The sequence below is a fragment of the Brevibacillus thermoruber 423 genome (assembly GCF_000454065.1).
Classification (GTDB): Bacteria; Bacillota; Bacilli; order Brevibacillales; family Brevibacillaceae; genus Brevibacillus; species Brevibacillus thermoruber.
In genome coordinates this window covers 470,078-527,340 of the sequence record NZ_KE695650.1, presented here as the reverse complement: position 1 = coordinate 527,340, position 57,263 = coordinate 470,078, and the positions used below count along the sequence as shown (strand labels likewise).

The window sequence follows — 57,263 nt, the reverse complement described above, 5'->3', positions numbered from 1 at the left end:
CAGCCGATCGCCCCCGGGCGCGACATCTTGTCGACGTACGCCATCCCTCGAGCGCACGGCTGCTTGCACACTTTACAGGTCTCGGACGTGACGATTTTCAGATTCAACTGGTTGGGATGCTGCCGGGATTCCCGATTCGTCTTTGCCTTTTTCGGTTTTGCCATCCGTTCTCCCCCCTCCGCCCCTGGATCGATTTATTGTATGAAGGAGAACAACCCTGTTCTTTAGGCAAGGACACAAAACGGAGAGACCCGCCGGAAATTGGGCCGGGAGCGGAAAAGATGCGGCCCGGTTTCGGTTCGCCCGGAGCGGAATAGATGCCGCACGGTTTTGGTTCGCCCGGTGTCTCGCCATGACGGTGTCGGCACAAAACAGCCGGCGCGCAGCAAGCGCCTCCGGCCGTTCGTCATGGCCCCGGTCCGCTGTGGATTACCTCCTCACCGGTACGGCTGGCCGGTGAGAAACCCCCACAGCCGCTTCAGTATCCACCACGGTCCGATCAGCAGAAAGACGGGATTTTTCAGAAAGGAGGGAGGATTCCCCTCAACGTAGTGGCCGACAAATTGGAAGATCCACCCGACGATGAACAGGCCGAGCGCCCACTTCCAGCTCCAGAAAAAGAGCGGCAGGGAAATGACGATCATGGGAATGCCGAACGCGTGGGTCAGCTTGTTGACGGGATGCTGGTGGTCGCGCTTGTACCGTTCCAAAAAGGACACCTTTTCCTCCATGTGAAAGACCTCCTTTTTTCAATATTCTAACACTTTGGAGTGCTGCCTTGGAAGCCGTTCACTGCCGTATTTTCGCTGCTTTCCCACGACGGATCGCCCATTCGTCTCCCCATCTGGGCCTCATGACCGGATGGACGATTCTTTGGTAACGGGAAAGACGGCCGGGTGGAACCATACGGTCGCTCGTGAACGGAGGACTTGCGCATCATATTGGCCGTCATGGGCCGCTTTTCATTGGGGATCGCGGTAAAGGATGGTATAATGAGGAAGCGTGTGCTGTCAGAGAAAAACCGTGATGTTACAGGTGGGAGAGCGATGGATCGGACCAGAACGGAACGGGTCAAGGCCGAACAGAGGAAAAAACGGCGCAGACGCCTGTACATGACGCTCAACGGCGTCATGCTCGGCGTGCTGTTCCTTCTGTTCTTCGGGTTGTATCGGATGGAGAATCCACACAGGGAGACTCCCCAACAGAGCGGAAGCGGTCAAACGGAACAAGCCGGCGAGGCGCCAGCAGGCGACGACAGCGGCGGCGAGCCGACCGTCACGCTCAGCTTTGCGGGAGACACCATGATGTCCGGCCACGTGGAAACGAGGTTGAGGGAGAACGGCTTCGATTTTCCGTTTGTGCACGTAACATCGCTGTTTCAGCAGGATGATTTTACCGTCGCCAATTTGGAAACACCCGTGACCACGCGCGGTACGCCCGCTGCCAAGACCTTTGTGTACAAGTCGCCGCCGGAAGCGGTTCCGGCGATGAAAGCGGCCGGGATTGACCTGGTCAATCTGGCGAACAACCATTCCATGGACCAGGGCGTACAAGGCCTGCTTGACACGTTTCGCGTACTGGATGAAAACGGGATCGCCTATGTCGGCGCCGGCGCAGATGCAGCCCGCGCGTACGCTCCGGTGTTTGTCGAACGAAACGGCATCACCATCGCGTTCTTCGGCTTCAGCCGGGTTGTTCCGGAAGTCAGTTGGTACGCCGGCAAAAACAAGCCGGGGCTCGCCGTCTCGTACGACCCGACCCGCGCTGTGGAGGCGATTCGCACGGCACGATCCGAAGCCGACCTCGTCGTCGTGATCGCTCATTGGGGCAAGGAGAAAGTGGATGTCCCCGTCGATCACCAAAAGGAGCTGGCCCGCGCCTACATCGACGCCGGCGCCGATCTTGTCGTCGGCGGTCATCCGCACGTGCTGCAGGGGTTCGAATCGTACCGCGACAAGTGGATCGCGTACAGTTTGGGCAATTTCATTTTTACGCGTGCCGCGGAGCCGAAAACCTGGGAGACCATGGTGCTGCAGGCGACGTGCACGAAACAGGGAGCCTGCACCCTGAAGATGCTGCCGTACCACGCGGAGTTGGGACAGGCGGTGCCGATGAACGAGGCGGATGGCGCCCACCTGCTCAAGCGGATCGAATCCATCTCGACCCATGTCAGGATCGACCCGGACGGCAGCGTGCATGACGGGACTGCCCAGACGGCGCAATGAACACGCGGCAGGAAACACCCCGCCCGCACGCAAACCTCTCCGGAACGCAAGCATCCCCGAATCGTGCAGCGGGTTTCCGGCATCCGCTCGGTCTTTCCCCACCGAACACAAGCCAAGGCGCGCGTTCGGGGCGGCCCCGTTTACGCCCCGCGCCGACGTATGGATCACAAAAAAGGAGCCGGGAATCCAGGCTCCTTCTCATGTACGTATCGAAGCACCTTTCATTCATGCAGGGGACGCCATCTCCATTCGTTTCTGGCTGCCCGTTTCCCCATCCACTCGTAAACCAAATACCCCAACACGTTACAGAAGGCAAAGACAAGGATCCACCCCATGTGCAACCGGCCATGATGATACGCATTGATCGATGCCCAAATCGTGAACAATGTCGCGTAAATCGCAGCACCTACAAAGAACACAAAGGGGATCACCGGAAAAATCCGCTTTGATTCCATATGCACGTACCAGTCGGCACCGCCTATATCATACCCCAGGTCCATCAGCATCCAATCAGGAGCCGATACCGATTTTTCGTACTGGTAGGCGGGTATCGCTTCATTTCGATGGTAGGAGTGGATGCCCGTTTCGGTTTCCCTTTTCACATCATCCATGTGATAGATTTGAAGGTGGACAATCTGTTCTTTCTCATGTACCAAGGTTTTTATGTCCTGTTTCATGTCGTCGGAAATCGCTTCTTTCTTTCCTAACATTCCGACTATTTGCTCCGCGACAGCGAGGTTTTCCTTCCGATGTCCGTTGTCAACTGCCCATAACACTCCACATGCAATGGAAGTAAGGACAAAGATGGTGACTGCGATCGAAAGCACCCGTTTTGCAAATATTTTCTGTGTGGTAAACAATTGACCCACAACAGCACGCATTTCTTTCTCCCCGCCAAATCGGTCAATGGCAATTGCAATGGCTTCCTGCTCTGATTTTCCCTCTCGTTTTAATTCGTCAACGGCTTCCAACAAATGACTTTTCATTTCTGCCTTTAATTCTTGTATCTCCTGTTCATTCCCCCCTACATGTTGATACACCGAATCGACAAAAGCTTCAATTTGCTTCATTTGTTTTCTCCCCCTCCCAAAAACGAATCCATCATGGTTTTCACAAACTGCCACTCCGCACGTTTTTCTTCGAATGCCTCTTTCCCAAGCGACGTAAGGGTATAATATTTTCGTCTTCCGCCTGGACCTTGCTCGTCTCCCCAGTACGATTCAATCCATTTATGTTTTTCCAGCCGCTTCAACGACAGATACAGTGTTCCCTCCTTTATCTCGAATTGTCCGCCGCTTTTTTCCCGAACGCATTTCGCCAACTCATATCCATACATATCCCTGCTGTACAACAGCGAAAGAATAATCGTATCAATATGACCTTTCAGCACTTCTTTATTGATCTCCAAAAGGGTCACCTCCTGTTTTCACTATAATGCATATTACTATATAATGCAAGGTATTCGTTTTTAAAAATCACCCACGAGGTTTGCACGCGGCTGCGCCTGTGAAGGAAGCCTGTTCGGGAATCGTTACGGCTCCGGCACTCCGATTTGTCGTATGAATCGGAATGTTTTACAATCTGGTTAGCCGACACCATGAAAGGAACCCGACCGTCACATTGGCCAACCGGCACCTTCAGGGAGGATGCGCGATGACTTCACCTTTTCTTTCCTACACCATTACCGGGGAACCGTTTCGCCTGTTTTCCGTTCCCCATCTGGCCGCACTGGGACTCTTGTGCTGTGCCGCGCTGATCCTGTACCTTTCCCGAGCCAGGTGGAGGAAACGCGCGGCGAACCGCGTTCTTCGTTTGTCGCTCGCGGCCCTTCTCCTGGCGACGGAACTTTCCTTTCAGTGGTGGCACGTGCTGACCGGGTGCTGGTCGGCTGCCTATACCCTGCCGCTGCAGTTGTGCAGCGTGTCGCTGCTGCTGTCGGTGCTGATGCTCGTGAGAAAGAGTTACCGGCTGTACGAAATCACCTATTTCACGGGGCTGGGCGGAGCCGGGCAGGCGCTTCTTACTCCCGACCTGTTTTATCCCTTTCCCCATTTTCGCTTTTTCCACTTTTTTATCGCCCATGCGGCCATCATCCTGGCGTGTCTTCACATGACCTGGGTGGAACAGTATCGGCCCACCCACCGCTCCCTGTGGAAAGCGATGGGCTTTCTCAACCTGCTCCTGCCCGTCGTTGTGGTGGTCAACCATGTGACGGGAGGCAACTACATGTTTCTCTCCCAAAAACCGGCCAACCCCAGCCTGCTTGACTATTTGGGACCGTATCCGTGGTACATCCTCTCGCTTGAAGCGGTGGCTCTCGTGTTGTTTTACGTGCTTTACCTCCCGTTCACCCTGGGCAGACGGGTAAAACCATCCGCCGCTGCCGGGCTGACCGACTGAACAAATGCGCCGCGTACCGCCCCGACATGATACCGCCATCGGCTCCGCACGTATCACCAGGTTCAGCCTTTCAAATGGAAGAAGGAGCGGCTGTGAATGGCTGCTCCGGCAGGACCGGGTGGCCCAAAAGAAAAACCGCCGCGATGTGCAGCGGTCAGGGCTTCTCGGCCAGCAGTTTGCGTACTTCCTGCTCCAGAACGGACGCGTCGATCATGCCGATGATGGTTTTGCGGACGATTCCCTGCCGATCGATCAGATACGTGGTGGGAAACGCCTGAATCCGGTAACGGTTGGCGACTTCGCCGGTCATGTCCATCGGCACGGGAAACGGCAGCTCGTACGTCTGCACAAAGGTTTTCGCGCCGTCCACGCTGTCGTCACTGGTCACGTTGATGGCGTACAGATCCACCTGCTGTCCGAATTTCTGGTAGAACTTGCGCAGTTCCGGGGCTTCCATCCGGCACGGACCGCACCAGGAGGCCCAGAAATTCAGGATGAGCGGCTTGCTGCGCTTGCCGTTGAGCTGGTACGTCTGCTTGTCCATCCCGGTCAGGGTGAAATGGGGGGCTTCGTAACCCTGTACCGGCTTTTGTTCCGCTTTCGGTTCCGCCATGACCGTCGGGCTTTGTCCCGTTTGCGGCCAGACGACCAGTCCGACAGAGAGGGCTACAAACATTGCGAGCAGCAGTCTTTTCATCTCTTCACCTCGTTTAGAATCCGGTAAAGCCTCCGTACAGTTGAATCAGGACGCGGGTGATTTCCGTCAGCTTATCGGTATACAACAAGATGCCGAACAGGACCATGACTGCACCGCCCAGTTTCATCAGCCGGTCCGAGTACTTGACAATCGCGCCGACCTTGCTGATGAAAAACGTCATGAGGAAGAACGGGATGGCAAACCCCAGGGTGTAGGCCAGCGTGTAGGTCAGCGCACGGGTCGGATCGGTCACGCCCAGCACGATGATGCCGGAGAGGATCGGACCTACACACGGCGTCCACCCCGCCGCATAGGTGATGCCGACCAGTATGGACCCAGTATACCCCAACGGGCGGGATTTTAAATCAACCTTCCACGTCCGCATCATCCAGTCCATTTGGAACACGCCGAGCAGGATCAGGCCGATCACCGCCAGGAGAATGCCGCCCAGTTGGCGGATCAGGTCTTTTTTCTCGGCGAACAGACTGCCCAGCCAGGACGTGGACAGTCCCAGCGCGACAAAGACGATGGAAAAACCGAGAATGAAAAACAGGGTATGCAGCAAAGCCTGCCGTTGAAAGACCGCCCTCCCCTTCTTCACCTCGTCCATGGTGATGCCGGTCACATAGGACAAAAACGAAGGGTAGAGCGGCAGACAGCACGGGGAAATGAAGGAAAGAAAACCCGCGCCAAAGGCCAGCAGTACGGAAAGATTTCCACTCATAAATACCTCCGAGGGCAGCGTTTTGTACTATTGTAATGGAAGCGGTCCTTGTCCCAAAAGTGGCTCGGACACTTTGCCTCAAAAACGTTGGAATTTTATTTACATAACATACATTATGGTAACTTTTCTCGACCGATCGTTCCCATGCAAAAGAGACGAATGAAGCAGTCATCCGTCTTTTTCTCGTTGATATGTATCCGTCCCACCGCGGGTCAGTCAGGACGAGGTCTGTGCCTGCTTTCTCTGCCGCCCGTTTTACCGCACGGAAATCGGCAGCCGAACCTCAAACCGCGCCCCGCCCAACTGCGGCGAATTGTCCGCGAAGATCTCGCCGCCGTGATCGACGATGATCCGCTGCGTCGTGGACAGCCCCAGCCCCGTTCCATCCGGTTTGGTCGTGTAAAACGGCACGAACAGATTTTGCTTGACGCTGTCGGACAAGCCCATGCCGTCATCCTCCACGGTGATGACGACCTGATTGATCGACGCGTACGCCGACACCTGAACGACCGACCCTTTTGCAGCCAGTGCCTCCAGCGCATTTTTCAGGATATTCAAAATCGCCTGTTTAATTCGCGCGCGGTAGCCGTAGACATGCCACTGTTCGCCGGACCAGTTCAGTTCCAGCCGGATGCCCCGTCTGTTTGACTCCGGCTCCAGCAGGCGAATCACGCCCAGCACTTCCTCCATCACCAAAAACCGTTCGGCCACGATCTTGTCGTCCCGGTAGCGGGCCAGGACGAGCACGTCGTTCAGCAGCCCGTCGATCCGCTCGATCTCGGTCAGGATGACGGAAAAATACGATCGGTTTCCCTCCGTCTCCATCTGTTCCCGCAGCAGTTGAATAAAGCCTTTGATCGAGGTCAGCGGGTTGCGGATTTCATGAGCCATGCCGGCCGCCAGTTGACCCACGGCGGCGAGCGCTTCCCGCTTGGTCAGCTCCTCATCGTACCGCTTGCTCTCGGTAATGTTGCGCAGCACGGCGATGGCTCCCCACAGCTCCCCCTTGTGATAAATCGGGCTGGTGCTGACCGTTGTCCACTTGCCATTGTACTCCGCCACATAATGGCCGGACTGGCCGCGCTCCACCACCCACTGCAGAAAGCGCTCGCATTCCCGCGGGCGAAACATCTCGTCGATCTGCTTGCCGATGATTTGCTCCCGCTCCACCTGGAGCAGGTCGGCCAGGGCGTAGTTGGCCTCCACGATCCGCAAGTCCTTGTCGATCATCAGCACGGCGATGTCCGTCGACTTCAAGACGAGCTGGACGAGTTCCTGTTCCGCCACTTCCGTAAACGGTTCACCGGCGGAGAGAGCGTTCTCGGGCCGGTGCTTGTCCTCGCGCTCGTTCATTTGACAGGTTTGTACCACTGCGTCTATAAGCTTGTCGACAAAACGAAACACGTCCATCTGCATGGAAGAAAATGTGGGCCATTCCGCGGGCGTTTGAATCAACTGCTCCGCATCCGCCTGCAACTGCTCCACGATCACGTCACGTCCCAGCCGGATCATTTCCAGGACGCTGGCGAGAGGCATGCCCTGCTTGACCCGATTCAACGCGAACTCCCGCATCTGCTGTTCCAGCATGAAACCGTTCCCCGTTTCCAGGAAATCCGCCACTCCCTTGATCAACTGTTCCAGAAGAGACAGGGTGTGCGGGTCGTCTGCCGTGAGCAGATCGGGGATTCGATTGTGGTTCGACAAAAACGAATACGCTTTGGCCGCCAGATCAGGGGCCAGACTGGTTACGCGCATACAGACACGTTTTTTCACTTCCCACTGGCTCCTTCATGCTTGTTTCCATTTTGGATTTCGTCCTTCATTTCCTATTATCGCCAAAAGGTTGTCGCCATGTAAAGCGGCGTGATGATCGGCTCGGACGTTTCACGCCGCTTTTACCGCCGGAGAATCACTTTCCGATCAACAACAGTCCGTTATCGATCAACTGTGCCTGTTCCCCGTCTTTCTCACGCAGCGCTTCCAACGCGCGGCGAAGATGTGCCTGTTTGTCCGGGAGCAGGCAGCGTTCGTGGAGAATTTCCAGGATTTCCAGACGAATCAGCCAGTCGTCCGGAAACGCCTCGTCTGCTTCCCGCACCACCTCCGCCAGTACGCGCTGCGCCGTCTCAGCCGCGGGGGCCTGTTCGCGGATGTCGCGCACCCGTTGATACAACCGGTGCAGCCGTTTTTGCTCCGGACTGTACACGGGGCGTCTGGCGTTGACGGCTGAGGGCTTGTGCGTGCCGGTGGCAAACGCTTCGCGGTCTGCCGCTCCCGCAAAGACGGAGACGATTTTTTCGCCGACCGCCATGTCGTACGTCCCCCACTCGGCCCGGAACAGCGTTTTTCCCCGGTAGGTGACGGTGCAGTTGTCAAATCCGATCAATACGATCTTTCCGTTTTCCCGTCGAATGTACGCCACTCTGCCGACCACCTGTACACCGGAGGCAAAGGTCAGTGTGGCTGTCCGGTCCGCAACGATCCCGTACACTTCAAGCTGCCCGTCGGTAAACGCCTCCAGCGGGGTGGGTTCTCCGGCAAGCAGGCCGATCGGAGAGCCGAAGCCTTCCGCGTGACAGGTCTTGCCGTGACCGGGAAGTTCCTTGCCGCCCACGGCCAGCGCAGTCGGTCCCGCCGTCTTCAGGTAGACCGCTTCGCCCCTGTCGTCAAATTCCAGCTCGCTCAGCACGCCGCTCACCTGCAGACCGGAACTGTACACCGAGGTGGACGTCTGCGGCATTTTGCTCGCCTTGATCAGGCTCTCCGTGCCGCCGACGGACATGGCCATGGTTTTGGCAAATTCCTGCACGGCTTCGATCAGCTCGTCAAAATCCCTGCAGACGAACAACTGCGGCTGCGGTTTGGTGATGTCGTAATCCGTTTCGATGCACGCCTGGAGGGAAAAGGGAATTTTCCGCACGTCGTCTTTCAGGCAGCTCATGCTTTCCCCCACCGATGACAGCAGGCCGGCGCCGTAAATCTGCGGATTCTCCAGGTCGCCGATCAGCCCGTATTCCACCGTCCACCAGTAGAGGCGGGCAAGCTGGTTGGCCTCGGATACTTCCTGAACCGCCTGCGCTTTTTGCTCCAGTTCCAACTCCGCCGCCCGGATCTCCGCTTCGGTGGAATGGGGATCTTCCTTGACGATCGACAGCAGCCGGATCGCCTCGTACAATTCGTAATCCTCGCGGGAGGAAAGCGCGCGGGAGCCGATTTCACCGAAGCATTTGAGGTAAGAACGGTACTTTTCGTCTTTGATGATCGGCGCGTGTCCCGCCGCCTCGTGGATGATGTCGGGCGCCGGCGTGTACGCGATGTGCTCGTACTGGCGGATGTCGCAGGCGATGGGCAGGATGCCGTGCGCCTGGAAGTCAAAAAACGCCACGGCCGGAATAAAGCCGTTGATGGTGACGGCCCCCCAGCCGATTTGGGCCAGGCTTTCGTTCATCTCCCGGATGTTGGGGATGCGCTCCACACTGATACCGGACGTACGCAGCCCGTCCACGTAAGCGGCGTGGGCCGTCTTGCTGAGAAAGCTGAGATTTTGCCGCATCACGTAACGCCAGACGGCATGGTCGACGGGCGTGTACCGCTCGTAATCCTGTTCCACAACAAACTCTCTGAGATGAACGGGCACCTGCACCAGAGAAAAATCGGATTCCACACGATTCATTCTCACTGCCTCCTCAACAGGGTATACATGAAAACGCTTTCTCCTCTCGCTCTATCATATCACGATCCGGACGAAAATTGTGCAAAAAATGTTTATTGTTCAACTTATCTGGATATACACCTGTTGAAAGGAGGAACCCACGCAAGGCACCCGCCTGCTGTTTTGGCTGACGAATGCCTTGTCCGCTGGCATGCTTTTGCTGTCGTGCTTTTGCCGCGCTACGAATGGGCTTTTACTTGATAGGTGCGCAGGTCGGAGCGCACCGGGCTGTTCGGGTTGCTGTTCGCATGCGCCCGCTTGAAGGCCTCGCTCTGGGTCCAGTTGAGGAAGTCCTGCTCGCTTGTCCATTTGGTAAAGACGATGTACTCGTCTCCCTCTGTCGGCGCCAGGAAGAGAAACTCCAGGAAGCCGGGCACGTTTTTCATGCGTTCACCGCTCTCGCTGAACGCCTTTTCCAAATGGGCCCGGTAATCGTCCGGGACTTTCAGTCGGTTCATCGATACGTACACGATCGTCACGTCCTTTGCCTGTTGTTTTCTTCCATTATACAGCAAAAGCGGGAAACGAAAAAACCGCAGACACGCTCAATCGCGTCTGCGGTTGATCTGCTGTTCCAGCATGATGTCCATCAGCAGCAAATCCTGCAGCGGGTCCTTGGGATCGGTCGTCAGCAGCGCCGAGACGGCCGCCATGGCGCAGCGGACGGCATGATACGAGTAAAAGGCGTCCCGCTCCGCGTCGTTGGACAGCGACAGGTCGGACAAATCCTGAACCGGATAGGGAAAGTCGCTCTCCAGTCCGGCCCTGTCCAGCACGATCAAGGCCTGTTTGATGGCGATCAGCGCGGCGCTGACGCTGATCCCGTATTCCTGGCGCAGTTCGTCCCACACCTGAAACGCTGAGCGCTCCACCCGTTCCTGATTGGGCCGGATGATGATCCCCGTCTTTCGCCCTTCTTTCAGGAGCCAGTCGACAAAGATGTCATGGCGGGGCGGAAACGCATACACCTGCAGTTTCAGCTCCAGCTCCGTGGGAAAGTCTTTGGCGAACCGGGCGTGCGCCAGCGACATTTCGTAACGGCGGGACGGGTGGCCGGGAACCGTGACAAACACCGTCTCCTGACGGATGGCCGCGATCTGCAGTTTGGTCCGCGCCGGAATGCGCGCCTGAGGAGCCTTTTCCCGGCGGATGTTGCCCGGAATCAGTTCGGTGCCGAACTGATGGTACTCCAGCGGCGAATCAATCCATGGGATCGGCTCGCGGGACTGGATTTCGTACAGTCCGTTGAAGGTGATCCATTCCCCCGGACGGCGCTGGCTGCGGATCAGCACGGCGTGCCGCTCATCCTCCGGGGCCGTCTCCCCCGTCAGGCCGTCAGCCGCGGGGGACAGCTTCCTGTGTTCGATCAACACGCAATCGGTCAACTGCAGCCTTTCCAAAAGCTCCCGCTTGCTGACCCATTCGTACCCGATGCGGTATATGCGATGTTTCATCTTCTCCACCTCCCTCGCCACTTCGGAGGGCACTGTTTTGTTCGTTACCGTACGTTATGCGGTCAGCTTGGCTGCCCGTTCGCCAAATCTTCCGCGATGCGCTTCAGTTCTCTGGCCGCTTCCGCGGGCGATGGGGCCCGGGTGATCGCGCTGATGACGGCGACGCCATCCGCTCCCGCCGCCAGCACGTCCCGCGCATTGTCCAGCGTGATGCCGCCGATGCCGACGATCGGCAGTCCGCTCCCGACCGCCTCCCGGATGGCCCGCAGTCCCGCGGGTCCAATCGGCTCCCCGGCGTCCGGTTTGGATGCGGTCGCGTACATCGCTCCGACCCCCAGGCAGTCGGCTCCGCCTGCCTGGGCAGCCAGCGCTTCCTCCACCGTCCCGGCGGATACGCCTATGTACATGTGCTCGCCAACCAGCTCCCGCACCTGGGCGAGCGGCATGTCGTCCTGCCCGACGTGGACGCCGTCCGCTTCCAGCCGCACGGCCAATTCCACGTCGTCATTGACGACAAACAGCGCCCCGTACTGCCGGCACAGGGCCTTCATCTCCTGGCCCAGACGAAACCGCTCTTCGTCCGTCAGGCGGCTCCCCTTGTCCCGCAGCTGCAGCGTCCCGACGCCTCCGGCCAGCGCCTCCCGGACAATGGCCAGCGTGCGCTCGGTCGAATAGCCGCAATCCTGCGTGCCCACCACAAAATAGACCTGCATGCTTTTCCGCAAGTGTTCACGGTCTCTCATACCTGACTCTCCTTCCATCGATCCAGCGCCTCCCGGTACGCACGCGCCGCCGCCGCCGGGTCGCTCGCCGCCGTAATGCCGGACAGCACGGCGACCCCCGCGCAGCCCGCCGCCAGCACCTGACCGGCGTTTTCCGGCGTGACCCCGCCGATGCCGATGACGGGAATCCTCACCTGTGCAGCGATCTCCCGCAGTTCGTCCGTTCCGCGCGGCGCCAAGCCGGGTTTGGACGTACTGGGAAAAACGTGACCGTACAAGAGGTAATCCGCTCCCTCCGCAGCCGCCTGCCGCGCTTCGTCCAGCGAATGAACCGACCTGCCGATCCGCTGCCCCGGCTTCAACACCCGGCGGGCTTCCGTCGGAGTCAAGCTGTGGTACGCGAGATGGGCCCCCCTGCACCCGGCCGCCGCCGCCACGTCCACCCGGTCGTTGACCAGAATCCGCTCTCGGGGCATGACCCGGGCCAGCGCTTCCACCCACTCCATGCACTCCCGGGCGGTCCGCTGCTTTTCGCGGATGTGCAGGCAGTCCATCCCGCTCAAAAAGGCGGCCTCCGCCACCCTCAGCACCTCATCGAGGGACTGCCTGCCGCTGGTGATGACGTGCAGTTCAGGATGCCGGGGTTCCATATGCCCCTGCCCCTTCTGTCAGCGCCGACAAGCACTCCCGCAGCCAGCCCGCCGTTTTGTCCTCCTGGCCCTCCGGCACGCGGGCCAGCATCTCTCCAACCAGCCGACGGAGCAAAAACGATTGCGGCAGCGTCAGCGGAAACGTGACCGTTTTCGGCTTCGTCTCTCGCCCCTCCAGCTTCTGCACCCCGGCCAACAGGATATCGGCAATGGATTCCACCAGATTTCGCATCGGTTCCTGCTGCTTCATATCGTCGTAGCAGCCGTCGAACAGCCGGCACAAAATCAAAAACGCCTGTGTCGACAGCGTCACCGGCTGTACGTCCTGCATCGGTTCGGTCACGGTCGCTCCCTCCACTTGTTGAGAAACTCCCATTATTATATCACTAGCCGATGCGGCTCCGCCAAGCCCGCAAATCGCATTCGACACCCGGCTGCGGGTCGTACAGGAGTGAAGTGGGAAAGAGTAAAGACATCCGCGCAAGGAAAAACCGCCGGATTCACCGGCGGTTTCGTGTTTCTCCTACTTGTTCCGATCGTTGTGTTGGGACTGCCGCAGGTTGGTGTTCTGATCGTGCTCATCCAGCGTCTTCCCGCGATTCTTCCCGAGATCCTTGCTGTTGTTGTTCTTGCCCATGCGCCCACCTCCCCTGGATTGTCGTCACTGGCTAGCGTCTCCAGAGGTCCGGGCTTTTATCAGCGCGGCGCGGTCCGGCGGCGAATCAGCGCGTGAACGATCCCAAAGGGGATGCGCCAGCCGAGGAGGAAAACGAGCATGATCCCATACGCGACCGCCGCGAACATCAGGGTGATGGGTGTGCCCAGCCACAGCGCGCGGATGATGAGGCCGAGTGGCGCTGCCACCGTCCACGCCGCCACGGTGATCAGGATCAGTCTTCCCGGCCGCTCGTACGCTTTGGGGCTGTAGAGCCTCAGCAGCAGCGCGGCGGCCAGCCAGCCGAGCAAAAACGGAGCAGCCGTTTCCAGAATGCCCGGGGCGTCGGCAGGCAGCCCGTGGGCCCGTTTGCCATAGTAGGTAAAGAGCAGAAAGGCGGCCAGATCGCCGGCAAACAGCACGTATCCGGCCGAAGCGTGTATCCGTTTCATGGTAACCCTCATTCCCGTTGCAGTGTCGCACACGCTTATTGTACACACCTTTACGGGACGGCCACAATCGGGATGGCCCGTTATTCACCAAACAGCAACATTTGCAGGTTCTTCTTCACCGCCGGCCACTCCCTGTCGAGGATGCTAAAGTAGACGGAATCGCGGATGTACCCGTCTCGGACAATCATGTGATTGCGCAGCACGCCTTCGCGGACGCCGCCGATGCGCTGGATCGCCCGCTGCGAGTTGAGGTTGCGGGCGTCCGTCTTCAACTGGACGCGGATGCAGCCCAGGGTTTCAAAGCAGTGGCGCAGGAGCAGCCACTTGCACTCCGTATTGACCGGCGTCTTCCATACGGACGGCGTCAGCCAGGTAAAGCCGATCTCCAGCCCCCGGTCCTTGCGGGAGATGTTGAGAAAGCGGGTACTTCCGATCACGTTTTCATCCCGGCGATCCACGATCGCAAACGGCAGCTCGGTTCCCGCCTCCTGCGCCAGCAGCGCCTGGTTCACAAATTGTTCCGCGTCGGCCGGCTGCCGGAACACAACCGACATGTACGTCCAAATCTGCTCGTATCGTCCCGCTTCCCACAAGCCGTCCACATGATGGCGGCCGAGCGGTTCCAGCCGTACCCGCTCCCCTTCCAGCGTGACAGGATCAATCTCCAGCATGACTGCAGCACTCCTCCTTCAACTGTTCTGCTCGCTGCAGCAAACAGAACAGATCTGCGGAATTTTTCCAAGGATAGAGTGCCAGGGGCCGCCTGTCAAGCTGTTTTTGCCAACAGGGGGAAACGGCGCGAGTTACGCTTCTTCGTTGACGACTACCTGACGGCCGCGCAGCTTCAGCAGCATCGGCACGACCAGCCACAACAGCGCGCAGGCGAGAAAGACGGCGGAAAGCGGCTTTTGCAGGAAAATCAGATAGTCGCCGTTGGATGTCGTGAGGGCGCGCCGCATGTTGTTTTCGATCATCGGCCCCAGCACCAGGCCCAGCACCAATGGCGCAAGCGGGAAATCGTTTTTCGCCAGTACGTACCCCGCCACCCCGCAGGCGATCAGCAGCATCAGGTCAAACGTGCTGACCTGCACCGCGTAGACGCCGAACACGGAAATCGCGATGATCAGCGGGATCAGGTACTGCGGGGGCGTCTCGATTATTTTGGCAAAGACTTTGACCAGCGGCATGTTGAGCACCAGCAGCATCACGTTGCCGATGAACATGCTGGCGATCAGCCCCCAGGCCACCTGCGGGTGATCGGAAAAGAGCAGCGGACCGGGCTGGACGTTGTACATCAGGAGCGCTCCCATGAGGATCGCCGTCGTCCCGGAGCCGGGAATCCCCAACGTCAACAGCGGAATCATCGCTCCGCCGGACGCCGCGTTGTTGGCCGACTCCGGAGCGGCCACGCCTTCGATCGCCCCTTTGCCGAACCGTTCCGGCTGTCTGCTCACCTTTTTCTCCACGATGTAGGAAAAAAACGACGCCAGCGTCGCGCCCGCGCCCGGCAGGATGCCGATGAAAAAGCCCAACAGGGACCCCCGCGCGATCGGGGCGGCACTCTGTTTCAAATCGGCTTTGGTCGGCAGGATGCGGTCCACCTTGATCATCTCGGCTTCCGTTCCGTCCGACTCGAGAATGGTCTTGAACACTTCGCCGAGCGCGAACAGCCCGACGGCAATCGTCAGGAATTCCAACCCCTGGTACAGGTCGGGGATGTCGTAGGTAAACCGCGCCACGCCGGACACGTTGTCGATTCCGATCGTCGCCAGCAACAGGCCGAAGACGGTCATGATCAGCGCCTTGGTCATCGACTTCCCGCCCAGGCCGCTGACGGCGCACAGCCCCAGAATCATCAGCGAAAAGTATTCGGCCGGGCCGAACGTGAGGGCCACTTCGGACAGCGGCTGCGCCAAAAACACCAGTGCCACCAGCGCCACCAGCCCGGCGACGAACGAGCCGATCGCCGCAATCGCCAGGGCCGCTCCCGCGCGTCCCTGCCTTGCCATCTGATAGCCGTCCAGCGTCGTGACGACGGAGGACGACTCGCCGGGCGTATTGAGCAGGATCGACGTCGTGGAACCGCCGTACATCGCGCCGTAGTAGACTCCAGCCAGGAGAATCAGCGCACTCGCCGCGGCCTGGTCGGGAGTGAGCCCGTTGGTCAGCGACGCGGTGACCGGCAGCAGCAGCGCCACCCCGCTCATCGGGCCGATGCCGGGCAGCACCCCGACCGCCGTCCCGATCAGCACACCGACAAAGGCGTAGACGAGATTGTGCCACTGCAGGGCGATGGTGAAGCCGTCCGCCAGATACTGCAAAGCCTCCATGCGTCTCCCTCCCTACAAGCCAAGCCAGGACGGAAATCCTGGCAGCGTCCCTTTCAAGATGTGCACGTAGACGGCGTAGACCCCGACGGAAAAGGCGAGCGCGACGGCGGCCGACTTCCACCAACTAGCGCTGCCCATCAGCCGGAACCCGGCCAGCAAAAAGAGAAACGTGCCGATGACGTATCCGATCTCTTCAAGGAACCAGGCATACAAAACGGTGGCCAAAAGCATCAGCAAAAAGCGCTTGTGCCGGAGCGGAACGGCGGACGGGACCGCCCCCCGGTAGCGGAACGTCTCCCAAAACAGGCGAAGACCGAGCAGGATCAGAAGGATGCCCAGCCCCATCGGAAAGAGGTTGGGCCCCACTTCGCTGCCGTAGGCGCTGGTGGAAATGCTGCGGCTTTCCACGACAAACAGCGCCCCGATCAAGGCAAAGAGGATGCTGCTCGCGCGGTCAAATGTCTTGTTCATGGTTACCTCCTCGCGATGAATGACAAACGGAAGACCACAGGAAGGAAAGGGGGCCCCTCTCCCTTACTTCGACATGCCCAGAGAGGTCAGCAGCTCCTTGACCAACTTGTCCTGCGCTTCGAGGAAAGCCGTAAAGCTGGCGGAATCCCGGTATTCGCTCTCCCAGCCGTTGGCGGCCAGCTCTTTTTTCCACGCTTCGCTCTCGGACAGCTCCTTCAATTTGGCATCCCAATAGGCCTTGGCGTCAGCCGGCATCTGGGCCGGCCCAAAGACGCCGCGCCAGATGTTAAATTCCGCGTCAATCCCCTGCTCTTTCAACGTCGGCACGTCCTTCAGATCACCGCCCAGCCGTTCCGGGGACGTGACGCCCAGCACGCGGATTTTGCCCGCTTTCAGGTACTCGCCCACGCTGGATGCGTCTGTCGCGATCATGTCCGCGTTGCCGCCGAGCAGCGCCGCCATCGCTTCGCCGCCGCCGTCGTAGGAGACGTATTTGACCGCTTTCGGATCGATGCCGTATTTGGCTGCCGGCAAAACGGCGATCAGGTGGTCCATCGAGCCGGGGGCCGAGCCGCCCGCCACCGTGACGGCAGACGGGTTTTCCTTGATGGCCGCAAGCAAGCTCTTCACGTCCTGATACGGCGAGTCCGCCTTGACCACGAGGGCGCCGTAGTCCTTGGTCAGCTGCGCCAGCGGCGTGACGTCGCGGAAGCCGAACGGGCTGTTGCCCTCCTTTTTGTTGTGGTTGATCAAGATCGGCGGCGAGCTGACAAACAGCCGGTATGCGTTCCCTTTTTCCTTGCTGACGTATTCGGCGAGGAACACCACACCGCCGCCGCCCGGCTTGTTTTCCACCGTGATCGCCTGACTGACCAGCCTGCTCTCGCCCAGCACCTTGGCGACGGAGCGGGCGGTCTTGTCCCAGCCCCCTCCCGCGCCGGACGGAGCGACGACGATGATCGGCTTGTCCGGATAGCCGGAACCGGCCGAGCCCCCCTGCCCGGAGGCGGAGCTTCCTGTGCCGTTCCCCCCGCCGCACGCGGCGAGCGCCAGGCTCATCACCACGGACAGCGCGATCAGACCCATTCGTTTTTTCATACCGCAGCCCCCTTGTCTAACGTTTTTTGTAAGCGCATTCAACCTGAGATAAACGTAGCACGCCGGGAGGTGGCTGAACAGTTTTTGTTCATAAGAAAGATTTTGAATATTACGTCCATATTGTTCATAATGTGCACCGCTTGTTTCCCGCATCCGGGAAGACTTCTCACAGCAGCCTGTATTTTCGCTCCGGCCGTCCCACTGTGCCGTACACCAGATCGGCCTGCGCCTTTCCTTCCGCCACCAGGTATTCCAGGTAGCGCCGCGCCGTGGTGCGGCTGGTGCCGATCTCCCTGCCCACCTCTTCGGCGGAGAGGCCCGACCTGTCCGCCCGTTTGATGGCGCTGACCACCTTGTCCAGCGTGAGCGCGTCGATTCCCTTGGGGATGAGCGAATCGCGCGGCTTCGCTGTCGCAAGCTGCCGGGTCAGCATCCGGTCGATCTCCTCCTGGTCCACTTCGCCCGCTTCCCGGGTGCGCCAGAAGTGCTCCCGGTAGCTCTCCAGCCGCTCACGGAAGCGTTCAAACACCAGCGGTTTGACGATGTAGTCGTACACCCCGCCGCGCAGGGCGTGCTGCACCATCTCGATTTCCTTGGCGGCGGTGATCATGATGATGTCCACGTCGCGGTGCTGCTGCCGCATCTGCCAGACCAGCTCGGTCCCCAGCGTGTCCGGCAGATAGACGTCCAAGAGGACCAGGTGCGGCTTGGCACTGGCGATCAGCTCCTTGGCCTCCTCCCCGCTGGTCGCGGTGGCGATGACGCGAAATCCCGCGATCTTTTCCACAAACCGCCGATTAATGTCGATGATGCGAATGTCATCTTCCACGATCAATACCTCAACCGGCTTCATGTGTTCCCCTCCGTTCTTTTGCCAGCGACACCGTAAACAGCGCGCCGCCCCACTCGCTTTTTCCGACCAGGATATACCCGCCCATCTCCTCGACGATGCCTTTCACCTTGGCCAGCCCGATGCCGCGCCGCTCGCCCGGTTTGGTCGAAAAGCCGTGTTCAAAAATCTTCTCGCGAATCGAGTCGTCCACGCCCGGTCCGGAGTCTTCCACTTCAAACAAAATCTCGCTGCCGGCGTCCGACAGATAGCATTCCACCACGTTGGGTCCGGATCTGCTCTCCCCGACCGCTTCCAAGGCGTTTTGAATCAGGTTGCCCAGCATCACGACCACCTGCTGCCGATTGACGTCGGCTGGCAGTTCCTTCAACCGGCTGTCGCGATTGACGGAAAACTGAATCTTCAGTTCCTTGGCCCGATTGTGCATGCCCAAAAGCAGCGCCCCGATCAGCGGGTCGGGCACCTGCTTGGCGAGGAACAGGACCAGTTCCTGCTCCGCCGAAGTCTCACTCGTGATCAGCTCGATGGCCTCCTGAATCGATCCCAACTGCAGCAGGCCGGAGATCGTATACAGAAGATTGTGAAATTCGTGCGTCTGCGCCCGCAGCACGTCCGCATACCGCCGCGCCTGGGACAGTTCGGACGCCAACTGGTCAATCTCGGATCTGGGGCGGAAGCTGCTGACGACGCCGACCACCCTGCCCATCCACTTGATCGGTACGCGGTTGACGAGGATCTCTTTTCCGGCAATCGTGCTCTCCCGGTCCAATTGATGCTCCCCGGACTCCAACACCTCCGGCATCCGGCTGTCCGGCAGCAGCTCCAGGATCGGCCTGTCCCGCAGCTCCTCGTCCGGGAGGCCCAGGATCTGGATCGCCGCCTTGTTGGCCATCGTCACCCTGCCGTGGCGGTTGATGGCGATGATCCCCTCGCGGACCGATTCCAGCACGGCATTTCGCTCCATGTACAAGGAGGCGATCTCCTCCGGTTCCAGGCCGAGGATGGCCCGCTTGAAGTACCGGCTCAGCCAGATCGCACCGGCCGTGCCGAAGAGAACGCCGAGGGCGAGGATCAGTAGCACCTTCCGCTGATAGCTGTCGATCGCCGCTTCGATATCCTCCAGCAGAAAGCCGACCGAGACGATCCCGATCACGTCTCCCGCGTCGTTATGGATCGGCACTTTTCCCCGCAGGGACGGTCCCAAGCTGCCCACGGCTTTGGAAACGTAAGACTGGCCGTGCAGCAGCGCGGGTTCGTTGTCGCCGCCCACCATTTCCCTGCCGATGCGGTCCGGCAGCGGATGGGCGACGCGTATCCCTTTCCGGTCGCCCACCACGACGAACTCGGCGTCCGTCTGGATGCGCACATTCTCGGCGATCGGCTGGATGATCTGCGTGGGATGGCCGGTGGCAAATGCACCGCGTACCTGCGGCAGATGGGCCATGATCTTGGCCACGCTCAGGGCGCGTTTTCCCACCTGGTCTTCGATCGATGCGGCAATCATCGAAGAAAACACCGCGCCCATCGCCCCGATAATGACGATGATGACAAGCGTCATCAGCAAAATCATCCGCGTTTGCAGCGTCAGGCGAAATCGTGCCGACATCATGGTTGGTTCACCTCCCGTTCATCTTACCATCTCCCGCAGGAAAAAAGGTAGATTCGCCAGCGCCGTTCGTGTACAGTAGAGAGGGAATTGAAGGGGATGTGGAGGTTACGACAGATGCACGCAAACCTGCGTTCGTTTATGGAACAACTGCGGCGCTCCGGCCAGTTGGTGGAAATCGACGCGCCGGTTGACCCGTATTTGGAATTGGCGGAAATTCACCGCCGCGTAATCGAAGACGGAGGACCTGCTCTTCTGTTTACCAATGTAAAAGGCAAGTCGTTTCCCGTCGTCACCAACCTGTTCGGGACCGTGGAGCGGGTCGACATGGCGTTTGGCCCCAAGCCGGAGTCGATCATCCGGGAGCTGGTGCACGGCCTGGACAAGCTCCTGCCGCCCAGGCTGTCGGGATTGTGGGAGCTGCGTTCGCCGCTCATGGGGATCATGCGCACCGGGACCAGGACGGTGCCGCAATCGAAGGCACCGGTCATGGAACTGTCCACGACCGACGTGGACATGACCCAACTGCCGGCGCTCACAAGCTGGCATCTGGACGGCGGTCCGTTCGTCACCCTGCCGCTCGTCTACACGGAGCACCCCGAGACGAAAGAACACAACCTGGGCATGTACCGCATCCAAATCTACGACAAAAACACGACCGGCATGCACTGGCAGATTCACAAAGGCGGCGGTTTCCACTACCACGAGGCGGAAAAACGGAACCAGCCGCTCCCCGTGACGCTCACGATCGGCGGACCGCCGGCGCTGATCATCTCGGCCATCGCGCCGCTGCCGGAGATGGTGCCGGAACTGGTATTCGCCTCCCTGCTGATGGGTGACAAGCTGAAGCTGGCCGAGGTCCCCAACCATCCGCACCGGATCGTGGCGGAAGCGGAATTCGTCTTTGCCGGGGAAGTCCCGCCGCACGTGCGCCGGCCGGAAGGACCGTTCGGCGACCATTTTGGCTACTACTCCTGGACGCACGACTTTCCCGTCTTCCACGTGAAGCAGATGTGGCGGCGCAAAGACGCGATTTACCCGGCCACGGTCGTCGGCAAGCCGCGGCAGGAGGACTTCTTCATCGGCGAGTACCTGCAGCGGCTGCTGTCCCCGCTCTTCCCGATCGTCATGCCCGGCGTCAAGGCGCTGTGGACATACGGCGAGACCGGTTTCCACGCGTTGGCCGGCGCGATCGTCAGGGAGAGCTACTACAAGGAAGCGATGGCCCACGCCTTCCGCATCCTGGGCGAAGGACAGTTGACCCTGACCAAGTTTTTGATGGTGACGGACGTTCCGTGCGACTTGAGCAACTTCAAGCACTTTTTGGAAATCGTCCTCGCCCGCTTCCAGCCGGAGCGCGACCTGTTGATTGTCAACGACACGTCCAACGATACGCTCGACTACACGGGGCGCAAGTTCAACCACGGCTCCAAGGGGGTCATGCTCGGCATCGGCGATCCGGTGCGCGACCTGCCGCGCGAGTACCGCGGCGAAGGCATCCCCGGCATTGCCAAGATCGAATCGTTCTGCCCGGGCTGCCTGGTCATTTCCGGCCCCGGTTTTGAAGAGCGGCCGGAACTGGGCGAAGAGCTGCTGCCCTACGCAAACGAGCATCTGCGCGACTGGCCGATGATCTGCATCGTGGACGACGCGTCCATCGCCGAGAGCCAGAGCCGCTTCCTCTGGACCGTCTTTACCCGCTTCGACCCGGCGCACGATCTGTACGCCCGTTCGACGATTGTCCGCAACAAGATCCGTTACGAGGGACCGCTCGTCGTCGACGCCCGGATGAAGCCGTTCTATCCCGATGAGGTGGAGACCCGTCCCGACATCGCCGCTTTGGTGGACCGCCGCTGGAAGGAATATTTCCCCAAGTAATCGACTGCGTTCGACAGCAACAGCCGAGCCCGGAACAGCGCGTTCCGGGCTTTCCTTCTGCCCGAAAATTCTGTAATTAGCAGCCGGACGGCCCAATATAATGTAGCATCCCGCGCCCGAGACAACCGTTTGGCTTGTCCGCGCGCGGCATTCTTTACAAAAGGAGGGATTGCGATGAAGACACAGGTTGAGTCGGACGGCATCGTCACGTTGACGAAAGATGGCGAAAAACAGATCCGGAACAGTCCGCTGTACAACGACGGCCTCCGTCCCACGAACCGGGAGGAACACAACTGGACCACCTACAACTTCGCCAGTCTCTGGATCGGCATGGCGATCTGTCTGCCCACCTATGCGATGGCAGCCGGACTCATCTCGCTCGGCATGAACTGGTGGCAGGCCATTCTGACGATCATTCTCGGCAACTGTATCGTCCTCATTCCCATTTTGCTCAACTCCCACGCCGGAACGAAATTCGGCATACCGTACCCGGTCTACGCCCGGCTCTGGTTCGGCTCCAAAGGGGCTCACATCCCCGCCGTGGCCCGCGGGCTGATCGGCGCGGGATGGTTCGGCATCAACTGCTGGTTCGGCGGGACCGCCATCGACACACTGCTGCAGTCGTTGGGCGGCTGGGGCAGCATTCCCGGCCACACCTGGATCGCCTTTTTCGGCTTCTGGGCGCTGAACGTCTGGATCTCCTACCGCGGGCCGGAAGCGATCAGGCGGATGGAGTTCTGGGCCGCGCCCACGCTGATCATCATGGGCCTGGCGCTGCTCGTCTGGGCGGTCACCAAGGCGGGCGGCTGGGGACCGATGCTCTCCGCTCCGTCCAAACTCACCACCACCGCCGATTTCCTGAAGGTGTTTTTCCCCGCCTTGACGGGCGCCATCGCCTTCTGGTCGACCATGGCGCTGAACATCCCGGACTTCTGCCGCTACGCCAAGAGCCAGAAAGCCCAGGTGATCGGACAGTCCGTCGCCCTGCCAACCACCATGGGCGGCTTTTCGTTCATCGGGGTGGCCGTCGCCTCCGCCACAGTGGTCATCTACGGGGAAGCCATCTGGGACCCGGCGGCGGTGCTCGCCAAATTCTCCCCGCTGGCGATCTTTTTGGGAACGCTGGGGATTATTTTGGCGACGCTGACGACAAACGTGGCGGCCAACGTCGTGGCACCGGCCCGCGCCGTGGAAAATCTGGCGCCCCGCCGGATGTCGTTTGGCGCTGGGGCGATCATCACCGGAGTCGTCGCCCTTCTGATGCAGCCGTGGTACATCCTGGAGAACTTCGGCAACTACATCTTCCTCTGGCTGGGGACGTACGGCGCCCTGCTCGGTCCCATCGACGGGATCGCCATCGCCGATTACTGGCTGGTGCGCAAACGGCGCATCCATCTGACCGAACTGTACCGGCCGGACGGCATGTATTCGTACAAGAGCGGCTACAACATGCGGGCCATCTGGGCCATGCTGATCGGCATCGCCGTGCCGTTTGTCTGCAAGCAGATCCCCGGCCTGACCATTGTCTGGGACAACGCCTGGACCTGTGGGCTGTTGATCTCCCTCGTCGTCTACACCTGGTTGATGAAGGACAACCCGAGCCTGATGAGCGCGGCGGACTACGAGAACATCACCGCCCGAAGCGCCGGACAGCGAGCTTCCTGAGCGGGGCCCGCGAAAAAAGACTGGCAGAACCAAGCGTTCTGCCAGTCTTTCGCTTTTTTCGATCACATGCGGAAACGGCTGATCGTCTGCTGCAACTGATGGGACAGACGGTTCAGATTTTCGCTCGAACGGGCGATTTCCTGCATGGAGGCGAGCTGCTCCTCGGAGTTGGCCGCCGCGCCCTGGGTGTGGACGGCCGCTTCCTGCGCCAGACGGTTCATTTCGTCCATGGACGAGGCGACCTGCTGGATACCGGCCGTCATCTGCTCGGTTGCCGCCGAGACCTCCTGAATCTGCTCGGCGACCGCCTGCGCCGCGCTGACGATGCGCTGAAACGCCAGGCCCGCTTCCCGGACCGCCACGCTGCCCGCCTCGGTCTCCGCCGTCCCCTGGTTCATCGCGGCCATCACCTGGCCGGTCTCAAGCTGAATATCCCCGATGAGGCGGGCGATCTCCTGCGCCGACTCCTCGGACTGCTCCGCCAGCTTGCGCACCTCGTCGGCGACGACGGCGAATCCTCTGCCTTGTTCGCCCGCCCGCGCCGCTTCGATCGCCGCGTTCAGGGCAAGCAGATTGGTCTGCGACGCGATGCCGGTGATCACCTGGACGATTTCGCCGATCGCTTCCGAGCGAACCCCCAGCAGCGTCACCATCTCGGCGGCGCGATTCACCGCCTCTTGAACGGCGGACATCTGTTCCACAGCCTTGATGATGTATTCGTTGCCCTGTTCCGCTTCCTGCGCCGCCCGCACCGAAGACTCGGAGACGGTGCCGGCGGTCGTGGCGATCCGCTGGATGGCGGTCCCCAATTCCTCCATGACCCGCACGCTCTCCGCCGTCCGCTGCGTCTGCACCTCGGAGCCGGTCGCGATTTCCTGGATGGCGGCGGCCGCCTGTTCGGCCGCCTTGGCCGTCTGATCGGCGCTGGACGTCAGCTGCTCGGACGAAGCCGCCACCTGCTCGCCCGCCAGCTTCACTTCGCCGATCAGCGAGCGAAGCTGGACGACCAGCTTGTTGAAGGCCTGTCCCAGCGTTCCCACCTCGTCCTTGCCGTCGAAGTCGACCGGCTGCACGGTCAAATCGCCCCCGGCCAGCTCATCCAGTTTGGACGCCACTTTCTTCAGTGGATCGGCGATCATCCGGGCGATCACGTACCCGATGGACAGCGCCAGCACGAGGGCCGCCCCGATGGTGATGATCAGCGTCATCTCCGCCGCCCGGGCATCCAGCGCATTTTGGAGGTGAATGTCTTCGGCCGTCTGCGAGTTGTAATCCGCCCACGACTTCAATTCCTGGTTGATGCCGTCCAGCGTGGCTTCCGTCGCGCGAAAATAGTTGTACGCCTCGTCCCGGTTGCCTTCTTCAATCAACTGGATGACCCGTGTGCGGTCGCTCTGGTACTTTTCGTTCAGGTCCTTCAGCGTCTGGACAAACGCAGTTTCCCGCTCGTCCAGACTGCTTTGTTCCAACTGCGTCAGAAGCTGGTTGGAATCCCCGATGCGCGTCTCGATCTGCTGTTTGATCTCGGTCAGCTTCGTGGGACTGGTCTCCAGCATCATCTTGTACACGTTGGCTTCAATCGCCCGGGTTTGGGCGCGCAAATCATTGATCCACTTGATCGGCAGCAGTTGATCCTGATACATCGCTCCCATCCGTATTTCCGCTTTCTTCAGGTGCCAGTACCCGGTTCCCCCGACGATCAACAGAAACGTGACCATCAGCATGACCAGATTGAACAGTTTTGTCCGTGTGCTCAGATTGCGAAGCAGCTTCATGTGTTTGGCCATCCCCTTTTACCCTGGTAGAATTGTACGAATGATGTGAAAAAATGCGCCAGAAGTCCTGCCGAAGAAGACGGTCCTTCTGAAAAAATGTCGGTTGTTGTCTAATTCTACCAAAAGAAGATGGACAAGTCGATACTTTTGGACTATTCTGGTATGTCAAACACCGTCAAGAGCGAGATGCGGCCGATCTGCTCTTGCGGCTTGTAACAGACAAAATAGGTCAGCTCCCGGCTGATGCGGTAGCGGATCCCGGTAAAGCCCCGATCCAGCAGATAGGCCCGGATCTCGTCGCCGGTCCACTCCAGCCACTCTTCATGACTTTTCGCTGCCGACAGACGCGTCAACTGCTCCGGCGTATGCCGCCGGCGCAGGGCGTCCGCCCGCAGCTCGTTCTCCCCGTACCGCTCGTCCAGCGCCGCCAGTCCGTCCAGCTCCAATTCCTGGGCGAGGACGGCGGCCTGATCCCAGGTGGTTTCCGCGTGACAGATCGCGTACTGTGCGGCAATCTTCGGGTTGCTGACCAGGTAGACGCCGGATCCGAACACCGCTTTCGCGCTGGCGCCGTTGACAAACCTGCGCCGTTCCTCCCGTTCGTAACGCTGTGCCGCCACCACGCGCAGCGCTTCCTTGTACTCCCCCCCGCGATAGACAATCTGCTTCATGCCCGCCTCTCCTTACCTGTTCGATCATGATGACGCCACCGGCAGAAGGAAACACCCTACCCGGCGCGTCTGACGCGATTCGTCCGGCGAAGTCTTGCGCTTGGCCGGACGTAAGGCCGACGGAGCCGGGCAGGGCGTACAGCCTGCCTGGCGGCGCCTGCAGCGCCGCCCTGCCGTCCGTTTTGTCCGCATTACGGAAGCAGCTTTACCATGTCCTCGTACGTCTCCGGTCTTCGGTCGCGATAAAACTGCCAGGTGTTGCGCACTTGGTGAATCACGTCTTTGTCCATCTCGGCGATGACCACTTCGTCCTGGTCGCGGCTGCCGATGGCGACAAATTGGCCGCGCGGATCGACGAGGTAGGACTGTCCGTAAAACTCGCCCATGTTCCACGGCGCCTCCACCCCCACCCGGTTGATCGCCGCCACGTAGTATCCGTTGGCGACGGCGTGGGCGGGCTGTTCCAGCTTCCAGAGATACTCGGAGAGGCCGGCCACCGTCGCCGACGGGTTGAAGACGATCTCCGCGCCGTTTAAGCCGAGCAGCCGCGCCCCTTCGGGAAAATGGCGGTCGTAGCAGATGTAGACGCCCACCTTGGCAAACGCCGTGTCAAACACCGGGTATCCCAGGTTGCCCGGTTTAAAGTAGTACTTTTCCCAGAACCCGCAGCCGTTGCCGCCCGCTGCCACGTGCGGGATGTGCTGCTTGCGGTATTTGCCGAGGTACGTCCCGTCCGCGTCGATCACCGCCGCCGTGTTGTAGTAGGTCCCGATGCCCACCTGTTCGTACACGGGCAGAATGATCACCGCCCCCAGCTCGCGTGCCAGCGACCGGAAGAGCTGCGTCGTCGGGCCGTCCGGCACTTCTTCGGCCGCCTCGTACCACTTGGTGTTTTGTTCGGCGCAGAAATACGGGCCGTAGAAGATTTCCTGCAGGCAGATGATCCGGGCTCCCTTTGCCGCCGCTTCGCGGACCATCCGCACGTGTTTTTCAATCGCCTTTTCCTTGTGGACGTGCACCGGTTCGTCCCCGTGCACGTCGTTTTTCGCCTGGATCAGACCGATCGTCACCTTGTTTCCCATGCCGTCTTCCCCCTTCCCGTTACGGCCGTTCAAACGCGGCGCGCTTGATGAACTGCCCTGCGCCCGCCAGGCCGACAAACTGCTTGTTTCGGACGACAAACGCTCCCCGCGACAGGACGGAGACGACCTCGCCGTATACCTCCATGCCTTCAAACGGGTTGTAATCGACGTTCATGTGGTGGGTCTGCGCGGAGAGCGTCCGTTTGACGCGCGGGTCGAAGATGACGACGTCCGCATCGGAGCCCACCGCGATGGTGCCTTTTCTCGGAAACATCCCGAACAGTTTGGCCGCCTTCGTCGAGCAGACGTCGACGAACTGGTTCAGGCTGATCCGCCCCTGACGGACGCCCTCGGAATAGAGGATGGCCAAACGATCCTCGATCAGCGGTCCGCCGTTGGGAATTCGGGTAAAGTCGTCTTTGCCCAGCTCTTTTTGGCCGAAAAAGTTGAACGCGCAGTGGTCCGAGCCAACCGTCTGCAGAATGCCGTTTTTCAGCGCGTTCCACAGCACGTCCTGGTTCCACTTTTCGCGCAGCGGCGGCGACCAGACGTATTTGGCCCCTTCAAAGTCGGGCTTCTCAAGGGCGGTGATGTCGAGCGCGAGATACTGCGGGCAGGTCTCGCCGTAGACGTTGAGTCCACGTTCCCGCGCTTCCGCGATCCGCTGCACGGCCGCCGCGCAGGAGACGTGGACGACGTACAGTTGGGCATCGGCCAAGGCGGTCAGCGCGATGGCCCGCCCGGTCGCTTCCCCTTCCGCTTCCGGCGGCCTGGTCAGGGCGTGGTAGATGGGGGCGGTATTCCCCTCCGCCAGCGCCTTCTTCGTCAGGTAGTCCAGCACGTCCCCGTTCTCCGCGTGCACCTGCACCAGCGCCCCCAGCTCCCTGGCGCGCACGAGCGTCTTGAACAGCGTCTCGTCGTCCGCCTGAAACACGTTTTTATAGGCCATAAACACTTTCAGCGAGGTGATGCCCTCGGTCGAAACCACGCTCTCCAGTTCATCCAGCACCTGGTCGTTCGCCTCGGCGATCATCAGGTGAAACCCGTAGTCGATGACGGCCTTGCCGCGCGCTTTTTCGTGCCAGGTGGCGATGGCCGAGCGAAGCGTCTCCCCTTTTTTCGTCAGGCAGAAGTCGATGATGCTGGTCGTGCCCCCGAACGCGGCCGCCTTGGTGCCGGTAAAAAAGTCGTCCGCCGTCACGGTCCCGCCGAACGGCATGTCGAGATGCGTGTGCGGATCGATCCCCCCCGGCAGGACATAACAGCCGGCGGCGTCAATTTCCTCCGCGCCGTCTGCTCGCAGTTCACTGCCGATGGCCGTGATCCGTTCCCCTTCAATCAAGACGTCCGCCCGGTAGGTGTCGGCGGCTGTCACCACGGTGCCGCCGCGAATCACTTTTTTCATGCGCGCTTCCTCCCTTTCCCGCTCCATTGGCGTATGGGCACGAACGGCCCGTGCCCTCGTCAGTACAAGCTATGCGAAACGGCCTCCCCACATGACTTACTCGCAGCCGGTGCCGCAGTTCCCTTGGGCGGCCAGAGCGGCCTGCCGCTGGTTCCAGGTAAGCGGCGGCTGTCCCGTCGGCACCTCCACCATTTCGATCGTCCCCTCCACCGGACAGACGATCGAACAGAGGTTGCAGCCGACGCAGTCCTCCTCCCTGACGACCAGCCGCTCCCTGCCGGACGCTTCGTCCCGGACGATGTCGATGCACTGGTGGGAGGTGTCCTCGCAGGCGATGTGGCACTTGTTGCAGTTGATGCACGTCTCTTCGTGGATGCGGGCGACCACTTTGTAGTTGAGGTTGAGATTGCCCCAGTCGGAGTAGGTGTGGACCGCTTTGCCGACGATGTCCATGACCGACTTGATGCCGCGCTGGTCGAGGTAGTTGTTCAGTCCGTCGATCATGTCCTCGACGATGCGGAATCCATGGTGCATCGCCGCCGTGCACACCTGTACGCCCGTCGCCCCCATCAGCAGAAACTCGACGGCGTCGCGCCAGGTGGAGATTCCGCCGATGCCGGAGATCGGGACGCCCACCTTCGGATCGCGGGCGCACTCCGCCACCATGTTGAGGGCGATCGGCTTCACGGCCGGCCCGCAGTATCCGCCGTGCGCGCCTTTGCCGTCCACGTGCGGGATCGGCAGCCACCTGTCCAGATCGACGCCGATCAGGCTGTTGATCGTGTTGATCATGCTGACGGCGTCCGCTCCGCCTGCCACCGCCGCCCGGGCGGTAAAGCGGATGTCGGTGATATTGGGCGTCAGCTTGACGATGACGGGGGTCTGCGCCACTTCCTTTACCCATTCCACCTGCTGGATGATCAGGTCGGGGTGCTGGCCGACCGCCGAGCCCATGCCCCGCTCCGCCATCCCGTGCGGACAGCCGAAGTTCAGCTCCAGTCCGTCCACGCCGACGGCCTCCACCTTTTTCACGATCTCGTGCCAGGCCTCCCGCTTGTGCTCCACCATCAGCGACGCGATCAGCGCGTGTTTGGGAAACTTCTTTTTCGTCTCCTCGATCTCTTTCAGATTCACGTCGAGCGGACGATCCGTAATCAGCTCGATGTTGTTGAAGCCGATCACCCGCTGTCCGCCGACGTGCAGGCCGGCAAACCGGGAGGTGACGTTGACGATCGGCTCGCCCAACGTCTTCCACACCGCTCCGCCCCAGCCCGCTTCAAACGCCCGCTGGACCTGGTAGCCGGAGTTGGTCGGCGGCGCCGATGCCAGCCAAAACGGATTGGGGGATGAAATGCCCGCCAGGTTGATGCTGAGATCTGCCATGGTACTTCGCCTCCTTTTCTCCCTGCTTCACACCGGCTGCGCCTGTCCGCTCAGCGCGGCGTGGATGGCGTACGCGGCCCGCTTGCCGTGATTGGCGGCATCGACCACCATCGCATCCGTCCTGCCGCCTCCGAAGATCACGTCTCCGGCGGCGTACACGCGCGGATCGGACGTGCGGTAGGTGCCTTCCTCCACCTGGACGATCCCGTTCCGGTGCGCCAGCCCGAACGCTTCGATCAGCGGCAGGTGACGCTCCTGACCGATCGCCTTGACCACGTAGTCCGTCCGGATGACGAACTGGCTGCCGGGAACCGGCACGGGCCGCTTCCGCCCCTTTTCGTCCGGCTCGCCCAGCTCCATTCGCATCAGCTCCAGCCCGGTCACCCGGCCGTTTTCGCCCAGAATGCGGGTGGGGGCCACCAGCCAGCGGAATTCCACGCCCTCCTGCTTGGCGAACTCGTATTCAAACGGGTAACAGGTCATCTCCTGCTCCGTCCGCCGGTAGAGAATCCGGACGTTCGCGGCGCCCAGCCGCTTCGAACAGGTGGCCGCGTCGATCGCCGTGTTGCCCGCGCCGATCACCACCACGTTTTTGCCGATCATCGCGTCCGTGAGCGGCCTGGTTTTCGTCTCCTCCACCAGGGAGATGGCGTCCAGCACGCCGTCCAGATCCTCCCCTTCGATGTGGAGCGGGGGGACCGCTCCCATGCCGACGGCGAGCAGGACCGAATCAAACTGCCGCAGGAGCTCCTCGGGCTGTACGTCCACGCCCACCCGGGTGTTGGTGACGAACGTCACGCCCATGGCCGCGATCTGTTCCGCCTCCCAGAGCGCAATCTCCTGGGGGAGCCGAAACGAGACGATGCCGTAGGTGTTGAGGCCGCCCGCTTTTGCCTTCGCCTCGAAAACGGTTACCTCATAACCCAACCGAGCCAGTTCCCGGGCCGCCGACAGCCCTGCCGGCCCCGCGCCGACAACGGCCACCCGCTTGCCGTTTTTCTCTCCGGCCCGAAACAGCACCGCCCCGTTTTTGATCGCCCAGTCAGTGGCGTGACGCTGCAGGAGACCGATCATGATCGGACGGGACGCGTGATTCAACACACAGGCGCCCTCGCACAGCTCTTCGGTGGGACAGACGCGGGCGCAGCTCGCGCCCACCGGATTGGCTTCCATGATCGTTCGGGCCGATCCGTACAGATTACCGGTCGCGATCTTTTTGATAAAGGACGGAATGTCGATCGAGGTGGGACAGGCCTTGATACAGGGGGCGTCGTAGCAGTACAGGCAGCGGTTGGCTTCGTCGACGGCTTCTTTCGGCTTCAGCGCCGGGACCACTTCCCGGAAACGGTGTTCCAGCCCCGCTCGCGCAGCCGCTGGTTCGCGATGGACGCTCATCTTCCAACAACCTCCTCACACGTTTTCCAACTGGCAGGTGCCTGCTATTAATCAATGTATAGAACAGCGGTTTTATGATGGTTTCATCGCGGTTTCCGGTAGCTTGCCACTGAAATCAAATCAACCCGGATGGCATGAATGGTTTCACCGGCGAATACGCTGTTACCAAAACGGGGAAAGGAGGCAGCGGGCATGAAGGATTACGACCTGCTGATCGCCCAGCTCCGCCGCCAGATCGAAGAGGCGACCGAACGCTTGCAGCAGGTGGAGGCGGAGCGGGCCGCCTACGAAGAACAGCGCCGCCGACGCAGCGCGTACCTGTCCTCGCGGGAAATCCTCGATCTGCTGGCCGCCCGGCACGGACGGACGGGCAGCATGGCGTCGATCAAACGCTGGGCGGATGAAGGACACCTCGGTGCCGTCATCGACGAGCGGGAAGCCTTCCCCCTGCTCACCGGGAAGCAGGGCAACAAGCGGTTTCTCTACCCGCGGCAGGACGTATTCCGCTTTTTGTACCAAAAGGGGCTGTTAACCCCGGCGTACGACGTGCTGGACCGCGTCCGGATCACGCGGGGAACGCGGCAGGAATGGGCGGTGGTCATCTCGGCGGAACTGGCTGTCGATTGTTTTCGCTATCACGTACAGGTGGAAGGCAGCGGCGAAGTGGTGGTCGGGATCCCGGAAACGGAGCTGCACCCGCCGGAACGTCCCGCGGCCCCCCTGCCCGTCCCGTAAGGAGGAGCTATGGAACTGGCTGTCGTCACGCTGGCCAACACGCTGGAAAATCAGGAGCGCTCGCGGCAAATCCGCGATTTTCACAAAAAAAAGGGGCAGCCCCTCGCCATCCGGTTCAGCGAGGAACTGACCCATATCGTTTTGGAAGCGCCGTGCCTGTATCTGCCCGACCGGAAGCTGCTCGGCGCCGATGCGGTGGTGGACGGCAGCGGCCGTCAGTGCTCCGGCCATTACGAGATCCACCCCCGCAGCAAGGGTAAAACCATCAATCTGCACCTTGATTCCGAACTGGCGGCGGAGCTGGAGCAAATCCGCGCCCGCGTCGGCAGCAAGACACAGCACGACGTGATTCTCGACATGTTTGTCCGCGGGATGAGGGCGTATCTGGCCGAACAGGACGGAGATCGCGGCGAACACGGCTAGGGTTATTTGTACTCTCCCTTAAGGTACTGGTAAAACGGCTGATCCACCCAGAATTGGTAGGTGGCAATCTGGACGGACGGGTTGATTTTCTTCAGCCCTGCGATTACCTGTGCCGACTGTTCGTTCAAGGAGAACGTCTGGGCCAGGAAGCGGCCGTCTTTCAGCACGTGGTTGGTGATCACCGGATAATCCTCCAGCTTCGTCAGCGAATAGTAGAGCGGCTGCCACCAGGAACCTTTCAACAGGCCGGTCACGTCCTCCTGGTTGCGTTTGGCGTATCGGAAAATGAGCGGCTGGAAGCGCTGTTTCTCCTCGACGCTGGCAAATTCGAAGCTCAGGTCGTACTCTTTGGCGTACGCGATGTGGTTGCCGTTGTCGATCGGCACCACCCGGCAATCCTCCGTCTGGACCGGTTCTCCCCACTCTTTCCGATAGACGAAGGCAGACGTTTTCGGCTCCAGCTGGACCTTGGCCTGAATGCCCTCGCTGCGCAGGAGGCCGATGAGCTGGATGGCGTGAACGATGTCGCTGTGGCCGTAGGTGATAGTCCGCTCCGGATCAAAATGGGGATCAAACCGCGTGTCCTTCAGGTTGTAGCCGGTGATCAGGTTTTGCTTGAGGCCTTCGTCCACTACTTTTTGCAGCTCTTCCGCCCGGATGATCTGCGACTCGTTCCAGGCCTGAACCAGTTTGCCAACGATGTCGTCATCGCTCAGATACCCGAGAGCGTTCTGGGTTTGACCGTGAAACTCGGCCACTTTGCCAAGGAGCTGATACGCCAGATCCGCCGTCGTGGCGGCGTCCGCTGTTACGCCCGCCAGCGCGGCGGGTGCAACCAGTCCGCTGTCGAACGCGGCCGCCAGTTCCTGCGCCGCCTGATGCGGGACGACGCCGTTTTTCGTGTAGGTCCACCCCGCCTTCTTCCAGGCAGCGGCCACTTTTTCCTCGGAATAGGTATAGGCCAGTTCCTTCAGTTCGGCCGCCTTCACCGCCGCGCTGAGGGCTTCCCAGACAGGCAGTTTGCCGGAGACGGCGGTGCCTTGTGGAAACAGCGACGGGATCGACGGGGGTGTTTCCGTCAGAATGGAAGCTGTTCCTAAAATCTTACCAAGAGCGGCGGCGAACTGATCGCGCGTGACGGCGCCGGACAGCTTGACGCCGTACCGTTTTTCTATGTAAGCAGCCCACTCTCCGGAAGCGGCCTTGGCCGGTGTCGATTGGACGACTGCGTCGGCCGGTTGGACGGCGGGATCGGCCCATGCGGCCGACGGAATGCCGATCGCGGCGAGCAGGGCGGCCGATGCCGCCACATGAATCAGGTTGCGAGACTTGTACATGGCAGATCCTCCCTTGCGCGTAATGAAATAACCGATAATTCCTACTTGTATACTTCGGATTATAGTTGCGCATAACGTTATATTGATTCTGATTTCTATAGTCCGAATTCATATAATGAAATTTGGGTTGCAATAAAATAAGCAAAGGTGTATTGACAGGTATGGTTAATTGATATAACTTGCCCGTTTGGCCCGTGATGTCTTTCGCTTTCCCGGTGTTGTTGGGCCGAGAGGATTGGCAAGCTGATCATCCAAAACGATCAGGAAGGACGAGGCCCCCCTCCCTGTTCCAGCACCTGCTTGGCGAACGCCAGGCATTCACCGCAGATCGCCACGCCCGGCCCGGGCACCAGCTTCTTGATGGCGCGCTCCCCTTTTCCGCAAAACGAGCAGGACCGTTCCTCGGGTGTCGGCTTTCGCCCTGACTCTACAGTTTCGGATTCCCCTTGCAGAGACTGTTCCCGTGCGGCATGCTCCGGCCTCGTCTGCAAAGGGGGCGTTTTGGGTCGCATCGCTTGCCGTTCCGCTTGCGGTCCCTCCACGGCCAGATACCTGGCCATGTGCGGAAGCATTGACATGTGTTCCTGGACGCTGCCCGCTCCGCCTTTGGCTATTTCAGCGACAAAGCGGAACGCCACAGCCATCCCCTGCAGGCACTTTTGTTCCAGTGGTGTCGCCGCCTGTTCGCTCAGCCTGAGGGCGTGCCCTTCCAGGTCTTTCATTTCCGCCATGAGCTGCTCCAGCGACGGTCCGTGCTGTCCGTCCGTCGGGTTTCCCATCAGACGACCCTCCTCTTCTTCCGAGATACGCATCACTTCCACTTCTTCTCCGTTTTTCCTGCAAAAAACGGCACCGTTTTCCCGGTTGCCTGCCTGGCAAGGCCTGGCTGTCCCCGGGAAAAGGTGCCGCTCTGTTCAAGACTTCCGCCTGTTCTAGGCCAATTCCTCAAACGCTTCCCGCAGGACGCGGGCGATGAAATCAAGGTCGTCGCTGGTCGTGGAGAACGGCGGGGAGAGCGTCAGGATGTTGTTGAAGCCGGGAACCGTGTCCCCGTTGCGGCCGATGATCAGGCCGCGCTTCTTACAGGTGGCGATCACCCTGGTCAGCTTGTCGGGGGCGGCCGGTTCCTTGGTGGCGCGGTCTTCCACCATTTCAATGCCCATCAGGAAGCCGAAGCTGCGGATGTCGCCCACATGCGGATGATTCTCCAGGAACGAGAGCTTTTCCCGCAGTTCCGCGCCCAGCCGTTCCGCCTTTTCGATCAGCTTTTCTTCTTCCATGATCTCCAGGTTTTTCAGCGCCAGCGCACAGGCCGCCGGATTGCCGCCGAAGGTGTTGACGTGGCGGAAGTGCAGGTTTACCCCCTGCTCGTTGAACTTGTCGGCGATGTCCGCCCGCACCGCCGTCGCCGACAGCGGCAGATAGGCGCTGGTGATCCCTTTGGCCATCGTCACGATGTCCGGCTTGACGCCGAAGTTCTGGTGGCCGAATTTCCGTCCGGAACGGCCAAAGCCGCAAATCACTTCGTCCACGATCAGCAGGACACCGTATTTGTCGCAGATTTCCCGCACTTTCGGCAGGTATTCCGGCGGAGGAACGATCACGCCGCCGCCGGTGATGACCGGCTCCATGATGACGCCGGCAACAGTTTCTCCCCCTTCCCAGTTGATCACCTCGTCAAAGACCTGCGCGCACTCCAGGCTGCAGCTACCGTACGATTTACCGAACGGACAGCGGTAGCAGTACGGCGGCGAGACGTGCAGAAAGCCGGGCGCCAGCGGCTCGTATTTCTGCTTGCGGATCGATTGGCCGGTTGCCGCCAGCGCTCCCATCGTATTGCCGTGGTAGGCGCGGTGGCGGGAAATGAACTTGTACCGGCCGGGCTGGCCGTTTTGGTGGTGGTACTGGCGGGCAATTTTGAACGCCACTTCGTTCGCTTCCGACCCGCTGTTGGAAAAGAAGACGCGGTACTCGCCGCCCAGCCATTCGCTCACTTTTTCCGAGAGCTTGATCGCCGGCACGTGGCTTTGCGTCAGCGGGAAATAGGCGAGCGATTTCAACTGCTCGAAGGCCGCCTCCGCCAGTTCCTCCCGGCCGTACCCGATGTTGACGCACCACAGGCCGGACATCCCGTCCAGATACCGGTTGCCGTCGATGTCGGTCACCCAGGAACCGCTCGCCTCGGTGACGATCATCGGGTTGGGGTTGTACGGGGACATGTGGTGCCACATGTGGGCCCGGTCTTTTGCCAACAGCTCTTCCTTGTCATGGGTTTGCGTCTGCTGCTCTTGGGTCATCTGCCGTTCCTCCTCTCGCTACTTCACGAACACTTTCTGCGACCCGATGGCGGTATCGCCGTCGTCAAACCAGCGGGACGTCACCGTCTTTTTCTTGGTGTAAAACTCGACGCCGTCCTTGCCGTTGGCGTGCAGGTCGCCGTAGAACGAATGCTTCCAGCCGGAGAAGGCAAAGAAGCCCATCGGCGCGGGAACGCCCACGTTGACGCCGACCATGCCGGCCTCGACGCGCTGGACGAACTCCCGTCCCCATTTGCCGTTGTTGGTGTAAATGGTGGCGCCGTTGCCGAAGCGCGACCTGCTGATGACCGCGAGCCCCTCTTCAAAATCGCTGACCCGCATCACGCTTAACACCGGCGCAAAAATCTCGTCGCGGACGATGACCATCTCCGCGTCCGCCTGGTCGAAGATGGTCGGGCCGAGGAAAAAGCCCTCCGGTTTGGCCTTGGCGTCTTCCCGGCCGTCCCGGACCAGACGGGCACCGGCGGCGATCCCCTTCTCGATGTAGCCGTGCACTTTTTCCAGATGAGCCGGCCGGATCACCGGCCCCAGATCGACGCCGGGCTCCAGTCCGTTGCCCATCTTCAGCGCGTCGGACTCTTCGACCAGGTATTGAATCAGTTCGTCGGCGATCTCCTCCACCGCCACGACGGCGCTGGCCGCCATGCAGCGTTCCCCCGCACAGCCGAACGCGGAGCTGACAATCGTTTTGGCCGCGCGGCGCAGGTCGGTGTCAGGCATGACGAGATGGTGGTTTTTCGCGCCGGCCAGCGCCTGCACCCGTTTGCCGTGGGCGGCGGCCGTTTTGTAGACGTACTCGGCGACCGGTTGGGAGCCGACGAACGAAACCGCTTTCACATCCGGATGCTCCAACAGGCCGTTGACGACGTCGTGAGCGCCGTTGACCACGTTGAACACGCCGTCCGGCAGGCCCGCTTCCTTCAGCAGTTCGGCAATCCGGATGCAGGAGAGCGGCGTGCGCTCGGACGGTTTGAGCACAAACGTGTTGCCCGCCGTGATGGCGATCGGGTACATCCACATCGGCACCATCAGCGGGAAGTTGAACGGCGTGATACCGGCCACGACGCCGAGCGGAAAGCGGATCACCTGACAGTCGATGCTTCTGGCGATATTGGGCAGCGTCTCGCCCATCAACAGCGTCGGCATCCCGGCGGCAAACTCCACCATTTCAATCCCGCGCAGCAGTTCGGCTTGCGCCTCGGGCAGGTTCTTCCCGTTTTCCAGCGTGATCATCCGCGCCAGTTCGTCCTGGTTTTCCCACAGCAGATGCTGGAAGCGGAACATGACGCGCGCCCGCTCCACCGCCGGGGTCTCGCTCCAGGCGGGAAACGCCGCCTTGGCCGCCTGGACGGCCATGTCCACGTCGTCTCTGGTCGACAGCGGAACGCGCGACAAAAGCTCGCCCGTAGCCGGATTGGGGATGTCCTCGTAGCGGTCGGCCTGGGATTCCACCCACTCGCCGGCGATGTAGTTCTTCAGTTTGGGTCCAACGGTCGTCGTGCTCATTACATCAACTCCTTGCCATTCGTTTGATAGTTCCATCTTATCTGAATATTTTACGCAGCATCACTAGACAAACTGCCAGTAGTTGGGTAGTATTCATCATACAGACTGTCAAGAGGAGGGGAAGCATGAACAACGACTGGCGTCTCACTGTGGCCGATGCCGTCAGACGGCCGCTGTTTCGCGACGCGGAGGTGGTGGCCGGCAGCCGCGGATTGTCCCGTCCCATCCGCTGGGTCCACGTGCTGGAAGCCGCCGACACCTGTCAGTTCCTCAACGGCGGCGAACTGATCCTGTCCACCGGTCTCGGCTTCGGCGAGGCCAAAGAGAAACGGCTGGCCTACCTGTCCGAGCTGATCCGCCGCAAAGCGGTCGGCCTCTGTATCGAGTTGGGCGCCTACATCCCGCACGTGCCCGATGACATGCTGGAACTGGCCGACCATCACGACTTTCCCCTGATCGTGTTTCACCAGCCCGTCCGCTTCGTCGACATCACGCTCGATCTCCACGAACATCTGATCAATCGGCAGATGCAGGCGCTGCGCAACCTGGAGTCCTACTCGCGCGGCCTGCAGCAGTTGAGCCTGCAGGCGCAGGGCATTTCCAAGCTGCTGCAGCATTTTCAGGCGGCCGTGGGGACCCAGGTGTTTTTCTACTCACCGGAAGCGCCCCCGCAATTTGTGCCGCCGCTCCCGCAGACCGTCCAGAGCGAGCTGGCGTCCCTGATGCGCTCCGCCTTTCCGGCGATTCCCTCGGCGGAAGCGGGCAACGGCGTCCTCGCCCTGTCCGACAAAAAGCGCATCATCTACCAGCCGGTGACCGCGATGGGCCACCTCCTGGCGTACCTCGGCCTGATTTTGTACGAACGGGAAGCGGACGAGTACCTGCTGCTCACGCTGGATTACACCGTCAGCGCCCTGGCCCAAGTCCTGATGCGCCGGATGTTTGCCGAAGAGCAGGCGCTGGCGACGGAGAACCGGCTGTTTGACGACCTGATCGCCAACCGTACGCTGACGGAAGAACAGATTCGCGCGCTGCTCGGACTGGCCGGCACAGGCAAAACGCCCGTCTACCACACCCTGCTCATGTCCCTGCGGCGTGACGGCGACGAGCACGCCTCTCCCCTGCCGCCGCACGAACTGACCGGCGTGTTCCGTTCGCTCCTCGCGCGGCTGGGCTTTCGCCCGTTTATCCGCTGCAAGGGCAGCCGCTTTTACCTGCTTGCGATCGGCCCGTACGGAGCAGCAGACGCCCGCCGCTCCCTCGACAAGGCGATGGCCGAGATGAGACGGGTCTGCCGGCAGGTGATGGGCGCCGACACGGAAGTGCTGTTCGGCGTCAGCCGTCCTGGCGTTCGGCTGGCGGAAGCGGGCAGGCACCTGGCCGAGGCAGAACAGGCGCTCGCCTTTCAGCACGATTCCCCCAGCCCCTACTTCGCCGATCTCGGCCTGTTCCGCCTGCTCTTTCACGTCCCCCACGATTCGGTGTTGAAACCGTTCATCAACGACTACCTGGGAGCGCTGATTCGCTACGACGAAGAGCACGGCACACAGCTCGTCCACACGCTGCGCGTCTACCTTGATTCCAACCTCTCCAAGCAGGAGACCGCCACCAAGCTCTACATTCACCGCCAAACCTTGTATCACCGTCTGGAAAAGATCGAAGAGTGCCTTCCGCCCGACTATGCTCTCCCGCACTACCGGCTTTGTCTCGAAATTGCCCTCCGTGCCCACGAGTGGCTGAACGGGGAACGACCGCTGCCCCCTTCCCGTCCGGACGAACAAACGGCGCGTCCGTCACGCTGACGTGACGGTACGCGCCGTTTGCTGGGGTGTCTGTTTGGTTATCCGTATCGACATCAACGGGATCGGGACGGGTAGGTCATTTGCAAGCGATACCGCGCCAATTTGCCTTCTTCCAGTTGAATGACGATTCGATACGGTCCGGGTTCGGCCATCTCCACCGTCAGCGTTTCGGGGTTTTCCTCGTCGTCGGTGGAGCCGATCAGATTGCCGTCACCATCGTAGACGTACAGATCGAGATCGGCATCGCCGTCCCATTCCGCGGTCACGTTCAATTCACCCGCCTGCTTGGCCTGAATCCAATAGGTGTGGTCCCTGTTTTTTCGTGACTTTTCGATCAGTCTCCCCGTTTTGACGACCGTTTGCCAATTGTCGGACACCAGTTCGCCGTTGGCCGCCAGGGCGTACGGCTGCGGCCCCATGGGCACGTTGTAGCCCTCCACCGTCACCGTGTAGACGCCTTCCTCGGGATGCTTGATCCAGACCTGCTCCACGTTGTTGAGGTTGTCCACTTCGTCGTCGTAGGGGTAGTGGAAAAAGTCGTTGCCGTTCAAGGTCTCGCCGCTTGGCGTGACCACTCGCAGGTTTAGGTTGTTGACCAGGGTGCGCTCGGCCGCCAGGGAAGCCGGATAATCCGTCCAGGCCAGAGTGATGGCCAACGGTTGGGAATCGTCCGTCACGTTGAGGCGGTACGTGGCCACGTCCCCTGTTTTCAGCCCCTTTTTCTCATCCACAAAGCCCGTCTCGATCGCACGCCGCAGGTTGGCTCGTCCGAACCCCTGCACGCGCATGTCTTCGTTCAAATCGTCGGCTCCGCTGATGAGCATCGCCTTGATCAATGCCCCGCTCGGATTGTCGACTCCGTTTTCCTGCAGGAACTGACGGACTTGGGCCACGCCGCCGGCCAACACCGGCGTCGCCATGCTTGTCCCGCTGAGATAGGCGTAGGAGGCGTTGAAGAGCCCGTGAAAGTTCTCGGCGGGGGCCAGCGAGGAACGCGTGGACAGGATGTAGCTTCCCGGCGCGACCAGATCGGGCTTGAGGCGGCCGTCCGCCGTCGTCCCCCGGCTGCTGAACGCGGCTACCTCGTCCGGGTCGTCCGCTTCGTCATCATCCAGCTCCGGCCGGTCGTTTTCGGAGGCGCCCACGGCGATCACGTTTTTGGCCGTGGCCGGCGTGCCGATGGTCTCGTACCCGTATACGCCCGCGTTGCCGGCCGCCACCAGCGCCGTCATGTCCGGATGTTCCCAGAGAAACTGGTCGAACAAAAACGAGTCCAGGCCGTATTCGCCATCGTCGTCGACGCCCCAGGAATCGGAGTGGATGCGCGCGCCGTCCGCGTAAGCCTCCTCCAGGATGTCACTGACGTCTCCGGCCAGGTATCCGTACTCGTCCAGCATGGAATGGAAGACGAGCTTCGCGTCGGGAGCCATCCCTTTGTACTGGCCGTCTGACGCTTTGCCGGTGCCCACGATCGACCCCGCCACGTGGGTGCCGTGGCCGTCGGGGTCGCTCGCGTCCCCCTTGCGCCCGATGGCGTAGAGCTCTTTCACCCGGCCCTCGAAATCCGGGTGGATTCGGTCAAGATCGCCGGTGTCCAGGCCGCTGTCCGCCACGCCGACAATTTGCCCTTCGCCGGTGTAGCCGATGGAGGCCAGGTCGTCGGCACGGATGATCGCCGCCGCCCTGTCGTTGCGCTGTTTTCGTTCCGGAACGGGGACCACGGCGATGACCTCGTCGGATTGGATCACCTCTTCCAGACTGCGGCCGCTCAGCCGCGCCATCGAGATGTGGGGGGCCTCTTCCAGGCTTTTCACTTGTTCGACGTCCCCTTCTTCCACGATCCGCCTCAAGGTGCGCCCCATGTCTACGCCGCGGTCAAACCCGATGACCGCCACGTCCACGTCCGCCCGCTTGCCGAGGGTGGAGCGCAGCGTCGGAGACACCTTGGAGACGGGGTGAAACGGGAGCACGTTCCTGACGAACGACAGCTTTTTCAGCGCCCGCTGCGCTTTCTCCCCGTCCACCCTGGCAATGAACGCGTAATCGGGTATGTAATCTCCCAGGGTCACGCCCAGGTCCTCTACCTGTTCCTTCCACTCTTCTTCCACCGGACCGTCAAACTGCACCACGACCAGCTCCGTGCTTCGTTTCTGCGACGTTTGGGAAGCGAGCGAAAGTCCCTCCTTCGCCTCGATCGCCAGACTGCCCTTGCGCCCTGTTTCCCGCTTGGCGCTGGCCGGCAGTTGACCGATCATCAGAGATACGACCAGTGTCGCGGACAGTGCCGCATGCCATTTCAACCGCAAAGAATAAGCACCCTCTTCCCATCACTCCATAATGTTTCCATTATACGGCAAAATCCGACCATGAAAAAGAGTCTGAATTTCACGTTGAGACAAAGTGAAAAGGATCGAGGCACCCGTTTTCGGCCTCGACCCTCCTGTGACGTGATTGACATCCCCGCACCGACTCGTCATCCTTCGTGGATGGACGTTCCCGACGCCGGTGCGCCATCCGCAAACAACGGCTGAAAATCAACCCATTCCAGACGGCTCAACTGCTCCTTGTCCGAGCTGTCCGCGCCCGCCTGCGTCAGCCGGAGCGCCTGGTTTTGCATGGCCTCCTGCAGCAGGTTGTGCACCAGGCGTCCGTTGCCCGCCAGCATCCCCGCCTGGGCCGCTTGGTCCAACTGCTGCCGGATGCGCTTCTCCACATCGCTGTCAAGCCGGTATCCCGCCTGCGCGACCGCCTGCAGCAGCATGCGGGTGAGCTCGTCTGGGGTGTAATCGGGGAAGTGGAGGTATTTTTTGAAGCGGGAGAACAGGCCCGGGTTGCTCGCCAGCAAACGCTGCATCTCCGCCGGATAGCCGGCCAGCACGACCACCAGGTTTTCGCCGTGGCGGGACATTTCCTCCACCAGCGTGTGAATCGCCTCCCGGCCGTAGTCCCGTTCGCCGCCCTCCAAGAGCGCGTACGCCTCGTCGATAAACAAGACGCCGCCCAGCGCTTCGCGGATTTTGCGCCGGGTCAGCGCCGCCGTCTGCCCGACGTAGCCGGCTACCAGATCGGCCCGGCTCGCCGTGACCAGATGGCCCCGTTTCAGGCAGCCGATCTCCTGCAGCATCTCCGCGTACAGGCGGGCGACCGTCGTTTTCCCCGTGCCCGGGCTGCCGGTGAAGACGGCGTGCAGTTCGACGGGAACGGTCAGCAGTCCGCAGGCGGCCCGCTGCCGCTGCACCGAGGCAAACGCGGCGATTTTGTTCAGTTCCGCCTTTACTTCATCCAGGCCGATCAAGGCCGCCAGCTTTTCTCTCGCCGGCTGGTCATCCGGCAATGTCTCCAGGCCGCCGACGTCTTCCGGGTAGAGAATCGTGAAGTCGTCCCACTGCAGCTCGTCCGGTTCGTCTAGACGGCGCCCCTTTGCAAAAATCGCTTCCATCACGATATTGGTCACCGTACGGGCATTGCCGAAGGTGTGGTCCACACGCGCCTGCTCGATTCGCTGCCGCAGCGCCCGCCGCGCTTCCGGCGTGAAGGAAAAATCGTTGCGGCCGGCCACCTGCTCGGCGATCGCCAACAGCTCATCGGTCGTGTAGTCGGGCAAAAGAAAATGACCCGTCTCCGGAAAACGGCTGCGCAGCCCCGGATTCGCGTACAAAAACTGCCGCATCTCTTCCGGATAACCGGCGAGCATCACCACAAACCGGCCGGCGTATTCACCGCCGGTCATCGCGGCCACCAGCGTGTCGATCGCGGCCTGGCCGTAATCGCTGCCGGAGCTGTCAGCCCGCTTCAGGCTGTAGGCCTCGTCGATAAACAGCACGCCGCCGACTGCCCGTTTGACCGCCTCCATCACCCGCTGTTCCGTCTGTCCCACATAGGCCCCGACCAGGTGGGAGCGGTCCACTTCCACCACGTCGCCGCGCTCCAGAAGCCCCAGTTCGTGATACAGGCGGCCGATCAGGCGGGCCAGCGTGGTCTTCCCCGTCCCCGGATTGCCCATCAGCACCAGATGCAGGGGCAGTTGATCGGCGAGGTGCCAGCCTTTTTCCTCGCGCAGCTTCCGATACCGCAAAAAGCGGGCCAGCTTGCGGACGCGCTCTTTGATTTCGTCCAGCCCGATCAGCCCTTCCAGTTCCTCCAGGGCCGAATGCCCCCGCCCGCTCCCCGGTTTCTTCGCTTTGGCGGATTCCCCGCCGATGGACAGCAGCCGTTCATGTTCTTTCTCTTGGGCCGTCAAGCGTTTGACGCTCTCCTGCAGGGCCGCCAGCAGTTCCGCCGAGTAAAACATGCCCTGCAGCGAGGCCGCATAGGCTTGGGTCCTCTCCAGCATGTCGCCGAGCAGGCGCTCCCGCTCCGCGTACAACCGCTCCACTCCGGCTGCCGCTTGCGCCGCCGTTTCGTCCCCGGCCGATTCGGCCGCCTCGCGCGCGGCAGCGGCCAGCGCCTGCCATGACGGAAGGGCTTGCAGTTCGGCCTCGGCAGCTTCTTTCAGTTGTTCCGCATGCCGCCTGCGGGTGGCGGCGTTATCCGTTTCGCGGATCAGCGGATAGCTGCCGCCGAGGCGGTGTTCCTGCAGACGGGCCAGGTACAGGCGCACCCGCAGCTCGGCGGCCGGCCGGTAGGAAGGGTCCAGGCGGACGGCGCGGGACAGCCATTCCTCGGCCAACCCGTAGCCTCCCTGCTTGTCCAGGCGGAGGGCGGCCAGCCAGGTGAGCACGACCGCTTCCGCCTGGTCGAGCCGTTTGTCCTCGTCCGTTCCGCGCCGCTCCTCGATGAGGCGGAGGAGCGGGATCAGCTCTCCTTCCGAGAGCTGGCGAATGTCCGGGGGATGCTCCCGCCACCTCCAAACGTCTTCCAACTGGTCCGATTCTCGCTGCTGCATCGTCGCCCTCTCCTTTTCGTGCTTCTGTGTGTACTCCAGTTGTACCATATTTCAACCTTGGCTGAAAAGGCAAAGGCAGGAGGCACGCCTCTGCCCACGGCCAAAAAAAGCAGCCTCCCGTCCAAGGAGGCTGCTTGTGACTGTCGTTGCGTTCCCTACACCTTTACGTTGCCCATGTCCACATCGGCCTTGAAGCGAGCCAGGGCGGCGTCAAACACGTCCTGTTCCGATTCGGCGGCGACCTTGAACATGGTAATCAGTTTGTCGCCGTTGTGCACCTGCACGTTGTACTGCGAATCGCCGTCGTACGTGGCGGCAAACTGGTATGCGCTGCCGTTCACGCTCATGGTTCGTTCCATTTCGGACACACCTCCCGCCATAGTGTATCCGCCGGCGGCCGGCTTCATCCCCGGTGCGGTGCGGTTCGACCGCTCGGGATGTTGGCCCGGCTCGCCACGGGCACAGCGAAGATGGTGGTGCGCTCCGCACGCAGCAGGCGGTCAGGGGCAAGGGCGTCGCCGAGCGTCATGCTGCGCAGGTCGACGATGCAGGCCGGCGCGTTGGTGACGCTCACGTATTTGACCGGATGGCGTCGCGCAGGAACCTCACACCGGCGAAAACGCCTGGTAGTCGGTCGGCTGGCGGACGGTGGTACCATCGGGAAGTTCGACCAGCAGCAGATCGCTCTCCCCCTGGCTGCCCTCCTGCCAGTCAAAGACAAACGCCTGTTTGTCCATCGGCTTGTTTTCGTCCAGAACGGCCAGGATCGCGCGCAGCGTGTCGGCCGTCATCGGCACCGGGATGCTCGTCCCCTGCCGGTCGGGGATGGAGAGCAGCTTCGGCGCCTCTTCAAAATACTGGACGGTATCCAGCAAAAGCGACACCTGCTGCCAGTTCAGCTCGGAGGCAAATCGTTCAAACGGCTTGGCCATGTGCATCATTCCTTTTCATCCGCAGAGTCGTCGAACAGGCTGTACTGGGCTACTGAATTCCCGTCCCGGGGCGTTTCGGCCGGCTCCGCCTCGGCCGACCCTTTCGGGGGTTCCGCCGCTTTTTCGCCTTCGGCCGGCAGGACGGCTTCATAGGCGACGGCTTCCACGCCGGCGTCCACCATGCTGCGGCCCATTCCGCCCTGTTCCGTCACGGCCGCCTGTTCGGTCGGCACCAGTACCCACTCATGTTTGTCCGTCAAAGCGTAGAGCGTGTTTTCCACGGTCACCGCCACCACCCGGTGCGGGTTGGTCTTCCGCTTGCGAATCACCTGAACCCCTTTGCCCGCCCGGCCCTGCAGCGGGATGGCGGAGATCAAGGTGCGCTTCACTGTCCCTTCCGCCGTCAGCAGGCTGAACGGCCGTGCATCCTCCGTGTCCGTCGGCAGCAGGGCGACCACCTCGTCGCCGGCCGCGAGCGAAATCGCCTTGACGCCGCTGGACGCGCGGCCGGTCGCGCTCACCTCGCTGCGCAGGAAACGGATGCCCATGCCGTCTTTGGTCACTGCGAGGAAGGCCCCTTCTTCTCCTGCCACGAACGCGGTGACAAACTCGTCTCCCTCCGCTTTCAGCTTGGCCGCCACCAGCGCGCCGGAACGGTTCGTCTCGTATTCAGCGAGCGCCGTCCGCTTGATCAAGCCGGAGCGGCTGACGTGATAGACGTAGAGCGGCTGCCTGAAATCTTCCACGATGGCAAACCCGACGATGCGCTGCTGCTTGTCCAGCGGGATGACGTTCACCAGCGCAGTCCCGATCTCTTTCCACTTGTCGTCGGGAATGGCGTTGACCAGCGCGGCAAAATACTTGCCGTCCTGGGTGAAGAACAAGGCCGTGTGGGAGGTGTTGGCCTCCGCAAAATAGCGGACCTTGTCTCCCTCCTTGACGCCGCAGGTCTCGATCGTCCCGCCCATCGACTTGAACGAGCGGGGGCTGGTGCGCTTGATGTACCCTTCGTTGGTCAGCGTCACGACGCAGTCTTCCGCGTTGATCTGCATCGCGATGTCCACCTTGACCTCCTCGATCTCCCCCTGGATCTCGGTCAGGCGCGGCTCCGCGTACTTTTTCTTGATCTCGTTCAGCTCGGCGGTAATCACCTGGATCAGCTTTTTCTCGCTGCCGAGGATCGCCTTCAATTCCTCGATCTCTTTGGCCAGCGCCGCCAGCTCCTTTTCCAGCTTGACGATGTCGAGCCGGGTGAGCGACGCCAACTGGATGGACAGGATCGCGTCCGCCTGTTCCTCCGTGAAGCCGTACTGCTCCATGATGTTCTTCTTGGCGTCGGCCCGGTCCTCGGAATTCATGATTGTCTCCACGATCTGCCGCAGGATCGACTTGGCCCGGATCAGCCCCTGCACGACGTGCTCCCGTCTTTGCTTTTTGTCCAGGTCGTACTGGGAGCGGCGCGTCACCACGTCTTTCTGGTGGTCGATGTAGGCGGCCAGGAGCTCCTTCAGCCCCATCTGCCGAATCGTGCCTTCGTGGATGACGTTCATGTTGTAGTTGTAATAAATCTGCAGGTCGGTGTTTTTGTACAGGTAGTTGAGGATCGCGTTCTCGTCCGCGTCTTTTCGGATGTCGATGACGATCCGCACCTTCTTCTGCTCCGCCTCTTTGCGGCCGGTCTCGTCGCGGACGGCCAGCGCCCCCTCGATTTTGCGCTCCATCACCAGTTCGTCAATCTGGGCGACCAGCTTCGATTTGATCACATCATAAGGGATCTCCGAGATGACGATCTTTTTCACCTTGGCGCCTTTTGGCTCCTCCACGTGGCTGCGGCCGCGAATGACAAACTGGCCGCGCCCGGTCTCGAACGCCTTGCGGATGCCGGATGTGCCCTGGACGATGCCGCCGGTGGGAAAGTCCGGCCCTTTGACATGCTGCATCAGCTCGTCCAGCGTGATCTCCGGCTTTTTCATCTGGGCAATCGCCGCGTCGATCACTTCTCCCAGGTTGTGCGTCGGAATGTCCGTCGCAAACCCGACCGCGATCCCGGACGCCCCGTTGACCAGCAGGTTGGGAAAGCGGGACGGCAGCACGGCCGGCTGCTGTGCCGAGTTGTCGTAGTTGGGGATGAAGGTGACCGTGTCTTTTTCGATGTCGCGCAGCATTTCGTTGGCCAGCGCGGACAGGCGGGACTCGGTGTAACGCATCGCCGCCGGCGGGTCGGCGTCCAGGCTCCCGAAGTTGCCGTGCCCCTGAATCAGCACCTGACGCATTTTCCACCACTGCGCCATCCGCACCATCGTCTCGTAAATGGCGCTGTCCCCGTGCGGATGGTAGGTCCCCATCACGTACCCGACGGTCTTGGCCGATTTGCGGTACGGCTTGTCATGCGTATTGCCCTCCTGGTACATCGCGTACAAGATGCGGCGCTGCACCGGTTTGAGCCCGTCGCGGGCATCGGGGATGGCGCGGGACAGGATGACCAGGTTGGCGTAGTCGCTGAAGCGCTTCCCCATGATTTCCGCGAAGCTCTGTTCGATAATCTGATTGGACAGCATGCTTATTCATCCTCTCCCACTTCAAAGGTGACGTGGTTCTCGATCCACTCGCGCCGGGGCGGCACCTTGTCGCCCATCAGGACGGTGACCAGTTTTTCGCAATGGGCGAGGTCTTCCAACTGCACCTTGATCAGCTTGCGCGTCTCCGGATTCATCGTCGTCTCCCAGAGCTGGTCGGCGTTCATTTCGCCCAATCCCTTGTAGCGCTGCACTTCCGCACCGCGCCCCAGCCGCTTGAGCGCCTGCTCCAGCTCGTCATCGTTCCAGCAGTAGACCACGTCCGCCGGCTTGCCTCGGTTTTCCTTACGCACCTGATACAGCGGCGGCTGCGCGATGTACAGCTTGCCCGCGGCGATCAGCGGCTGCATGTAGCGGAAGAAAAACGTCAGGAGCAGCGTCTGGATGTGCGACCCGTCCACGTCGGCGTCGGACATGATGATGATCTTGTCAAACGCGCAGTTCTCGATGGAGAAGTCTTCCCCGATATCGGTCTCCAGCACCTCCAGAATGGTGCGGAACTCCTCGTTGGCGAGAATGTCGGACAGCTTCGCCTTTTCCGTGTTGAGCGGTTTTCCCTTCAGGCCGAAAATCGCCTGAAACTCGGAGTTGCGCGCCTGCTTGGCCGAACCGCCGGCGGAATCCCCCTCGACGAGGAACAGCTCGTTGCGCTTCGGGTCCTTGTACTGCGGCGGCGCGAATTTGTCGGAGATGGATTTCCGCTTTTTCGCGTTTTTGCCCTTTTTGTCGCCGCGCAGCGCTTCCCGCTGTTTGCGCAGTTCCTCGCGGATTTCCGCGGAACGGATCGCTTTTTCGATCAACAGCTTGCCGATCTCCGGGTTTTCCTCCAGGAAAAAGCCCAGTTTTTCCGAGACGATCTGCTCCACGATCGTCCGCGCTTCCTCGTTGCCCAGCTTGTCCTTGGTCTGGGACTCGAACTGAACGTCGGCCATCTGCAGCGAGAGCACGCCGAGAAATCCTTCGCGCAGGTCGTTGCCCGACAAGTTGGGGTCCTTCTCCTTGAGGTAGCCTTTTTTGCGGGCAAATTCGTTGAACACCCGGGTGGTCCCGTTGCGGAAGCCGGTTACGTGCGTGCCGCCGTCCGTCGTCGGAATGGAGTTGACGTACGAGACGAGCGTCTCCGTGTAGCCGTCGTTGTACTGGAACGCCAGCTCGACGTAAACGTTTTCCTTTTCCCCCTCGAAATAGACGACCGGGTGGAGCGTTTGCTTGCCTTCGTTGAGGTACTCCACGTAGGATTTGAGCCCGTCCTCGAAGTAAAACTCCTCCCGTTTGATCTCGGGTCCGCGCTCGTCGATCAGCACCATGCGCAGCTTTTTCAGCAGAAACGCCGTCTCGCGAAAACGGTCGCGGATCGTCTCGTATTCAAATCGGGCACTGCCAAACACCGCGTCGTCCGGCAGAAAGCGGACCGTCGTGCCGGTTCGCTTGGTGGTGCCGACCACTTCCAGGTCGGTCACCGGCTTGCCTACGTGTTCGTTGCCTTCTTCGTCCACCACGTAGGCATACCGCTGCTTGTGAATCTTGCCGTCGCGGTGGATCTCCACCTCCAGCCATTTGGAGAGGGCCACCACCACGCTGGAACCGACGCCGTGCAGTCCCCCGCTCTTTTTGTATCCGCCGCCGCCAAACTTGCCGCCGGCGTGCAGCGTGGTAAAAATCACTTCCGGCACCGGGCGGCCCGTCTTGTGCATGCCGGTGGGGATTCCTCGACCGTGGTCCTCCACGCTGACGCTGCCGTCCTTGTGCAGGGTGACGATGATCGTATCGTTAAAACCGGCCAGCGTTTCGTCTTTGGCGTTGTCCACGATCTCCCACAGGAGATGGTGAAGTCCGCGGCTGCCGGTGGAACCTATGTACATGCCCGGCCGTTTGCGCACGGCAATCAGGCCTTCCAGCACCTGAATGTCTTCTTCGGTATACGTAAGCGTATCTGTTTCCTTCAATCGCGTTCTCCCCTCTGCTTCTTCAACTTGCGCAAGGAAACGCGGCGCCGGCCGCGCCCTGGGCGAAAAGCGGAGCCGTGGTCGCCCTTGTGCAACGGACGTGACGTTCCGTTCTCCGTCCGGGTAAAAAGCGAACACTTAATCGCTATTGTACCGTATGGAATTGATTGTATTCAACGCCTGCTGTCGGTGGACGGCGAGAAAATGCGATTCCGCGGGCAAAAAAACCACCCGGCCGTCGCTCGCGCTGTGACGGGTGAGGCCCGAAAAAAGGCCACCTCGCCCTAGCGAGATGGCCGAATGCGCCGCGTTATTTTTCGTTCAGCAGGCGTTCCATTTCCTCGTCGTCAATTTCGTAGTTGGCGTAGACGTTTTGGACGTCGTCGTTCTCTTCGAAAGCCTCCATCATCTTGAGCATTTTCGCGGCATCCTCGCCGCTGATCTTGACGGTGTTCTGCGGAATCCACTGAACGGACGCGTTTGCAAACGTGTAGCCTTCCGCTTCCAGTCCGCTTTTGACCTGTTCCAGCTCGTGCGGGTGGGTCAAAATCTCGTAGGAGTCCTCGTTGGTCACCATGTCCTCGGCACCGGCTTCGAGCGCCTGCATCAGGATGGTGTCCTCGTCGACGGGAAACGCTTCGCGGTCGATGGTGATGACGCCTTTCTTGTCAAACATGAAGCTGACGGAACCGGTCTCCCCCAGGTTGCCGCCGCGCTTGTTGAAGATGGCGCGCACGTCGGCCGCGGTCCGGTTGCGGTTGTCCGTCAGGCATTCGACGATGACGGCCACGCCGCCCGGTCCGTATCCTTCGTAGCGGATTTCTTCGTAGTTGTCGGCGTTTCCGGTGTCCGTCGCCTTTTTGATCGCGCGTTCGATATTTTCCACCGGCATATTGATGGCTCGCGCGTTGGCGATGATCGCTTTCAGCTTCAGATTGGCGTTCGGGTCGGGCCCGCCTTTCTTCGCCTCCACGTAAATCTGCCGGGCAAATTTGACAAATTGGTTGTTCCTTTTCTGGTCGGCTGCGCCCTTTTTGGCGGCAAACAGTTTGAACTTCGGCATAACCAACTCTCCTCATCACATACAGAAATACCATGTCTAAGTGTAGCACTAGAGGGGAAGATCGGTCAAAGCCAAACCTCAGACAACCAGGCAATTCCCGTCGGCGATCAACTGTTCCAGATCGACGTAATATCGGCCGGAAGCGCGAAACTGCCCGAGCGCGATCCGGCGGCAGACGTCGGTGCCCACGGCCGCCCCCAGCGTGACGGACGAGGCCAACTGCGGCCAGGTGCAGACGGTTTTGCCCACCTCCGCCAGCGACGCTCGCAAGCGCGCTGAGATGGCGTCGTTCCCGACGATCCGCAGCACATGGGGGATTTTCTCCTGGTTGGACAGCCCCTTTAGAGTGTCGTAGTCCAATCCGTCGACCAGCCCGTGCAAAATCGGCCGGTCCGGTTCAAGGTCGAACCGTTCCACGTCCACAAGTCCCCTGTCGCTGGTGTCCATCACGACGGGGATGCCCAGCGCCCTGGCTTTGAGCCGGCTCAGGATCTTCATGTTCAGGCTGTCGCATTCGTCCACCAGGATGTCCAGCCGTCCGCCTTCCAACAGAAAGCGGTCCAGATTCTCCTCGTTGGCCCCGTCGGCAAAGCAGACCACTTTCAAAAAAGGATCGATCTCCGCAATCTCCCGCGCCGTGACGATGATTTTCGGCATGCCCAGGTGGTGAACGCCGGTCCGGATGCGATTAAGGTTGGAGAGTTCCAGCGTGTCGAAATCGGCCAGGCGAATCTCGCCGCACACCCGTTCCATCGCCAGCGTGAGCGCGAGGGACTGGCCGACGGAAAGGCCGATCACCCCGATCGCCTTCCGGGACAACACCTCTTGTTCCTGCTGCGTGATCTTGTTTCGGTTCCGGTTCGTCCGCACAAACACGAACTCCTCCTCGTCCAGCAGGTGCACGAGGGTCCTGCGCCAGGGGTAGTACACCCATACGCCTTTTTCCTCGGGGGCCTCCCCCAGATAGTCTTCGACCGCCTCGGACAGCTCTTCCCGGCTGAACCGGCGGTCCGGATGCTTCGCCTTGATCAGTTCCTCCACCTGTCCGCGAAACGGATTGAGAATCACGACATCGTCTTGCCTGCGGCACAGGTCCTGCAAGCGGCGGCGGTCATCCTCCCGATGGAGGCGGAAAAACAGCGGGGCAAACAGCCAGTCCTCCCTTCTCATCTCTGTTCGTTCGGCCAGCAGAAAACGCAGGTCCGTCATGGCAAACCTCCCCTTTCTTGCGTGAGTTATCACTCCTGATCGATCACGATGCCTTGTCCATTCACGGTCCGCACCAGCGGCGACATGCGGAAGTCAACCGTGTACAGAGCCGGCTGCCGGCTGGTTTCCGCGCCCGGCCGCCAGTACTTTTGAAAGGCCTGTCTCATGAACGCGTGCTTGTCCGAGGCGTCGGGAACGGCAGTAGGCACACCGGTCAGCCGAATGCCCGTCTGTTCCAGAAACACTTTGACGTGAAGCGGCAGGATGGCAAATACCGTGCGGATTCCCCGCTCTTCCATGAACGCGAACATGCGGCGCAGCAGGAGGCGAAACAGATAGCGCTTGTGCAGGTCGAGGAGCGGCCGATACCGTTTCGCCCGTTCGTCCTTGCCGGCAGCGTCCAGCAGCGGATGAAAGGCAAATCGGACGAATTCCGCCGCTTTCGCCGGCTTTTCCACGCCCGCAAACAGTTCGTAACAGTCCAGCTCGTCGTCCACCACGGCCCGCGCAGTCGCCAGCACCAGCGGATGGCTGCCCACCTGCTGGCCGATGGCGAACACGTGCGACTGTTTCTCCGTGCGGAAGCCGACGTCTTCAAATTCCAGCCGGTCGTTCAGATAGCGGAGGTTGTAGCTGAAATTGACGATGTCGTTCACCTGCTCGTGCAGGAGCGTTTCCTGGTCGTCCAGCGCCCTGCAGACGTACCGGGCGGCGTCGAGACATGCGTCCCGCTGTTCGAGGACGGGATAGACCAGCTTTTCGTATAAACGGGTCAGCCTGGTGTTTTTGATACCCGCTGAGGAGGGCTGCGCCAGCCAATCGATCGGCAGCACGCAGAAGGGACTTGAACAAAAAGGGACGAGTTCCGTTGCCGTTTGAAAAGAGCGGGAGTACACCATTCCGTTTGTTCCTCCAATCTCCCATGCAGGACGTCGGGTCTGTCCGACAGCGGACGCCGTGGATGGGATGAGATTTTTGAAACAGGAAAAAAGTTCTACAAATTGAATCGTTTTCCTCCAAAAATATACAACGTTTTCCAATTTTTTCTGATTTTTTCGGACGAAAGACCGTGTGGACGGCGCCATGTTTTCCGGCTAATTGCTTGAAGATCGGGCAAGCTATGGAGGAGTTGAAAACCCGAGGCAGACAAAGGGGGAAGTTCCTTGATCAGCGCAGCAAAACCGTTTGTGAAATTTCACCGCTATGACCAGGAGCTGGTCTCCGACATCCAGGCGCTCAATTCCTCCGGCTACCACAAGGACGACATCTGGGTCCTCAAGTGGAATCCGGACAAAAACCACTCCAACCAGCGCGGCAACTACTACAAATACAGCACCCATTTCGAGGATGCCGTCGGCGACATCGACAGCAAGGCGCATGTTTTCGACAACGGCGGCGAAGAACTGCGGACGCGGCTGGAGAAACTGGGGCTGACCAAGGACGAAGCCTCCGCTCTCTTTCGCGAGCTGCAGGAGTCGGACTACACCTGCCTGCTGGTCGTGCGGGACCTGAAAGACAACATCTTGAAGATGAGCGACTGACCACTCGCAAAGGAGGCGTCTTTCGCGCAGGAAAAAAGCCGCTGCTTTTGCCGCAGCGGCTTTTTTGCATGTGTATTTGCCATGCTTACTTTTCGTCGTCGATCAGTTCGATGCCTTCCAGCACCTCGTTGAGCTTGACGTAGACAGCTTCTTCCTCGCTTTCCTCCAGCGGCACCATTTCGCCGCCGTCGACCTGGAATACGAAAATGTCCACTTCCTCATCCACGTCGTCTTCGTTCGCCTCGTCTTCGATCGCGTCGGTCAAGGCGACGTATTCCTTCCCATTTAGTTCAAACAAGGCGATGACTTCAAAATCGCCAAGCGGTTCGCCGTTTTCGTCATCCAGCGTGATGATGTCGCCCAGTTCCAGGTCTTTGTTTTCTGCGGTCAATGTGTTCACGTCCTTACTGAAAGTTTCATGGTACGTTCCCATCATACCGGTTTTTTCCGCAAGACGCAATCAGGCATGGGCTTTCAGCCGACAGGCAGTCTCACCTCGAAGGTGGAACCCTGCTGTTCCCGGCTCGTGACGGAAATGGTTCCGCCGTGGTTGTGAATAATCCGGTAGCTGACCATCAACCCCAGGCCCGTCCCGTTCTCCTTGGTCGTGTAGAACGGCTCTCCCAGTCTCGCGAGGCGATCTTCGGGGATGCCGCAGCCTTGGTCGCGGAAGCTGATTACCACCGTGTCTCCCTCCCGCCGCACGCCCACGTGCACTTCTCCTCCGTTCGGCATGGCCTCGATGGCGTTTTTCAGAAGATTGAGAAACACCTGTTTGAGCTGGTTCTCTTCGCACATGACCGAAGGCGGATCGGGTTCGTAACGGGTGACGATGCGGACGTTGTGCATGACGGCGTGGGTCTCCGCCAGCACGATGATATGCTCCAGCATCGGAACGACGTCCCTCTCCTTGAAGGCGATGTCCTGCGGTTTGGCCAGCACGAGAAATTCGCTGATGATCTTCTCGATCCGGTTCAACTCCGACACCATGATGTGAAAGTACTGCTGCTTCTCCTGCTGTTGGGAGTACATCAGCTGCAAAAAGCCCTTGAGCGAGGTCAAGGGGTTGCGAATCTCGTGCGCCACCCCTGCCGCCAACTGGCCGATGACGGAGAGCAGTTCCGACTTGCGGACCATCTCCTCCGCCCGTTTGCGCTCCGTGATGTCCTGCAGAATGCCGATCACCGCCGGCTTCCCCTTGTACGACGTGGTCTTCTGCAGCACTTCGAGATGGACGATGCTGCCGTCACTGCGCAGTCCGTGAAACTGATAGCGGATGGGCGAGCGGTCTCCCTTGCAGCGGCGGCTCTGGTTTTTCAGCACAATCTCCCGCTCCTCTGGCACGACCAGATCGACCGCTCCCAGGCGCATCATGTCCTCCTGGGTGTAGCCGAACATCTCGGCCATGCGGGGATTGACGTAGACGAAGCTGTGTTCGTTCACGTACGCGATGTACACGCCGACCAACGTGTCCTCGACCAGGCTGCGGTACAATTCCTCCGCTTCCTGCAGTTCACGCTCCATGCGCTTGCGCTCCGTAATCTCCGTCGAGGAGCCGACCACTTCTACGACCCGCCCCTGTTCGACGATCGGGGAGAGCGTCGTCGTGAAGATTCGTTCCCCCATGGCCGACTCGTACTCCAGCACATGGCCTTCATATGCCTTTTCGTACATGGTCATGATGTCCTCGCTGCACAGCTGCAAAACTTCCTGCAGCCGCTTGCCGCTGATGCGATCCGTCGTCAATCCGAACTCTCTCGCCAGCTTTCCTTCCGAGAGGGTGAAGACGAACTGGCCGTCTTCGTCCCGCTTGTACTTGAAAATGTGATTGTGCAGATTTTCCACTGTTCGCCGCAGTTCGTCCTTGTACCAATCGATCGACGGTTTTCCGCCGTAGATCCCTGCTTGCAACAGGCGAGCACTCCTTTACCCTGAGAATGAGATGCAACAAGAATTCGCTGCTCCTCCCGAGTTTCCTCTTTTTTCCTGAAAAAACGTACGCGCTGCAGCGTTATGCCAACACGGTTTCGTCACCATTCTCCTATTTTTGGCATAGCTGGTCCGCTACAACCTGGGAGGAACGGTCGGGTCGGGCAACCAGTACATCAGTTGGCTGCATATCGACGATCTGAACGAGATCTTCCGCGCGGCTGTCGAAGACGACACGATGAACGGCATCTACAACGCGACCGGGCCGCATCCGGTCACGAACAAGGAATTCATGACAGCGCTGCGAAAGGTGCTGAACAAGGGATGGGCACCCCCGGCCCCCGCTCCCCTGGTGTGGCTGGGAGCGTATCTGTTCATGCGGACGGAACCAAGTCTTGCGCTGACCGGAAGAAATTGTGTGCCCAAGCGGTTGGCGGACCACGGTTTTCGCTTTCGCCATCCCGATTTGGAAGCAGCGCTGTACGACTTGCTCGGGAAGCCGTAAGCCCCGCCGAAAAGAAACAGCCTGCGGTCCCCCCGCAGGCTGCCCTCTTGCCTACTCTTTCACTTCTTGCAGCACGCCTTTTTCCAACAGGAACGCCTCTTCCGCCTGCAAGATGGCAATGATGGCATCTCGCTGGACGTACTTGCCGGATTCGGCGAGGCGGCGTTCGATAAACCGAAGCAGTTCTTCAAAGTCGAGAATCTGGATCTCCTGGTCGCTCACGACGTTCCCCCCTTATACACACCTTTCTATTGTACACGAACCGGGTGCTTCTTCCAACTCCACCACCTGCGCCGCACCGGCCGCAGCAGATATCCGCTCCACAGCACGAAAAGCACGCTCAACCCCAGGTAACAGCTGTCAAAAAACAGCCAGGGGGTAAAGGCAAACTCCACCGACGGCATCAGCGATTCGTCGAGGATGGCGAAGAGCACGATCACCGGGTTGAGACCGGCCAGAATCTGCAGTTCCGGAAGATTCCACACCACCAGATGGGAATACCGATCCGGATCGACCTGCTGCAGGATCTCGCCAAGGAAAAAAAACAGCAGGCCGGTCCCGACGACAAAGCAAAAGGCGATGCCGTAAGCGGTGATCGTGCTGACGGCGGTTCGCTTGATCCAGGTGGAACAGAACAAGCCGAGCGACCCCAGGAACAGGATGTTGACCGCGAAAAACAGGACCAGCTTCACAACCTGTTCCGGCGACACGCTTCCGTACAGCATGACCAGGCTGTACAGGGGCATGGACGCGGCCAGCAGCAGGCTGGTAAAGGCGAGCGACGTGACCAGCTTGCTCCAGACGATCGTGCGGGGCGACAGTTGGGTGGTGAGCAGAATGTTGAGCGTCTGCCGCTCCCTCTCGCCGCTGATGGCGCCCGCCGTCAGTGCGGGTGCGACAAAGCAGATCATGGCGTAATGGATCGCCGCCGAGATGAGGAACAATTCGCTGTTTTCCCCCAGCGTTCCCGCTCTGAGCGGGTTGATAAGCAGAAAGCCGAGCGGGATGCCCCCCATGATCAGCAGATACAGCGCGAGAATCCACACGGTCCGCTTCGTGCGGAACCGTTCCCGCAGTTCCTTGACAAGGATTGGATTGGACAGAAATTCCCTCATCAGCCTCCCACTCCTTCCGTAATGGCCAAAAAGACTGCTTCCAGGTTTTCGCTGGACTCGCCAAAGTACGTGACGGCTGCTCCCGCGTCCACCAGCTCCTGCAGCAATCCCGCCTTTTCCGCTTCGCCCCCGACGAACCGG

53 protein-coding genes (2 of these 53 running past the window's edge) are annotated in these 57,263 nt (G+C 60.6%); 9 read left to right on the top strand and 44 right to left on the bottom strand.

Going from position 1 to position 57,263, the window contains the following annotated elements; all coding sequences use genetic code 11:
• Positions 1-164, bottom strand: the 5' portion of a protein-coding gene (locus M516_RS0110815; RefSeq protein ID WP_029099144.1) for a hypothetical protein. It extends 37 nt beyond the left edge of the window; the window shows 164 of its 201 coding nt (coding positions 1-164); the start codon lies at positions 162-164; its stop codon lies off the left edge, out of view.
• 273 nt (positions 165-437) lie between these two features.
• Positions 438-731 carry an Mpo1-like protein gene (locus M516_RS0110810; protein ID WP_029099143.1) on the bottom strand — a complete coding sequence of 98 codons (294 nt, stop codon included), beginning with the start codon at positions 729-731 and terminating at the stop codon, positions 438-440.
• A 315-nt stretch (positions 732-1,046) separates the two neighbouring features.
• Between M516_RS0110810 and M516_RS0110805 the strand changes: the two genes are divergently transcribed.
• Complete coding sequence (locus M516_RS0110805; RefSeq protein ID WP_029099142.1) at positions 1,047-2,225, top strand: CapA family protein; 1,179 nt, start codon at positions 1,047-1,049, stop codon at positions 2,223-2,225.
• A 221-nt stretch (positions 2,226-2,446) separates the two neighbouring features.
• On the opposite strand, the gene M516_RS0110800 is transcribed toward M516_RS0110805, so the two are convergent.
• Positions 2,447-3,295: a permease prefix domain 1-containing protein gene (locus tag M516_RS0110800; RefSeq protein WP_029099141.1), complete on the bottom strand. Its 849-nt coding sequence runs from the start codon at positions 3,293-3,295 to the stop codon at positions 2,447-2,449.
• Positions 3,292-3,633, bottom strand: a complete 342-nt coding sequence (locus M516_RS0110795) for a PadR family transcriptional regulator (protein WP_029099140.1) — start codon at positions 3,631-3,633, stop codon at positions 3,292-3,294. The genes M516_RS0110800 and M516_RS0110795 overlap by 4 nt, the downstream gene beginning before the upstream one ends.
• A gap of 245 nt (positions 3,634-3,878) precedes the next feature.
• Between M516_RS0110795 and M516_RS0110790 the strand changes: the two genes are divergently transcribed.
• On the top strand, positions 3,879-4,625 hold the full coding sequence (locus M516_RS0110790) for a YwaF family protein (RefSeq protein WP_029099139.1): 747 nt from the start codon (positions 3,879-3,881) through the stop codon (positions 4,623-4,625).
• 154 nt (positions 4,626-4,779) lie between these two features.
• Here M516_RS0110790 and M516_RS0110785 read toward each other — a convergent pair whose 3' ends face one another.
• The 16 genes from M516_RS0110785 to M516_RS0110705 form a co-directional block, all read right to left on the bottom strand.
• The gene (locus M516_RS0110785; protein ID WP_029099138.1) at positions 4,780-5,322 is read right to left on the bottom strand and encodes a TlpA family protein disulfide reductase; all 543 of its coding nucleotides are present in this window, start codon (positions 5,320-5,322) and stop codon (positions 4,780-4,782) included.
• Between the two features lie 13 nt (positions 5,323-5,335).
• Entirely contained in the window at positions 5,336-6,046 is a 711-nt protein-coding gene (locus tag M516_RS0110780; RefSeq protein WP_029099137.1) for a cytochrome c biogenesis CcdA family protein, read from the bottom strand.
• Positions 6,047-6,301: 255 nt separating this feature from the next.
• A complete protein-coding gene (locus tag M516_RS0110775; RefSeq protein ID WP_029099136.1) occupies positions 6,302-7,819 on the bottom strand; it encodes a two-component system sensor histidine kinase NtrB in 1,518 nt (505 codons plus the stop codon).
• 136 nt (positions 7,820-7,955) lie between these two features.
• Entirely contained in the window at positions 7,956-9,719 is a 1,764-nt protein-coding gene (locus M516_RS0110770; protein ID WP_029099135.1) for an aromatic amino acid hydroxylase, read from the bottom strand.
• A 218-nt stretch (positions 9,720-9,937) separates the two neighbouring features.
• Positions 9,938-10,228, bottom strand: coding sequence for an antibiotic biosynthesis monooxygenase family protein (locus M516_RS0110765; protein WP_029099134.1), 291 nt, complete (start codon positions 10,226-10,228; stop codon positions 9,938-9,940).
• Between the two features lie 75 nt (positions 10,229-10,303).
• Complete coding sequence (locus M516_RS0110760) at positions 10,304-11,212, bottom strand: hypothetical protein (RefSeq protein WP_029099133.1); 909 nt, start codon at positions 11,210-11,212, stop codon at positions 10,304-10,306.
• A 62-nt stretch (positions 11,213-11,274) separates the two neighbouring features.
• Entirely contained in the window at positions 11,275-11,955 is a 681-nt protein-coding gene (thiE, locus tag M516_RS0110755) for a thiamine phosphate synthase (RefSeq protein ID WP_029099132.1), read from the bottom strand.
• Positions 11,952-12,584, bottom strand: coding sequence for a thiamine phosphate synthase (gene thiE / locus M516_RS0110750; protein ID WP_029099131.1), 633 nt, complete (start codon positions 12,582-12,584; stop codon positions 11,952-11,954). The genes thiE (M516_RS0110755) and thiE (M516_RS0110750) overlap by 4 nt, the downstream gene beginning before the upstream one ends.
• Complete coding sequence (locus tag M516_RS0110745) at positions 12,565-12,927, bottom strand: hypothetical protein (RefSeq protein WP_029099130.1); 363 nt, start codon at positions 12,925-12,927, stop codon at positions 12,565-12,567. The genes thiE (M516_RS0110750) and M516_RS0110745 overlap by 20 nt, the downstream gene beginning before the upstream one ends.
• 353 nt (positions 12,928-13,280) lie before the next feature.
• Positions 13,281-13,691, bottom strand: coding sequence for a DUF3054 domain-containing protein (locus M516_RS0110735; RefSeq protein WP_029099129.1), 411 nt, complete (start codon positions 13,689-13,691; stop codon positions 13,281-13,283).
• Between the two features lie 80 nt (positions 13,692-13,771).
• Positions 13,772-14,362, bottom strand: coding sequence for a GNAT family N-acetyltransferase (locus M516_RS0110730; protein WP_029099128.1), 591 nt, complete (start codon positions 14,360-14,362; stop codon positions 13,772-13,774).
• A gap of 132 nt (positions 14,363-14,494) precedes the next feature.
• Positions 14,495-16,021, bottom strand: coding sequence for a tripartite tricarboxylate transporter permease (locus tag M516_RS0110725; RefSeq protein WP_029099127.1), 1,527 nt, complete (start codon positions 16,019-16,021; stop codon positions 14,495-14,497).
• 12 nt (positions 16,022-16,033) lie between these two features.
• Positions 16,034-16,492 carry a tripartite tricarboxylate transporter TctB family protein gene (locus M516_RS0110720; RefSeq protein ID WP_029099126.1) on the bottom strand — a complete coding sequence of 153 codons (459 nt, stop codon included), beginning with the start codon at positions 16,490-16,492 and terminating at the stop codon, positions 16,034-16,036.
• A gap of 63 nt (positions 16,493-16,555) precedes the next feature.
• A complete protein-coding gene (locus tag M516_RS0110715; RefSeq protein WP_029099125.1) occupies positions 16,556-17,590 on the bottom strand; it encodes a tripartite tricarboxylate transporter substrate binding protein in 1,035 nt (344 codons plus the stop codon).
• 166 nt (positions 17,591-17,756) lie between these two features.
• Complete coding sequence (locus M516_RS0110710) at positions 17,757-18,443, bottom strand: response regulator (RefSeq protein WP_029099124.1); 687 nt, start codon at positions 18,441-18,443, stop codon at positions 17,757-17,759.
• The gene (locus M516_RS0110705; RefSeq protein ID WP_035289438.1) at positions 18,430-20,049 is read right to left on the bottom strand and encodes an ATP-binding protein; all 1,620 of its coding nucleotides are present in this window, start codon (positions 20,047-20,049) and stop codon (positions 18,430-18,432) included. The genes M516_RS0110710 and M516_RS0110705 overlap by 14 nt, the downstream gene beginning before the upstream one ends.
• Positions 20,050-20,163: 114 nt before the next feature.
• Between M516_RS0110705 and M516_RS0110700 the strand changes: the two genes are divergently transcribed.
• On the top strand, positions 20,164-21,924 hold the full coding sequence (locus M516_RS0110700; protein WP_029099122.1) for a menaquinone biosynthesis decarboxylase: 1,761 nt from the start codon (positions 20,164-20,166) through the stop codon (positions 21,922-21,924).
• A gap of 174 nt (positions 21,925-22,098) precedes the next feature.
• Positions 22,099-23,589, top strand: coding sequence for an NCS1 family nucleobase:cation symporter-1 (locus M516_RS0110695; protein ID WP_029099121.1), 1,491 nt, complete (start codon positions 22,099-22,101; stop codon positions 23,587-23,589).
• A gap of 62 nt (positions 23,590-23,651) precedes the next feature.
• Here the strand turns inward: M516_RS0110695 and M516_RS0110690 are convergent, their stop codons facing one another.
• The 6 genes from M516_RS0110690 to M516_RS0110665 form a co-directional block, all read right to left on the bottom strand.
• A complete protein-coding gene (locus M516_RS0110690; protein ID WP_238550961.1) occupies positions 23,652-25,376 on the bottom strand; it encodes a methyl-accepting chemotaxis protein in 1,725 nt (574 codons plus the stop codon).
• Positions 25,377-25,516: 140 nt separating this feature from the next.
• Complete coding sequence (locus tag M516_RS0110685) at positions 25,517-26,035, bottom strand: hypothetical protein (RefSeq protein ID WP_029099119.1); 519 nt, start codon at positions 26,033-26,035, stop codon at positions 25,517-25,519.
• A gap of 191 nt (positions 26,036-26,226) precedes the next feature.
• Complete coding sequence (locus tag M516_RS0110680; protein ID WP_029099118.1) at positions 26,227-27,117, bottom strand: nitrilase-related carbon-nitrogen hydrolase; 891 nt, start codon at positions 27,115-27,117, stop codon at positions 26,227-26,229.
• Positions 27,118-27,136: 19 nt separating this feature from the next.
• Positions 27,137-28,522 carry a dihydropyrimidinase gene (hydA, locus tag M516_RS0110675; protein ID WP_029099117.1) on the bottom strand — a complete coding sequence of 462 codons (1,386 nt, stop codon included), beginning with the start codon at positions 28,520-28,522 and terminating at the stop codon, positions 27,137-27,139.
• Between the two features lie 96 nt (positions 28,523-28,618).
• A complete protein-coding gene (gene preA / locus M516_RS0110670) occupies positions 28,619-29,905 on the bottom strand; it encodes an NAD-dependent dihydropyrimidine dehydrogenase subunit PreA (protein ID WP_029099116.1) in 1,287 nt (428 codons plus the stop codon).
• A gap of 27 nt (positions 29,906-29,932) precedes the next feature.
• The gene (locus tag M516_RS0110665) at positions 29,933-31,300 is read right to left on the bottom strand and encodes an NAD(P)-dependent oxidoreductase (RefSeq protein ID WP_029099115.1); all 1,368 of its coding nucleotides are present in this window, start codon (positions 31,298-31,300) and stop codon (positions 29,933-29,935) included.
• Positions 31,301-31,492: 192 nt separating this feature from the next.
• On the opposite strand from M516_RS0110665, the gene M516_RS23285 reads away from it, so the two are divergent.
• Positions 31,493-32,035 (top strand): hypothetical protein, encoded by a 543-nt coding sequence (locus M516_RS23285; protein ID WP_051188185.1) that lies wholly within the window; start codon positions 31,493-31,495, stop codon positions 32,033-32,035.
• A gap of 9 nt (positions 32,036-32,044) precedes the next feature.
• A complete protein-coding gene (locus M516_RS0110655) occupies positions 32,045-32,458 on the top strand; it encodes a hypothetical protein (RefSeq protein ID WP_029099114.1) in 414 nt (137 codons plus the stop codon).
• Between the two features lie 2 nt (positions 32,459-32,460).
• Here the strand turns inward: M516_RS0110655 and M516_RS0110650 are convergent, their stop codons facing one another.
• The 4 genes from M516_RS0110650 to M516_RS0110635 all read right to left on the bottom strand — a co-directional run bounded on the left by M516_RS0110650 (position 32,461) and on the right by M516_RS0110635 (position 37,619).
• A complete protein-coding gene (locus M516_RS0110650) occupies positions 32,461-33,795 on the bottom strand; it encodes a hypothetical protein (RefSeq protein ID WP_029099113.1) in 1,335 nt (444 codons plus the stop codon).
• 260 nt (positions 33,796-34,055) lie between these two features.
• Complete coding sequence (locus M516_RS25810) at positions 34,056-34,574, bottom strand: ClpX C4-type zinc finger protein (protein WP_029099112.1); 519 nt, start codon at positions 34,572-34,574, stop codon at positions 34,056-34,058.
• A gap of 153 nt (positions 34,575-34,727) precedes the next feature.
• Entirely contained in the window at positions 34,728-36,092 is a 1,365-nt protein-coding gene (locus tag M516_RS0110640; protein ID WP_029099111.1) for an aspartate aminotransferase family protein, read from the bottom strand.
• Between the two features lie 18 nt (positions 36,093-36,110).
• Positions 36,111-37,619, bottom strand: a complete 1,509-nt coding sequence (locus tag M516_RS0110635; protein WP_029099110.1) for a CoA-acylating methylmalonate-semialdehyde dehydrogenase — start codon at positions 37,617-37,619, stop codon at positions 36,111-36,113.
• A gap of 125 nt (positions 37,620-37,744) precedes the next feature.
• Here M516_RS0110635 and M516_RS0110630 point away from each other — a divergent pair, with 125 nt between their 5' ends.
• On the top strand, positions 37,745-39,421 hold the full coding sequence (locus tag M516_RS0110630; RefSeq protein WP_029099109.1) for a PucR family transcriptional regulator: 1,677 nt from the start codon (positions 37,745-37,747) through the stop codon (positions 39,419-39,421).
• 53 nt (positions 39,422-39,474) lie between these two features.
• Here M516_RS0110630 and M516_RS0110625 read toward each other — a convergent pair whose 3' ends face one another.
• From M516_RS0110625 to M516_RS0110580, 9 genes are all read right to left on the bottom strand, one after another.
• Positions 39,475-41,727, bottom strand: a complete 2,253-nt coding sequence (locus M516_RS0110625) for a S8 family serine peptidase (protein WP_029099108.1) — start codon at positions 41,725-41,727, stop codon at positions 39,475-39,477.
• A 167-nt stretch (positions 41,728-41,894) separates the two neighbouring features.
• Positions 41,895-44,306, bottom strand: a complete 2,412-nt coding sequence (locus M516_RS23280; RefSeq protein ID WP_051188184.1) for an AAA family ATPase — start codon at positions 44,304-44,306, stop codon at positions 41,895-41,897.
• A gap of 155 nt (positions 44,307-44,461) precedes the next feature.
• The gene (locus tag M516_RS0110615) at positions 44,462-44,665 is read right to left on the bottom strand and encodes a hypothetical protein (protein WP_029099107.1); all 204 of its coding nucleotides are present in this window, start codon (positions 44,663-44,665) and stop codon (positions 44,462-44,464) included.
• 246 nt (positions 44,666-44,911) lie between these two features.
• Positions 44,912-45,238, bottom strand: a complete 327-nt coding sequence (locus M516_RS0110605) for a hypothetical protein (RefSeq protein WP_029099106.1) — start codon at positions 45,236-45,238, stop codon at positions 44,912-44,914.
• A 5-nt stretch (positions 45,239-45,243) separates the two neighbouring features.
• Complete coding sequence (parC, locus tag M516_RS0110600; RefSeq protein WP_029099105.1) at positions 45,244-47,796, bottom strand: DNA topoisomerase IV subunit A; 2,553 nt, start codon at positions 47,794-47,796, stop codon at positions 45,244-45,246.
• Between the two features lie 2 nt (positions 47,797-47,798).
• On the bottom strand, positions 47,799-49,760 hold the full coding sequence (locus M516_RS0110595) for a DNA gyrase/topoisomerase IV subunit B (RefSeq protein ID WP_029099104.1): 1,962 nt from the start codon (positions 49,758-49,760) through the stop codon (positions 47,799-47,801).
• A 310-nt stretch (positions 49,761-50,070) separates the two neighbouring features.
• Complete coding sequence (locus tag M516_RS0110590) at positions 50,071-50,823, bottom strand: YebC/PmpR family DNA-binding transcriptional regulator (RefSeq protein WP_029099103.1); 753 nt, start codon at positions 50,821-50,823, stop codon at positions 50,071-50,073.
• A gap of 78 nt (positions 50,824-50,901) precedes the next feature.
• Positions 50,902-52,032, bottom strand: coding sequence for an Rv1355c family protein (locus M516_RS0110585; RefSeq protein ID WP_029099102.1), 1,131 nt, complete (start codon positions 52,030-52,032; stop codon positions 50,902-50,904).
• A gap of 29 nt (positions 52,033-52,061) precedes the next feature.
• The gene (locus M516_RS0110580; protein ID WP_029099101.1) at positions 52,062-52,931 is read right to left on the bottom strand and encodes a hypothetical protein; all 870 of its coding nucleotides are present in this window, start codon (positions 52,929-52,931) and stop codon (positions 52,062-52,064) included.
• Between the two features lie 264 nt (positions 52,932-53,195).
• On the opposite strand from M516_RS0110580, the gene M516_RS0110575 reads away from it, so the two are divergent.
• A complete protein-coding gene (locus tag M516_RS0110575) occupies positions 53,196-53,573 on the top strand; it encodes a YflT domain-containing protein (protein WP_029099100.1) in 378 nt (125 codons plus the stop codon).
• 85 nt (positions 53,574-53,658) lie between these two features.
• On the opposite strand, the gene M516_RS0110570 is transcribed toward M516_RS0110575, so the two are convergent.
• Together M516_RS0110570 and M516_RS0110565 are read right to left on the bottom strand one after the other, a co-directional pair.
• Entirely contained in the window at positions 53,659-53,964 is a 306-nt protein-coding gene (locus tag M516_RS0110570; protein WP_029099099.1) for an ABC transporter permease family protein, read from the bottom strand.
• Positions 53,965-54,047: 83 nt separating this feature from the next.
• Complete coding sequence (locus tag M516_RS0110565; protein ID WP_029099098.1) at positions 54,048-55,484, bottom strand: PAS domain-containing sensor histidine kinase; 1,437 nt, start codon at positions 55,482-55,484, stop codon at positions 54,048-54,050.
• A 256-nt stretch (positions 55,485-55,740) separates the two neighbouring features.
• Between M516_RS0110565 and M516_RS23275 the strand changes: the two genes are divergently transcribed.
• The gene (locus tag M516_RS23275; RefSeq protein WP_029099097.1) at positions 55,741-56,007 is read left to right on the top strand and encodes a DUF1731 domain-containing protein; all 267 of its coding nucleotides are present in this window, start codon (positions 55,741-55,743) and stop codon (positions 56,005-56,007) included.
• Positions 56,008-56,058: 51 nt separating this feature from the next.
• Here M516_RS23275 and M516_RS25555 read toward each other — a convergent pair whose 3' ends face one another.
• The 3 genes in view from M516_RS25555 to M516_RS0110545 are tightly spaced (at most 26 nt apart) and all read right to left on the bottom strand, a layout consistent with a single transcriptional unit that may run on beyond the window.
• On the bottom strand, positions 56,059-56,229 hold the full coding sequence (locus M516_RS25555; RefSeq protein WP_162836721.1) for a hypothetical protein: 171 nt from the start codon (positions 56,227-56,229) through the stop codon (positions 56,059-56,061).
• Positions 56,230-56,255: 26 nt separating this feature from the next.
• Complete coding sequence (locus tag M516_RS0110550; protein ID WP_029099096.1) at positions 56,256-57,122, bottom strand: ABC transporter permease; 867 nt, start codon at positions 57,120-57,122, stop codon at positions 56,256-56,258.
• On the bottom strand, positions 57,122-57,263 hold the 3' portion of the coding sequence (locus M516_RS0110545) for an ABC transporter ATP-binding protein (RefSeq protein ID WP_029099095.1). Its footprint extends 785 nt past the window's final position; 142 of the gene's 927 nt are visible here — the last part of the coding sequence; the start codon falls outside the window, past its right edge — the gene reads right to left on this strand; its stop codon occupies positions 57,122-57,124. The genes M516_RS0110550 and M516_RS0110545 overlap by 1 nt, the downstream gene beginning before the upstream one ends.

Excerpts from the sequence above, each read along its gene's own strand:
- M516_RS0110810 (WP_029099143.1), bottom strand. The coding sequence starts at position 731 with ATGGAGGAAAAGGTGTCCTTTTTGGAACGGTACAAGCGCGACCACCAG.
- M516_RS0110805 (WP_029099142.1), top strand. The coding sequence starts at position 1,047 with ATGGATCGGACCAGAACGGAACGGGTCAAGGCCGAACAGAGGAAAAAA.
- M516_RS0110800 (WP_029099141.1), bottom strand. The coding sequence starts at position 3,295 with ATGAAGCAAATTGAAGCTTTTGTCGATTCGGTGTATCAACATGTAGGG.
- M516_RS0110790 (WP_029099139.1), top strand. The coding sequence starts at position 3,879 with ATGACTTCACCTTTTCTTTCCTACACCATTACCGGGGAACCGTTTCGC.
- M516_RS0110785 (WP_029099138.1), bottom strand. The coding sequence starts at position 5,322 with ATGAAAAGACTGCTGCTCGCAATGTTTGTAGCCCTCTCTGTCGGACTG.
- M516_RS0110780 (WP_029099137.1), bottom strand. The coding sequence starts at position 6,046 with ATGAGTGGAAATCTTTCCGTACTGCTGGCCTTTGGCGCGGGTTTTCTT.
- M516_RS0110770 (WP_029099135.1), bottom strand. The coding sequence starts at position 9,719 with ATGAATCGTGTGGAATCCGATTTTTCTCTGGTGCAGGTGCCCGTTCAT.
- M516_RS0110760 (WP_029099133.1), bottom strand. The coding sequence starts at position 11,212 with ATGAAACATCGCATATACCGCATCGGGTACGAATGGGTCAGCAAGCGG.
- thiE (WP_029099132.1), bottom strand. The coding sequence starts at position 11,955 with ATGAGAGACCGTGAACACTTGCGGAAAAGCATGCAGGTCTATTTTGTG.
- thiE (WP_029099131.1), bottom strand. The coding sequence starts at position 12,584 with ATGGAACCCCGGCATCCTGAACTGCACGTCATCACCAGCGGCAGGCAG.
- M516_RS0110735 (WP_029099129.1), bottom strand. The coding sequence starts at position 13,691 with ATGAAACGGATACACGCTTCGGCCGGATACGTGCTGTTTGCCGGCGAT.
- M516_RS0110730 (WP_029099128.1), bottom strand. The coding sequence starts at position 14,362 with ATGCTGGAGATTGATCCTGTCACGCTGGAAGGGGAGCGGGTACGGCTG.
- M516_RS0110725 (WP_029099127.1), bottom strand. The coding sequence starts at position 16,021 with ATGGAGGCTTTGCAGTATCTGGCGGACGGCTTCACCATCGCCCTGCAG.
- M516_RS0110720 (WP_029099126.1), bottom strand. The coding sequence starts at position 16,492 with ATGAACAAGACATTTGACCGCGCGAGCAGCATCCTCTTTGCCTTGATC.
- M516_RS0110715 (WP_029099125.1), bottom strand. The coding sequence starts at position 17,590 with ATGAAAAAACGAATGGGTCTGATCGCGCTGTCCGTGGTGATGAGCCTG.
- M516_RS0110710 (WP_029099124.1), bottom strand. The coding sequence starts at position 18,443 with ATGAAGCCGGTTGAGGTATTGATCGTGGAAGATGACATTCGCATCATC.
- M516_RS0110705 (WP_035289438.1), bottom strand. The coding sequence starts at position 20,049 with ATGATGTCGGCACGATTTCGCCTGACGCTGCAAACGCGGATGATTTTG.
- M516_RS0110700 (WP_029099122.1), top strand. The coding sequence starts at position 20,164 with ATGCACGCAAACCTGCGTTCGTTTATGGAACAACTGCGGCGCTCCGGC.
- M516_RS0110695 (WP_029099121.1), top strand. The coding sequence starts at position 22,099 with ATGAAGACACAGGTTGAGTCGGACGGCATCGTCACGTTGACGAAAGAT.
- M516_RS0110690 (WP_238550961.1), bottom strand. The coding sequence starts at position 25,376 with ATGGCCAAACACATGAAGCTGCTTCGCAATCTGAGCACACGGACAAAA.
- M516_RS0110685 (WP_029099119.1), bottom strand. The coding sequence starts at position 26,035 with ATGAAGCAGATTGTCTATCGCGGGGGGGAGTACAAGGAAGCGCTGCGC.
- M516_RS0110680 (WP_029099118.1), bottom strand. The coding sequence starts at position 27,117 with ATGGGAAACAAGGTGACGATCGGTCTGATCCAGGCGAAAAACGACGTG.
- hydA (WP_029099117.1), bottom strand. The coding sequence starts at position 28,522 with ATGAAAAAAGTGATTCGCGGCGGCACCGTGGTGACAGCCGCCGACACC.
- preA (WP_029099116.1), bottom strand. The coding sequence starts at position 29,905 with ATGGCAGATCTCAGCATCAACCTGGCGGGCATTTCATCCCCCAATCCG.
- M516_RS0110665 (WP_029099115.1), bottom strand. The coding sequence starts at position 31,300 with ATGAGCGTCCATCGCGAACCAGCGGCTGCGCGAGCGGGGCTGGAACAC.
- M516_RS23285 (WP_051188185.1), top strand. The coding sequence starts at position 31,493 with ATGAAGGATTACGACCTGCTGATCGCCCAGCTCCGCCGCCAGATCGAA.
- M516_RS0110655 (WP_029099114.1), top strand. The coding sequence starts at position 32,045 with ATGGAACTGGCTGTCGTCACGCTGGCCAACACGCTGGAAAATCAGGAG.
- M516_RS0110650 (WP_029099113.1), bottom strand. The coding sequence starts at position 33,795 with ATGTACAAGTCTCGCAACCTGATTCATGTGGCGGCATCGGCCGCCCTG.
- M516_RS25810 (WP_029099112.1), bottom strand. The coding sequence starts at position 34,574 with ATGGGAAACCCGACGGACGGACAGCACGGACCGTCGCTGGAGCAGCTC.
- M516_RS0110640 (WP_029099111.1), bottom strand. The coding sequence starts at position 36,092 with ATGACCCAAGAGCAGCAGACGCAAACCCATGACAAGGAAGAGCTGTTG.
- M516_RS0110635 (WP_029099110.1), bottom strand. The coding sequence starts at position 37,619 with ATGAGCACGACGACCGTTGGACCCAAACTGAAGAACTACATCGCCGGC.
- M516_RS0110630 (WP_029099109.1), top strand. The coding sequence starts at position 37,745 with ATGAACAACGACTGGCGTCTCACTGTGGCCGATGCCGTCAGACGGCCG.
- M516_RS23280 (WP_051188184.1), bottom strand. The coding sequence starts at position 44,306 with ATGCAGCAGCGAGAATCGGACCAGTTGGAAGACGTTTGGAGGTGGCGG.
- M516_RS0110615 (WP_029099107.1), bottom strand. The coding sequence starts at position 44,665 with ATGGAACGAACCATGAGCGTGAACGGCAGCGCATACCAGTTTGCCGCC.
- M516_RS0110605 (WP_029099106.1), bottom strand. The coding sequence starts at position 45,238 with ATGGCCAAGCCGTTTGAACGATTTGCCTCCGAGCTGAACTGGCAGCAG.
- parC (WP_029099105.1), bottom strand. The coding sequence starts at position 47,796 with ATGCTGTCCAATCAGATTATCGAACAGAGCTTCGCGGAAATCATGGGG.
- M516_RS0110590 (WP_029099103.1), bottom strand. The coding sequence starts at position 50,823 with ATGCCGAAGTTCAAACTGTTTGCCGCCAAAAAGGGCGCAGCCGACCAG.
- M516_RS0110585 (WP_029099102.1), bottom strand. The coding sequence starts at position 52,032 with ATGACGGACCTGCGTTTTCTGCTGGCCGAACGAACAGAGATGAGAAGG.
- M516_RS0110580 (WP_029099101.1), bottom strand. The coding sequence starts at position 52,931 with ATGGTGTACTCCCGCTCTTTTCAAACGGCAACGGAACTCGTCCCTTTT.
- M516_RS23275 (WP_029099097.1), top strand. The coding sequence starts at position 55,741 with ATGAACGGCATCTACAACGCGACCGGGCCGCATCCGGTCACGAACAAG.
- M516_RS0110550 (WP_029099096.1), bottom strand. The coding sequence starts at position 57,122 with ATGAGGGAATTTCTGTCCAATCCAATCCTTGTCAAGGAACTGCGGGAA.